Annotated in this window: 55 protein-coding genes (2 of these 55 running past the window's edge); 32 read left to right on the forward strand and 23 right to left on the reverse strand. The window is 63.7% G+C overall.

Features of this window, described 5'->3' with window-relative positions; all coding sequences use genetic code 11:
• The 5 genes from lhpI to B0G75_RS24675 form a co-directional block, all read right to left on the reverse strand.
• Positions 1–355: the start of a bifunctional Delta(1)-pyrroline-2-carboxylate/Delta(1)-piperideine-2-carboxylate reductase gene (gene lhpI / locus B0G75_RS24655; RefSeq protein WP_106311655.1), read on the reverse strand. Its footprint begins 581 nt before the window's first position; the window shows 355 of its 936 coding nt (coding positions 1–355); its start codon is at positions 353–355; its stop codon lies beyond the left edge, outside the window.
• A gap of 45 nt (positions 356–400) precedes the next feature.
• Complete coding sequence (locus tag B0G75_RS24660; RefSeq protein ID WP_181309336.1) at positions 401–1,507, reverse strand: TrkA family potassium uptake protein; 1,107 nt, start codon at positions 1,505–1,507, stop codon at positions 401–403.
• Between the two features lie 256 nt (positions 1,508–1,763).
• Positions 1,764–2,015, reverse strand: a complete 252-nt coding sequence (locus B0G75_RS24665) for a hypothetical protein (protein ID WP_106311658.1) — start codon at positions 2,013–2,015, stop codon at positions 1,764–1,766.
• Between the two features lie 98 nt (positions 2,016–2,113).
• Positions 2,114–2,746, reverse strand: a complete 633-nt coding sequence (locus B0G75_RS24670; protein WP_106311661.1) for a C39 family peptidase — start codon at positions 2,744–2,746, stop codon at positions 2,114–2,116.
• Between the two features lie 45 nt (positions 2,747–2,791).
• The gene (locus tag B0G75_RS24675) at positions 2,792–4,132 is read right to left on the reverse strand and encodes an FAD-binding oxidoreductase (protein WP_106311664.1); all 1,341 of its coding nucleotides are present in this window, start codon (positions 4,130–4,132) and stop codon (positions 2,792–2,794) included.
• 261 nt (positions 4,133–4,393) lie between these two features.
• Here B0G75_RS24675 and B0G75_RS24680 point away from each other — a divergent pair, with 261 nt between their 5' ends.
• The 3 genes from B0G75_RS24680 (at position 4,394) to B0G75_RS24690 (ending at position 7,139) form a co-directional block, all read left to right on the forward strand.
• Positions 4,394–4,648, forward strand: coding sequence for a helix-turn-helix domain-containing protein (locus tag B0G75_RS24680; protein WP_106311667.1), 255 nt, complete (start codon positions 4,394–4,396; stop codon positions 4,646–4,648).
• A 2-nt stretch (positions 4,649–4,650) separates the two neighbouring features.
• Positions 4,651–5,991, forward strand: a complete 1,341-nt coding sequence (locus B0G75_RS24685) for a type II toxin-antitoxin system HipA family toxin (protein ID WP_106311670.1) — start codon at positions 4,651–4,653, stop codon at positions 5,989–5,991.
• Positions 5,992–6,284: 293 nt separating this feature from the next.
• On the forward strand, positions 6,285–7,139 hold the full coding sequence (locus B0G75_RS24690) for a helix-turn-helix domain-containing protein (protein ID WP_106311673.1): 855 nt from the start codon (positions 6,285–6,287) through the stop codon (positions 7,137–7,139).
• 82 nt (positions 7,140–7,221) lie between these two features.
• Here the strand turns inward: B0G75_RS24690 and B0G75_RS24695 are convergent, their stop codons facing one another.
• Both B0G75_RS24695 and B0G75_RS24700 read right to left on the reverse strand, forming a co-directional pair.
• Positions 7,222–9,075: an ATP-binding protein gene (locus B0G75_RS24695; RefSeq protein ID WP_106311677.1), complete on the reverse strand. Its 1,854-nt coding sequence runs from the start codon at positions 9,073–9,075 to the stop codon at positions 7,222–7,224.
• Positions 9,045–9,587, reverse strand: coding sequence for a molybdopterin-dependent oxidoreductase (locus tag B0G75_RS24700; RefSeq protein ID WP_106311680.1), 543 nt, complete (start codon positions 9,585–9,587; stop codon positions 9,045–9,047). The genes B0G75_RS24695 and B0G75_RS24700 overlap by 31 nt, the downstream gene beginning before the upstream one ends.
• Before the next feature lie 291 nt (positions 9,588–9,878).
• Between B0G75_RS24700 and B0G75_RS24705 the strand changes: the two genes are divergently transcribed.
• The gene (locus tag B0G75_RS24705) at positions 9,879–10,826 is read left to right on the forward strand and encodes a phosphoribosyltransferase (protein ID WP_106311684.1); all 948 of its coding nucleotides are present in this window, start codon (positions 9,879–9,881) and stop codon (positions 10,824–10,826) included.
• Between the two features lie 16 nt (positions 10,827–10,842).
• Here the strand turns inward: B0G75_RS24705 and B0G75_RS24710 are convergent, their stop codons facing one another.
• On the reverse strand, positions 10,843–12,537 hold the full coding sequence (locus tag B0G75_RS24710) for an ATP-binding domain-containing protein (protein ID WP_106311688.1): 1,695 nt from the start codon (positions 12,535–12,537) through the stop codon (positions 10,843–10,845).
• A gap of 214 nt (positions 12,538–12,751) precedes the next feature.
• On the opposite strand from B0G75_RS24710, the gene B0G75_RS24715 reads away from it, so the two are divergent.
• Positions 12,752–13,378: a glutathione S-transferase family protein gene (locus B0G75_RS24715; RefSeq protein ID WP_106311938.1), complete on the forward strand. Its 627-nt coding sequence runs from the start codon at positions 12,752–12,754 to the stop codon at positions 13,376–13,378.
• A 133-nt stretch (positions 13,379–13,511) separates the two neighbouring features.
• Positions 13,512–14,084, forward strand: a complete 573-nt coding sequence (locus B0G75_RS24720) for a Fur family transcriptional regulator (RefSeq protein WP_106311691.1) — start codon at positions 13,512–13,514, stop codon at positions 14,082–14,084.
• Between the two features lie 135 nt (positions 14,085–14,219).
• Here B0G75_RS24720 and B0G75_RS24725 read toward each other — a convergent pair whose 3' ends face one another.
• Positions 14,220–14,732: a response regulator gene (locus B0G75_RS24725; protein WP_106311694.1), complete on the reverse strand. Its 513-nt coding sequence runs from the start codon at positions 14,730–14,732 to the stop codon at positions 14,220–14,222.
• A gap of 479 nt (positions 14,733–15,211) precedes the next feature.
• Between B0G75_RS24725 and B0G75_RS24735 the strand changes: the two genes are divergently transcribed.
• Complete coding sequence (locus B0G75_RS24735) at positions 15,212–15,925, forward strand: ribonuclease activity regulator RraA (protein ID WP_106311700.1); 714 nt, start codon at positions 15,212–15,214, stop codon at positions 15,923–15,925.
• A 94-nt stretch (positions 15,926–16,019) separates the two neighbouring features.
• Here B0G75_RS24735 and B0G75_RS24740 read toward each other — a convergent pair whose 3' ends face one another.
• A complete protein-coding gene (locus B0G75_RS24740) occupies positions 16,020–16,814 on the reverse strand; it encodes a TetR/AcrR family transcriptional regulator (RefSeq protein ID WP_106311703.1) in 795 nt (264 codons plus the stop codon).
• Between the two features lie 74 nt (positions 16,815–16,888).
• On the opposite strand from B0G75_RS24740, the gene B0G75_RS24745 reads away from it, so the two are divergent.
• The 8 genes from B0G75_RS24745 (at position 16,889) to B0G75_RS24775 (ending at position 24,830) form a co-directional block, all read left to right on the forward strand.
• A complete protein-coding gene (locus B0G75_RS24745) occupies positions 16,889–18,430 on the forward strand; it encodes an MDR family MFS transporter (protein ID WP_106311706.1) in 1,542 nt (513 codons plus the stop codon).
• 374 nt (positions 18,431–18,804) lie between these two features.
• Positions 18,805–20,067 carry a hypothetical protein gene (locus B0G75_RS24750; RefSeq protein WP_106311709.1) on the forward strand — a complete coding sequence of 421 codons (1,263 nt, stop codon included), beginning with the start codon at positions 18,805–18,807 and terminating at the stop codon, positions 20,065–20,067.
• 193 nt (positions 20,068–20,260) lie between these two features.
• A complete protein-coding gene (locus B0G75_RS24755) occupies positions 20,261–21,337 on the forward strand; it encodes a TAXI family TRAP transporter solute-binding subunit (protein WP_106311712.1) in 1,077 nt (358 codons plus the stop codon).
• A gap of 210 nt (positions 21,338–21,547) precedes the next feature.
• Positions 21,548–22,435, forward strand: coding sequence for a DMT family transporter (locus tag B0G75_RS24760; RefSeq protein ID WP_106311715.1), 888 nt, complete (start codon positions 21,548–21,550; stop codon positions 22,433–22,435).
• Positions 22,436–22,646: 211 nt separating this feature from the next.
• Positions 22,647–23,543: a sap1 transcriptional regulator SapR gene (sapR, locus tag B0G75_RS24765; RefSeq protein WP_106311718.1), complete on the forward strand. Its 897-nt coding sequence runs from the start codon at positions 22,647–22,649 to the stop codon at positions 23,541–23,543.
• A 23-nt stretch (positions 23,544–23,566) separates the two neighbouring features.
• The gene (locus B0G75_RS41455; RefSeq protein WP_258194668.1) at positions 23,567–23,698 is read left to right on the forward strand and encodes a hypothetical protein; all 132 of its coding nucleotides are present in this window, start codon (positions 23,567–23,569) and stop codon (positions 23,696–23,698) included.
• Between the two features lie 56 nt (positions 23,699–23,754).
• Complete coding sequence (locus tag B0G75_RS24770; protein WP_106311721.1) at positions 23,755–24,039, forward strand: hypothetical protein; 285 nt, start codon at positions 23,755–23,757, stop codon at positions 24,037–24,039.
• A 197-nt stretch (positions 24,040–24,236) separates the two neighbouring features.
• A complete protein-coding gene (locus B0G75_RS24775) occupies positions 24,237–24,830 on the forward strand; it encodes a GNAT family N-acetyltransferase (RefSeq protein ID WP_106311723.1) in 594 nt (197 codons plus the stop codon).
• 24 nt (positions 24,831–24,854) lie between these two features.
• Here B0G75_RS24775 and B0G75_RS42050 read toward each other — a convergent pair whose 3' ends face one another.
• Positions 24,855–25,055: a DUF1176 domain-containing protein gene (locus tag B0G75_RS42050; RefSeq protein ID WP_106311726.1), complete on the reverse strand. Its 201-nt coding sequence runs from the start codon at positions 25,053–25,055 to the stop codon at positions 24,855–24,857.
• Between B0G75_RS42050 and B0G75_RS24785 the strand changes: the two genes are divergently transcribed.
• The 6 genes from B0G75_RS24785 (at position 25,054) to B0G75_RS24810 (ending at position 31,866) form a co-directional block, all read left to right on the forward strand.
• Positions 25,054–25,920, forward strand: a complete 867-nt coding sequence (locus B0G75_RS24785; protein WP_106311729.1) for a MerR family transcriptional regulator — start codon at positions 25,054–25,056, stop codon at positions 25,918–25,920. The genes B0G75_RS42050 and B0G75_RS24785 overlap by 2 nt on opposite strands.
• A 321-nt stretch (positions 25,921–26,241) precedes the next feature.
• Complete coding sequence (locus tag B0G75_RS24790; RefSeq protein WP_106311731.1) at positions 26,242–27,234, forward strand: sulfonate ABC transporter substrate-binding protein; 993 nt, start codon at positions 26,242–26,244, stop codon at positions 27,232–27,234.
• Positions 27,235–27,355: 121 nt separating this feature from the next.
• Positions 27,356–28,957, forward strand: a complete 1,602-nt coding sequence (locus B0G75_RS24795) for an NAD(P)/FAD-dependent oxidoreductase (protein WP_106311733.1) — start codon at positions 27,356–27,358, stop codon at positions 28,955–28,957.
• Between the two features lie 67 nt (positions 28,958–29,024).
• A complete protein-coding gene (locus B0G75_RS24800; protein WP_106311735.1) occupies positions 29,025–29,933 on the forward strand; it encodes an SDR family oxidoreductase in 909 nt (302 codons plus the stop codon).
• Between the two features lie 89 nt (positions 29,934–30,022).
• Positions 30,023–30,904, forward strand: a complete 882-nt coding sequence (locus tag B0G75_RS24805; RefSeq protein WP_106311737.1) for a metal-dependent hydrolase — start codon at positions 30,023–30,025, stop codon at positions 30,902–30,904.
• A complete protein-coding gene (locus B0G75_RS24810) occupies positions 30,901–31,866 on the forward strand; it encodes an alpha/beta fold hydrolase (RefSeq protein ID WP_106311739.1) in 966 nt (321 codons plus the stop codon). Before B0G75_RS24805 ends, B0G75_RS24810 begins: the two co-directional genes overlap by 4 nt.
• Here the strand turns inward: B0G75_RS24810 and B0G75_RS24815 are convergent.
• A complete protein-coding gene (locus B0G75_RS24815) occupies positions 31,841–32,395 on the reverse strand; it encodes a putative glycolipid-binding domain-containing protein (RefSeq protein ID WP_106311741.1) in 555 nt (184 codons plus the stop codon). The two genes, B0G75_RS24810 and B0G75_RS24815, sit on opposite strands and share 26 nt — an antisense overlap.
• A gap of 254 nt (positions 32,396–32,649) precedes the next feature.
• Here B0G75_RS24815 and B0G75_RS24820 point away from each other — a divergent pair, with 254 nt between their 5' ends.
• The 4 genes from B0G75_RS24820 to B0G75_RS40255 all read left to right on the forward strand — a co-directional run bounded on the left by B0G75_RS24820 (position 32,650) and on the right by B0G75_RS40255 (position 34,995).
• Complete coding sequence (locus tag B0G75_RS24820) at positions 32,650–33,594, forward strand: urea transporter (protein ID WP_106311743.1); 945 nt, start codon at positions 32,650–32,652, stop codon at positions 33,592–33,594.
• A 91-nt stretch (positions 33,595–33,685) separates the two neighbouring features.
• Positions 33,686–34,462: a class II aldolase/adducin family protein gene (locus B0G75_RS24825; protein ID WP_106311745.1), complete on the forward strand. Its 777-nt coding sequence runs from the start codon at positions 33,686–33,688 to the stop codon at positions 34,460–34,462.
• Positions 34,463–34,514: 52 nt separating this feature from the next.
• Entirely contained in the window at positions 34,515–34,700 is a 186-nt protein-coding gene (locus tag B0G75_RS24830) for a 4-oxalocrotonate tautomerase (protein ID WP_106280598.1), read from the forward strand.
• A 112-nt stretch (positions 34,701–34,812) separates the two neighbouring features.
• Complete coding sequence (locus tag B0G75_RS40255; RefSeq protein WP_146142536.1) at positions 34,813–34,995, forward strand: hypothetical protein; 183 nt, start codon at positions 34,813–34,815, stop codon at positions 34,993–34,995.
• Between the two features lie 53 nt (positions 34,996–35,048).
• Here B0G75_RS40255 and B0G75_RS24835 read toward each other — a convergent pair whose 3' ends face one another.
• The 7 genes from B0G75_RS24835 to garD all read right to left on the reverse strand — a co-directional run bounded on the left by B0G75_RS24835 (position 35,049) and on the right by garD (position 43,329).
• Complete coding sequence (locus B0G75_RS24835; protein WP_106311747.1) at positions 35,049–36,248, reverse strand: porin; 1,200 nt, start codon at positions 36,246–36,248, stop codon at positions 35,049–35,051.
• A 95-nt stretch (positions 36,249–36,343) separates the two neighbouring features.
• Positions 36,344–37,696 carry a TRAP transporter large permease gene (locus B0G75_RS24840; protein WP_095420608.1) on the reverse strand — a complete coding sequence of 451 codons (1,353 nt, stop codon included), beginning with the start codon at positions 37,694–37,696 and terminating at the stop codon, positions 36,344–36,346.
• A 7-nt stretch (positions 37,697–37,703) separates the two neighbouring features.
• Complete coding sequence (locus B0G75_RS24845) at positions 37,704–38,183, reverse strand: TRAP transporter small permease (protein WP_106311749.1); 480 nt, start codon at positions 38,181–38,183, stop codon at positions 37,704–37,706.
• Between the two features lie 152 nt (positions 38,184–38,335).
• Positions 38,336–39,328 (reverse strand): TRAP transporter substrate-binding protein, encoded by a 993-nt coding sequence (locus B0G75_RS24850; RefSeq protein WP_106311751.1) that lies wholly within the window; start codon positions 39,326–39,328, stop codon positions 38,336–38,338.
• Positions 39,329–39,919: 591 nt separating this feature from the next.
• Positions 39,920–40,849, reverse strand: a complete 930-nt coding sequence (locus tag B0G75_RS24855; RefSeq protein WP_106311753.1) for an SMP-30/gluconolactonase/LRE family protein — start codon at positions 40,847–40,849, stop codon at positions 39,920–39,922.
• A complete protein-coding gene (locus B0G75_RS24860) occupies positions 40,846–41,688 on the reverse strand; it encodes an NAD(P)-dependent oxidoreductase (RefSeq protein WP_106311755.1) in 843 nt (280 codons plus the stop codon). Before B0G75_RS24860 ends, B0G75_RS24855 begins: the two co-directional genes overlap by 4 nt.
• A gap of 51 nt (positions 41,689–41,739) precedes the next feature.
• On the reverse strand, positions 41,740–43,329 hold the full coding sequence (gene garD, locus B0G75_RS24865) for a galactarate dehydratase (protein WP_106311757.1): 1,590 nt from the start codon (positions 43,327–43,329) through the stop codon (positions 41,740–41,742).
• A gap of 224 nt (positions 43,330–43,553) precedes the next feature.
• Here garD and kdgD point away from each other — a divergent pair, with 224 nt between their 5' ends.
• From kdgD to B0G75_RS24880, 3 genes are all read left to right on the forward strand, one after another.
• Positions 43,554–44,471 carry a 5-dehydro-4-deoxyglucarate dehydratase gene (gene kdgD / locus B0G75_RS24870; protein WP_012426741.1) on the forward strand — a complete coding sequence of 306 codons (918 nt, stop codon included), beginning with the start codon at positions 43,554–43,556 and terminating at the stop codon, positions 44,469–44,471.
• A gap of 207 nt (positions 44,472–44,678) precedes the next feature.
• Positions 44,679–46,031 carry an MFS transporter gene (locus B0G75_RS24875; RefSeq protein WP_106311760.1) on the forward strand — a complete coding sequence of 451 codons (1,353 nt, stop codon included), beginning with the start codon at positions 44,679–44,681 and terminating at the stop codon, positions 46,029–46,031.
• Positions 46,032–46,232: 201 nt separating this feature from the next.
• Positions 46,233–46,976, forward strand: coding sequence for a FadR/GntR family transcriptional regulator (locus B0G75_RS24880; RefSeq protein ID WP_054040224.1), 744 nt, complete (start codon positions 46,233–46,235; stop codon positions 46,974–46,976).
• Between the two features lie 80 nt (positions 46,977–47,056).
• On the opposite strand, the gene B0G75_RS24885 is transcribed toward B0G75_RS24880, so the two are convergent.
• Positions 47,057–48,640, reverse strand: coding sequence for an aldehyde dehydrogenase (NADP(+)) (locus tag B0G75_RS24885; RefSeq protein ID WP_106311762.1), 1,584 nt, complete (start codon positions 48,638–48,640; stop codon positions 47,057–47,059).
• 222 nt (positions 48,641–48,862) lie between these two features.
• Here B0G75_RS24885 and garL point away from each other — a divergent pair, with 222 nt between their 5' ends.
• The 3 genes from garL (at position 48,863) to B0G75_RS24900 (ending at position 52,845) form a co-directional block, all read left to right on the forward strand.
• Positions 48,863–49,663 (forward strand): 2-dehydro-3-deoxyglucarate aldolase, encoded by an 801-nt coding sequence (gene garL / locus B0G75_RS24890; RefSeq protein ID WP_106311765.1) that lies wholly within the window; start codon positions 48,863–48,865, stop codon positions 49,661–49,663.
• Positions 49,664–49,694: 31 nt separating this feature from the next.
• Entirely contained in the window at positions 49,695–50,588 is an 894-nt protein-coding gene (locus B0G75_RS24895) for a 2-hydroxy-3-oxopropionate reductase (RefSeq protein ID WP_258194669.1), read from the forward strand.
• 250 nt (positions 50,589–50,838) lie between these two features.
• Entirely contained in the window at positions 50,839–52,845 is a 2,007-nt protein-coding gene (locus tag B0G75_RS24900; RefSeq protein ID WP_374956918.1) for a glycoside hydrolase family 28 protein, read from the forward strand.
• Positions 52,846–53,010: 165 nt separating this feature from the next.
• On the opposite strand, the gene B0G75_RS24905 is transcribed toward B0G75_RS24900, so the two are convergent.
• Positions 53,011–54,303: an MFS transporter gene (locus tag B0G75_RS24905; protein WP_106311774.1), complete on the reverse strand. Its 1,293-nt coding sequence runs from the start codon at positions 54,301–54,303 to the stop codon at positions 53,011–53,013.
• Between the two features lie 29 nt (positions 54,304–54,332).
• Positions 54,333–55,169 carry an NAD(P)-dependent oxidoreductase gene (locus B0G75_RS24910; protein WP_106311777.1) on the reverse strand — a complete coding sequence of 279 codons (837 nt, stop codon included), beginning with the start codon at positions 55,167–55,169 and terminating at the stop codon, positions 54,333–54,335.
• Positions 55,170–55,562: 393 nt separating this feature from the next.
• Here B0G75_RS24910 and B0G75_RS24915 point away from each other — a divergent pair, with 393 nt between their 5' ends.
• On the forward strand, positions 55,563–56,105 hold the full coding sequence (locus B0G75_RS24915) for a DUF2867 domain-containing protein (RefSeq protein ID WP_106311780.1): 543 nt from the start codon (positions 55,563–55,565) through the stop codon (positions 56,103–56,105).
• A 117-nt stretch (positions 56,106–56,222) separates the two neighbouring features.
• Here B0G75_RS24915 and B0G75_RS24920 read toward each other — a convergent pair whose 3' ends face one another.
• Positions 56,223–56,724: the 3' portion of an alpha/beta fold hydrolase gene (locus B0G75_RS24920; protein ID WP_106311783.1), read on the reverse strand. The gene runs 320 nt beyond the window's last position; the window shows 502 of its 822 coding nt (coding positions 321–822); its start codon lies beyond the right edge, outside the window — the gene reads right to left on this strand; the stop codon is at positions 56,223–56,225.

Raw genomic sequence — 56,724 nt, forward strand, 5'->3', positions numbered from 1 at the left:
GCATCGAGATCGCTGCCGTGCGGCGTCCCGTCACGGTCGGGCCGTCGAGGATGAAGAGCGTCTCGCCCGTGTCGGCATCGAACGCCATCACTTTGCCGTGGATGGTCGGCAGGCCGCGTGCGCGATTGGCCGGGCATACGTTGACCAGCTTGTGGATTGCTAGATCGGGCGCGGTGGCCGGCATCGACAGCATGATGCCGTCTTCGTTGAGCGGCACGACGAGCCGCTCGGGACTCGCGATACGCCGCTGCGCGTAGTCGATTGTCGCGCGCTTGAGTGCGTCGACGAGCGCGGCGTAGGGAATCAGCCGTGTGGTCGCGGCTGCGTCGAAAGTCTGCGTGGTCGGGTGGGTCATGGGCAGGTTGTTCCAGTCTTTGGCAGAAGTTTGAGTTCGAATGGGCTAGCAGACGGCGGGCGTTTCATTCGGCTGGCGTGACGACTGGATCAGCATCAGCAGATCGCCCGCCTCGATCGGACATGGCTCGTCTTCGTAAAACGACAGCACGCGCCCCGCGCGCACGAGACCCACCACCACCGCGCCCGGCAGCGCATTGCTCCAGCGGCCGACTTCCTGCGCGCTCGCCCGGCGTTCGACCAGGTTGACGCGGCCGCGTGCCGACAACAGATCGTTCACGAAGGGCACGATGTATTCGCTGTCGACCGCGTCTGCAAGCAGCAAGCCGCCGATCTTGGTCGACGAAACGATCACGTTCGCCCCGGCCTGGCGCAGCTGCCGCTGATAAGTCTGCTCCTGAATCCGCACGACGATCTTGGTCTGCGGCGCGACGCTGCGCACGGTCAGCGTGAGCAGGATGGCGGTGGCGTCGTCGGTGACGGCGATGATGACCGCGCGGGCGATCTGCACCTGCGCCTGCTGCAACAGATCCTCGCGCGACGGATCGCCGAGCAGGCCTGCGACGCCGAGCGCCGTGGCCGCTTCGAGCGCCGCCTGCTGCGGATCGATCACGACGATCGATTCCGCGGCGAAACCGCTTTCCAGCAACTCACGCACCGCGACCGAACCGCTCAATCCATAGCCGCAAATCACGACGTGATCGCGCAACTGCTTTTGCAGGCGTTTCATGCGGAATTCCTCGATGACGCGTTGAATGACGAACTGATAAGCGGTGCCGAGAAACACGAACCAGATGACGATGCGGATCGGCACGATGAAAAAGGCGTCGATGAGGCGCGCGCGGGCGGTCACCGGCACGATGTCGCCGTAACCGACGGTGGCTACCGTCACCATGGTGAAGTACATCAGATCGACGATGCCGAGGACTTTGCGGTTGGCATCGCGCAGCCCGTCCCGATCGAGATAGAGCACGGCGAAGGCGAGCACGCACAGGCCGACCACCAGATAGACGCGATGCAGCAGCATGCGCTGCGGCGACGCCGCCGGCCGCGTGAATAGCGTGCGGGCGCGCGGCGCCTGCCAGGGCGTGCGGGCGCGGCGCGGCAAACGGAAGCGCGGCAGACGTGGCTCCGGCTTGGGCGAATCAGGCACGCGGCGGCTCCGGCAGTCGATGACAAGCGATTCTACGACGCCGGGCGCGCCGCGGGGCCGGATCGCGAACGGGTGACGATAAGCCGCGACGCAAATGGCGGTTCAGGGGCGGCTTGGCGCTCGGTTGAGGTTCGCGGCGGCACAGCCTGATCAGCCGCGTGCAAGCTCGCACATCGAAGCCGGGCTAACCGCAAAGCCAGTGACGCGCAAAACCGTACATGACGCCTGGCCAAATCCAACCTCAGTCGCGCCGCCGTCACTGCGACGTATTTTTCTCGGCGCCCTTCTTGCCGCCCTTGAACATCGCGCGGCACGCCGGGCTCAGCTCATCGACGTGCTGCTTCATGCAGGCGGTGATCTTGTCTTCGTTGGGAATTTCGGCGGCGCAAAAATGCATGGCGTCGCCGCGGCAAGCCTTGGTCTGTTCGTCACGGCTGGCAGCGTCCGCGGTGGCAGCGGAGCCCAGTGCAATCAGACTGGCGGCAAGCAGGGTGTAGGTTCGTTTCATGGCGGTTCCAGGATCGCAGAAGTCAGTACTGGCGATACAGCAGAAACCGGGCCCGATCAACGCGCTCACCGGGCGAACACAAAAACGCCACGCCGCGGCTAACGCGCGATCCGGCTGAGCGTCATGCCGCGTCCCGCGTAGAACCGCGTCATGGTGTCGAACGGCAGATACACGTCCGCCTGATGCGGCGCGATGCCCGAGGGATTGTGAAACCACACGCCATCGCGGCCGCGTCCGTGCAGCAGGATCAGATGACCGCCCTGGCGCTGATTGGGCCGGTCGGGATAACGGATCTCGGGGCTCACGGACACGATTGCCAGTGTTTCGGCGTTCAGACGCGCGGCCATGTCTTCGAGAGGCGCCCGCGGCAGCACGTCGACCCGAACGTCGAACGTGCCGGACACCCAATCGGCAAACGGCCGGTAGATCAAGCCGTCGACGCCGCCATCTTCGCGCACGCGGTACACGCCATGCCGCAACGCTTCGTCGAGCAGCGCGGCGCGCGGCGCGTGGCCGATGCGCCAATAGTCGAGCGCCGACTCGAGGCATGTCAGGCCGCACAGGCGCTTGGCCCAGAAGCGGTAACGCTCTGGGTCGGAGAAGCCGCTGCGCTGCCAGCCGGGATCGTCGCACGGGTCGCCATGCTGCTCGACGATCCGGCTGACCCACTCGGGACTGCCCCATTGCGTGTAGTACGGCACGCCCGCGTGGCGCAGAAACGGTTCGTTCATTGGCGGTGTTTGGGGTTGGTTGGGGTTGGTCGAGCGGCGCGGTTTTTACAGCATGCTGCGAGGCCGCTGCATCGTGCCATCGAAGAAACGCTGCAAACGAAACGCCGACAGATCGAGCGACGCCTGGCCGCCATCGTTCAATTCCGCGAGCAGTTTGCCGACGATCGGCCCCATCGCGAAACCGTGGCCGCAAAAACCGGTGGCGATGGTCAAGCCGCTGACCTGCGGCGGCGCGTCGATCACCGGAATGCCGTCGGGCAGTACGTCGATCAGGCCGGCCCACGATTCGACCACCTGTGCATCTTTCAACGCAGGGAACAAGGCGCGCAGTTTTTTCAACGCACGCGGCGCGTGGCCCACGTTCGGCTGCGGATGCGGGTCGCGCGGATGCAGCACACGCTCGTGTTTCGGCACGCCGCCCGGCAAACGCTCGCGCAGATCACGCAGGCTCGCGCCGTTCAGATGGAAGCTGAACTTCTCGCGCTGCGCCCACAACTCCGGCAAGAACCACTTGAGCGCGCGGAAATGGCCGAGCGTCATGTCGACGTCGACCTGCATGTCGTCGGCGAGATTGATCGCGCCGTTCGCGCGTTGCCGCACGCCGAGGCCGTGGCCCCAGAACGTCGATGCGGTGATGCGCGGCAGCGGATTGGTGCGCATGCAGGTGCCGCGCACCGCCTGCTGCGGCAGTTCGAGCCCGAGCGTTTTGAGCAGACGCCAGCTGCTCGCGCCGGCCGCGCAGATGAAGCGCGAAGTGCGCACCGTGCCGCGCTCGGTGACCACGCCGGCAATCGCGCCGCCCGCGCGTTCGACGCCGATCACGCCGCAGCCTTCGAAGAACAGTGCGCCGGCTTCCTTCGCTCGCGCCGCAAAGGCGGCCGCAGCGCGGCGCGGCTCCGCCTGGCCGTCGCTAGGCGTGTAGAGGCCGCCTAGCGCCGGCGCGTGCATGCCGGTCACGACCGTGTCGATCTGCTTGCGATCGAGCGTGCGCGTGTCGAGGCCGTGTTGACGCGCGACGTCCATCCATTGCTGGAACGAGGCCCAGTCCTCCTCGCCGGTCGCGACGTAGAGACAGCCGCCCTGACGCCATTCGAGATCGAAATTCAACTCGCTTTCGAGTTTTTTCCACAGCGGGATGCCGGCCATCATCAGCGGCACTTCGGCGGACTCGCGGCCCTGCTGGCGCACGAACCCCCATGCCCGCGACGACTGCTGCCCGGCGATCCGCGATTTGTCGAGCACCACCGCCGTGAGGCCGCGGCGCGCCAGATAGTAGGCGGCCGCGCAGCCCATGATGCCGGCCCCGGCGATCACCACATCGGCATGTTTCGGGAACGCGTGGTCGGCGGAAGTGAGGTTCGCATGCAGCGGGTAAGTCGTGGTCATCGGACGGGCCGGTTTAAGTGTGGCCGTAATCTTCGCAGGCGGCCCGGTTGTCCGCAATGCCCTGCGGTTGACGACGGCGATGCAGGCGCGGGCAAGCGCGTGCGCAACGTTGCTCACGCTCGTTCACGCCGTTTATTCGCCACTCAGATATCTGCATTTTATTCGCCAAACGGATATTCGTAAAATATGCGTCACACGAATATTTGACAGATATGCGCGTGACGAATAAAATGCGTTTATTCGTGTCGCGGATAATCTGCCATGCTTCACCTCATCGCCACGCCGGACCAGATAGCCCAGGTGCTTGCCGCCAGCCGGCGGCAAGCCGGCCTCACCCAGGCCGAAGCCGCCGCACGCATCGGCGTCAGCCAGAGCCGTATCTCGGCATTCGAAACCGACGCCGCCGCACTTACCCTTGCACAATTGCTGGCCTTGTGCGGCGTCTACGGTCTGCAATTGCAACTGCGCGACAAGAGCCAGACGCTGCCCGGCCCCACACCGTTGATCGAGTGGTGAGCATGGGTCGCCAAACTCACTCACGCGCGCTATCGGTATGGGCCAATGGCGAGCGCGTCGGCGTCTGGCGCCTGCCCGCTCGCGGGCCCATGGAGTTTGCCTACGATCCCGCATGGGTCGCCTCGCCGGCGGGACGGCCGCTGTCGCTGTCGCTGCCGTTCACGCCCGGCAATCTGGCGCAAAAAGGCCCGCGCGTTCTCAACTATTTCGACAACCTGCTGCCCGACAGCGAGGCGATCAGAAAGCGCATCGCCCAACGCTACCAGACCGAGACGCTCGACGCGTTCGATCTGCTGCAAGCCATCGGCCGCGACTGCGTGGGCGCCGTCCAGCTGCTCGCGGAAGACGACGTGCCGCAAGGCGTCGAGCAAATCGAGGGCACGCCGCTCACGGAAGGCGAAATCGAGACCATGCTGGCGCGCGCGGTCGGCAACCCCGCGCTCGGCGCACCAGACCAGACGGACGAATTCCGCATCTCGCTCGCCGGCGCGCAGGAAAAAACCGCACTGCTGTGGCACGACGGCAAGTGGCAACGGCCGCACGGCGCCACGCCCACCACGCATATTTTCAAGCTGCCGCTTGGCCTTGTCGGCAACAAGCTCGCCGACCTCAGCACCTCGGTCGAAAACGAGTGGCTCTGTCTGCGGATTCTGCACGCCTACGGCCTGCCGGTCGCCAGCACGGAGATCATGACGTTCGGCAAACAGCGGGTATTGAGCGTCGAGCGCTTCGACCGGCAAATGCATTCGAGCGGGCAATGGCTGCTGCGTCTGCCGCAGGAAGATTTCTGCCAGGTGTACGGCGTGCCGTCGCACCGCAAATACGAAAACGAAGGCGGCCCTGGCGTGCTCGACCTTGCGCGAATTCTGCAGCAATCGGTCGAGGCGCGGCAGGACATCGAGACGCTCATGGCGAGCCAGATTCTGTTCTGGATGCTGGCGGCGCCGGACGGCCACGCCAAGAACTTCAGCATCCGCCTGCTGGCGGGTGGCCACTACCGGCTCACGCCGCTTTACGACGTGATGTCGATCTGGCCGGTGGAAGGCAGCGGCCCGAACCAGTGGTCATGGTTCAAGGCGCGGCTCGCCATGGGCATGTGGTCGCGCAGCAAGCACGACGCGTTTCGCGACGTGCAGCGGCGCCACTTCAACACCATGGCGCTGAAGTGCTCGTACGGCGCGGACGCGGAACCGCTGATCCAGCGGTTAATCGAACAGACGCCCGGCGTGATCGAGCGGGTCTCCGCGGAATTGCCCGAAGGTTTTCCCGCCAAGGTCGCCAAACGCATTTTCAAAGGCCTGAAAAACTCGGCGGCGAAGCTCGGCACGATGTCTGCTGGCTAGATGTTTCGGGCGGCTGGACCGCGTGACATATTTCTCTTCAGATACGGCGAGGTTTCATCGGTAAAATACATTTATGCTTAATGCATAAAAAGATCGCCAAACCGGTCCGTTTCGACTCTTGCATTGACGGGCCCGGCGGCGGTCGTACAAAACGACAGACTGCGATACTTTTACGGTACATTTGCTGTCCCCTGCGACGCCGCGTCCCCTGCGCATTGCATGTGCATGGCCGCGCCGCGCCTGTCCGTATCGCACTCCCCAGTACCCTTTAAGACGGCGGATTCTCACGCAGTATGGCCAACGAAACACACTCACCCGACTCCATCGCAGTCGCCGAGCGCGTGCGCGAGTTGATGAGCCGGCACGGAATCGGCAAACGCCAGCAGACCACGGAGCTGTGCCGCATTCTCGATCTGAGTTTTTCACAGGGACACCGCAAGTTGCGCGGCAACAGCCCGTGGACGCTCTCGCAAATCAAGAAGGTCGCCGAGGTGTTCGGCGAACCGGCCGCCCAGCTATTCGGCGCGCAATCGCTCGATCCGGGCATGGTCGGCGCGATCGCCCAGGAAGCCGTGTTCAGCGTCGGCGCGATCGAACTGGCCTGCACGGCCTGGGTCGGCGCCGCGCTCGAAGCGGGCAGCCGCCCCGAATTCGTCGCGTACTCCCGGCTCGGCCAATGGCGCGTGGCGCGCCACGACGGCACGCTGTATCAGAGCGCGTACGAGGTCCACAAGATCGAGATCTATCCGCGCCGCGCCGAAACCGACAAGCCGACCATCGCGGTGGTCGACGACGACCAGGCGAGCGCCGACAACCTGCGCGACTATCTGGAGCGCAGCGGCTTCGCGGCGGTGGCGATCTACGGACTCGCGGCCTTTGCCGACCAACTGCAAACCCAGGTGTTCGACGGCATCGTGATCGACTGGCTGTTCGGCGCGCAGACCTCGGCGGCCGCGATTCGAGCGGTGCGCGCCTCGGAAAATCCAGACGCGCCGATCTTCGTGCTGACCGGCGAACTGCTGACCGGCAAGGCCAGCGAATCGGAGATCAGCCAGGTGATCCGCAATTACGACGTCGCGTGCTATGAAAAGCCCGCGCGCATGGCGATCCTGGTCGCCGACCTGTCTAAGCGGCTGAACCGGCCTTAAGCGGGTCCACCCGTGCCGGCAAACGGCTGAAGGCGTGTGCTCAGGTTGATGCCCACCTTCGCCCGGCCGCCCACGCTTCGCATCACACCGTATGCCGCGAAGCCAACGCCCGCTGCAACGCGCTGCGGAGCTCCTCGTAATGTACCGGCTTTAATAACGCGTCGAAGAACGGCTGCGAGCCGCCTTCCCCCTCTTCCGCCTTTCCGGCCGCTTCCGGCTCCGGCGCATACGCGCTGACCACGATCACCGGCACACCAGCGGACGGCCCGCCCCGCGCGGCGAAGTCCGCGAGAAACGTATAGCCGTCGCGCCCGGGCATATGCAGGTCGAGCAACACCACGTCGCAGCGGCGCGTGTCGAGCCAGGCGAGCGCATCGTCGGCATTGGCTACGGCGTGCGCGTCGAAATTCATATGCGCGATCATTTCGCTGAGCGACTCGCGGATCAGGCGGTTGTCGTCGACGATCAGCACGCACGGACGCGCGCCGCCTGGCTCGGCTCGCGCCGCCACGTCCTGCGGCCGAGCGGCGGCGACCGGTGTGACCGGAATCGTCACGGTGAAGCTGGTGCCCTCGCCGACCTTGCTCGCCACCTCGACGGTGCCGCCGAACAGCTTGACCAGCCCCTGCACGATGGTCAGCCCCATGCCCGCGCCTTCGAAGCGGCGCGTGCGCGACGCGTCTAGCTGGGTGAACTCCTGGAAGATCAGCGGAATCTGCGCCTGCGGTACGCCCGGCCCCGTATCGCTGACGACGAAAACCAGCAGCGCCGGCCGCTGCCGCAACTGCACGCGCACGGTGCCGGTTTCGGTGTAGCGGATCGCGTTAGTGACGAGGTTGTTGACGATCTGGCGAATGCGGTGCGGATCGGAATCGACGAGGCCGCTCATGCCGCCCGCCTCGCTCTCCAGTTGCAAACCGCGCGCGGCGGCCGCCATCGCGTGTTCATCGACGATCGACGCCAGCAGTTCGCGCGGCTCGAAATGCTCGTGACGCAATTCGAGCTTGCCGGCGCCGAGGCGCGCATAGTCGGTCAGATCCTTCATCTGCGCTTCCAGATGCCGGCCCGCGGTTTCGAGCCGCTGGATCACCTTGCGGTCCGCCTCGGAGTGGTAGTTGAAGCCCAGCAATTCGATCGACGACACGATCGCATGCAACGGCGTGCGCAGTTCGTGGCTGATCATGCCGAGAAACGCGTCCTTGGCGTGACTTGCCTCGCGCGCGGCGCGGCTCGCCTGGTGCTCGGCTTCGAGCGCCGCGTGCTGCTGATGCATCAGGCGCGTGCGGCGCCGGCCATTCAACACGAGCAACAGTGTCGCCGCCGCCGACAGCAACAACAGCAACAGGCCGCCGGCGAACAGCATGCGGCGCTTGTCGATGAAGTCGCGGTTCATCGCCTCGCGATCGGCGACGTCGGCAAAACGGCGGCTCAGCGCGAGGTCGTTGACCTCGTTCCAGTGCTGACGCAGTTGCGCGACGATCCGGTTGGCCTGGCTGGGGTCTTTCGGCAGCGCGTCGACTTCGGGCTCGATGCCGCCTAGTAATTGATCCAGCGAATGGATTTCGTCCAGTTGCCGTTGCAGTAGAGAGAGCTGCGTAGTCAACCGGCGTGTGGAACCGGCCATCACGTGCAGCTTGGATTGCAGCAACTGATAACGCAGCATCAGCCGCTGGTAGTCGTCGTCGACGCCCGATTGGTACAGCAATAGCTGATTCTCGAAGCGCGCGTAGGCGATTTGCAGTTGCGCGGCGTCCCAATAGAAGCCGTCGTACGAGCCGGTCAACTGCTCGGTAGCGCGCGGGTTGAGCAGATTCGCGTACAACAGATAGCCGATCGAGCCGACCGGCGCCGCGAGCGCGGTCAGCCAGATCAGCACGTAGAACGCACGGCGCCACGGATGGCGCATTATTTGACGATGAGTGCCTTGATCTGCCATACGAATTTCGAATCGCCCGAGGCGCCCGTGAGTTCATCCGGGAACGCATCGCGCGGATAGATAAGGAACAGCGGCCCGAAGTCGCTGATCTTCAGACGCCGGCCGTCCATGCTGTATGCAACCACCACGCCGTAGCGATCGCAGTCCGACACCGGAATGGTGTAGGTATAGTCGTCGAGCGTATGGATCTCGACCTGGCTGCCAGTGGCGCCGACTGTCTTCAGAATATCCGCCAGCAACGGTCCTGTGAAGGTGGAACGCGGCGTCCACGTGGTCGAGGTCGTGATCGAATGGACCGGCAGCGCGAGCAGTTGAGCTTCGGTGAAGTGGTAAATCTTGTGCGCGGCGTCGGTAGTCTTGCCGATCTTGCCTTGCACGTCGAGCGATAAAGGCGTCGGCGCCGGCTGAGCCTGCGCGTTCCACGCGGCCAGCGCGAGCACGAGGCCCGCGGCCCAGCGCGCGCCCGTAACGGCGAGTCGTCGGTCATTCACCCTGGCGGTCGACTTGGTCATGTGCTTTTTTATTTCCGTTATCTATTCTTCTTGCGGGCGGCCTGATAGTCGCGGCCTGGTCTGTGCCGGTCCGCCGCCCTTGGCCCTTGTTTCTTGTCCCTTGCATCGGCCGCGGTCTCGCGTCGCGCATCGGGTACCGCGCGTCACCCCGACGCGCGATCTTTGAACCGCATGCATAATATCGCCAAAATTCTTTGTCTCAAAAACGGGGGCTCGTGGCCACGCGCGCCGCTTGCCGCTCCCGCGTCAGAGACGCTCGCCCCACATGCGCCACGCGACGCCCTACGAGTCATGAACAAGCCGGTTTTGCCCCTGACGTACGAACAACTCGACCACTGGATCGAATCGCTGCAACCTGCCTTGCTGGCGGAGCGCTTCGTGATGGCGATCGGCATTCTGCGTGGCGGCGCGCCGCTCGCGCTGATGGTCTCGCATGCCGTCGGCACGCCGGTCGCGTTTCTGCGCTACGACCGCCTGACGCGCACAGTCGCCTGGGATTCGACGCTGCCCGTCCCGCCCGCGGGCTCGACCGTGCTGCTGTGCGAGGACATCGCCGGGCGCGGTTTTACGCTGACCGATTGCATCGCGTTTCTTCAGCAGCAGGGCATCGTGGTCAAGACCCTGACCGGCGCCGTCGACGAGTTGAGCCGCACTCAGCCCGACTATGCGATCGACGCGCGCGGCTACTTCGCGCTGTTTCCGTGGGAGCGCCAGGCGTACACCGAGCGTTATCGCGACGACTGGGCGCGCGTCGAATCAGGCGCCGCGCCCGCGATGGCCGACGATCACGAATACGCGACCTACGCGATCGACCTCGACGGCATTCTGCTGCCCGACGTGCCGCTCGCGCGTTACGACGAAGATCTGGCCGCCGCGCTTGCCGAACGCGATGCGCTGCTGCCGTTCGAGGAACTGCCGGACATCGACTTGCAGCAGGTTCGCACGATCATCACCGGCCGGCCGGAGCTGGATCGCGCGCGCACCGAAACGTGGCTCGCGCGGCACGGCTTCGGCCATCTGCAACTGGTGATGCGCACGCCCGACACGCACGATGAAAGTCCCGCCGGCAGCGCCGCGCACAAAGCCGCGGCCGCATTGCGCGGCGGCGTCACGCATTTCATCGAGAGCGATCCGGTGCAGGCGCTGCTGATCGCACAGCAAGCGCCGCTCTTGCGGGTGATCTGGTGGGACGCGCACACGCAAACCGGCATGCTGGTCGGCGCGCGTGCGTGGACGTGACCCGAGCGTCCGGGCGCTAGACCTCTTTCGCTTCCTTTACTTCGCGGCTCTCCTTGCCGCCGCGCAAATGCAGGTGCCGCGCGGCGCGCTGCGACGCGACGACGATCAGCTTCATCGTCGCGCGCGTGGCGCCGACAAACAGCTTGCGCGCGATGCGTTCGTCGAAAGTCGCGAAGTCGATCTCCGTAAAAATCACGCACGGCGCCGCCTGCCCTTTGAAGCGGTAAATCGACTCGAACAGCACGTCGCCTTCGCGGTACTCCGGGCTGCCGAACAGATCGTACTTGCCAGTGAAACTGCGCAGCCGATGCGGCCCGAGATGATCCAGTGCGCTCATCGCCGAGCCTTCGCGGCCGCGAAACGACAGCACCACGATGTCCTGCTTGCGAAAGCCGAGCGAGAGCGCCTGCGTGATCGCGCGCTTGGTGGCCTCGATGCTGCCTTCGGCGGCATTCGCTTCGTCGTAGACCGAGAGCGAAATGTCCGAGCCGTCGAATGGACTGCCCGACGCGAGCGCGGCGGCGACCGGAACCGATGCGCCGACCACGTCGCGCACATAATCGAGAATGTCGCGCGGACTGCGATAGTTGGTGGTTTCCTTCAGCGTGGTCCAGCCCGGTAGCGCGACGGGTTCACGCATATACAGATTCTGCAGCGGATCTTCGAGCCACCACCACGCGGCGTTGGGGCGCAACAGACGCTCGAGTGCCGCCACCCACGGCTGCTGGAAGTCCTGCCCTTCGTCGACGATCAGCACGTCAAATTGCCAGCGCGGATCGATCGGCGTGCCGGCGAACGTGGTTTCGAGCTGATCGAAGACATCGCCCGCCTGAAAATCCGGTGCGCGGCCCGCGTCGCGCGCGATCCAGTCGCAGAGCTGGTGATAGTTCGCCACCTTCGCTTCGGGCGGCGCGACTCGCGCGATGTGATCCGCCAGCGGCCGGTTGAAGCACACGTATAGCGGCGTCTGGCCGCGCGCCACCGCGTCCTTCATCACTTGCACCGCGAGTTGCGTCTTGCCCGAGCCGGCCGTGCCGATCACGCGCAGCCGGAACGGCGCGAATTCGAGCCGCCGCGCCCAGGTCGCGAGACCGCCCGCGAGACGCGTGACGAGCGTGCCCGCCTGGCCGACCAGCGCGCTGGCGTCGGGAGTGAGCGCCAGTTCGTCGGCGAGGAAGTGGTGAATTTTCGGCGCGCAGGCTAGACGTGGCTCATCTGCGGGCAAGGCTTCGCGGATGATCGCCGCGAGCCTGTCTTTACGCGTTGCATCGACGATCCGCGCGGGGTTCACGCCGGCGATCGCCGCGTCCTTGACGATGTGGTCCGGGCAATACAGCAATTCCTCGACGAAATACGTGCCCGCGCCGAACGCGGCGGTAAAGCGCCGATGCAGACTTTCGATGGTGTGCGCGAGCGCGATCGCCACGTTGCGCTCGGTTTGCAGATAGACCTTGACGAGCCCTTTCGGCGTTTCGCGCAGAAAGCCGGTTTTCTGTTCGACGATCATCACGCGTCCGGCCGGACTGACGATCACGAAGTCGGCTTCGCCGAACACCGAGAAGTTCTGGTTCAGGCGCGTCCAGTGCACGCCGTGATAAACGGTGTAGCCATCGGGCAGCGTCTCTTCCAGCAACGCCAGCGTTTCGCGTTCGCGGGCCGCCGCGCCGGTCGCGGCGAGGCTCTTCCAGTCGTCGGGAACAATGCGGGCCATGCGTGCCTCGTCGGATTCGGGTGGGCTCATTGTACGCAACGCGCGCGCATAGCCGAATGGATGCGGGGCGTCGTTTTCGGACGTGCCCGCCGCCACGTTTCAGGCGGCCGGTTGCGGCGCCGCGATGCGCAAGATTGCGCTCATCGTGTATCGTTACTGGCTGAACGCCGCGCGAAGGGCGCGGCTTGCCAACGTAAAAATAAGGATTTACCGGATGATTACGATCTGGGGACGCGCCAATTCGGTCAACGTCCAGAAAGTGTTGTGGTGCTGCGATGAGCTGGTGCTGCCGTATGACCGTGTCGACGCGGGCCTGCAATTCGGCCGTAACAACGAAGCCGGCTATCTCGCGATGAACCCGACCGGCAAGATCCCGACGCTGGTCGACGACGACTTCGTGCTGTGGGAATCGAACTCGATCCTGCGCTATCTGGTGATGCAGTACGGCGAAGCCAGCCTGCTGTACCCGGCGGAGCCGAAAGCGCGCGCCAGCATCGATCGCTGGCTGGACTGGTCGTTGTCCACGCTGCAACCCGCCGAGCGTCCGGTGTTCTGGGCGCTCGTGCGCACGCCCGCCGCCGGGCGCGACGCCGCCAAACTCGCCGCCGATTTCGACGCCGTCACTACGCTATGGCGCATGCTGGACACGCATCTGCAAGGGCGCTTCTTCCTCGAAGGGGAGAAGTTTACGCTCGCCGACATCGTGATCGGCGCGTACGCCAAACGCTGGTTCGGGCTCGACGGCGTGACGCGTCCGCCGCTGCCGAATCTGGAACGCTGGTATTCGCGTATTGCGACGCGCACGGGGTTCAAGAAGTACGTGGATTTCCCACTGACCTGAGCCATCGAGCGGTGCGTGGCCGATGCTCCGGTCACGCGCCGAACTGCCTGATCATGCGGCGCCATCGCCAAGGCGGCGGCGGGACGAATTGCGCGCCGGCACAGCCGGACGCGATGGCCTTTATAATCGATGCATGAAGACCGCCAAGCCCGCCGCGACCGCCGACAAAGCCACCTCCGCCGCCTCCGCTCACTCACATGAGCCGGGGCACACGCACGGTGTTTCGCAGGAAGCCGCACTCACACTCGCGGAAGAATATTGCCGCGAACGCGGCGAAAAACTCACGCCGATCCGCCGCAAAGTGCTCGAATTGCTGCTGAATTCCGGGCGCGCCACCAAAGCGTATTCGCTGCTCGACGAGATGCGCCAGATCCATCCTGGCTCGGCGCCGCCCACGGTGTACCGGGCGTTGGACTTTCTGCTCTCGGCGGGGCTCGTGCATCGGATCGAATCGATCAATGCCTTCACCGTCTGCCACGATCTGACGCAATGCCAGCACGGCATCCTGGTGGTGTGCCAGCAATGCGGCAACGTCACCGAATTGCATCAGCCGAAACTGCGCCAGGCGCTAGTCGCGCAAATCGAAGACTCGGGCTACCGTCTCGCGAGCGATGAAATCGAGTTGAAGGGATTGTGTGCGGCCTGTCAGGCGCTGGAAGCTGCGGCGTCGAGCAAGGAGTCGGGGACACCCGTCGCCGTCAAGTGACCTCAACGTTCGGCAACGATCGCGAAACGCACTCGACCCTGCTTTGCCATCAAGCCCGGCATCTGAAGATGCGGCGTCTCGCGGCGCGGCTGTCACGCGGCGCCGCGAATTCGTCGGCTGAATCGAAGCGCTAAATCAGCCTGCTGCGCGAGCGTCAATCGCGTCATGCAGCAGTGTCACGAGATCTTCGGGCAAAGCCGGCTTGGTCATGAAATGCTGGAAGCCTTCGCCGATGCTGCGTAAGCGATAAGCGTCGTCAGTGTGGCCGGTGAGCGCCACCGCAACCGAGGGCGGGTGGTCGCCGCGAATCTCGTGATCGCGCAAGCGCTGGATCAGGTAGAAACCGTCCATGGCGGGCAGTTCCAGGTCGCACACCACGGCGTCGGGCAACAATCGCAGCGCCGCCTCCACGCCCTCTTCCGCATCCGCCACCGCGACGACATGCGCACCTTCTGCTTCGAGTAATAAGGTCAACGATTCCCGGCTGTCCGGGTCGTCTTCTACGAGCACGATCGTGGCCTGATCGAGTCTCAATGCTCCGTTCATTTTGCGTTGTTGCTCTAAAAAACCGGTTAGGCCGTCCGACTTGGCCAACGTTTCGCCCTGCTGCTTGCCGCCGATTTGCGCGGCTGCGCTATTGCTGTTCATGGTTCCGACTCGATTTCATGCGCGGAGTTGCAACCAGGCCCAAGATTGTAAAGCATGGCCTGGACGCCAACGCGCGCGCACAGTAACGCGCCAAAATTGCACGCCTATGAAAAACCGGCCATCGGCGCCACAGTCACGGCTCTCCGATGCCGACCCGATTCGCCGTGGCGGCTCGCGCAAAACCCCGTTAGCACGACCTTCCCGCCAGACGTTTCTTTTCCCATTCCTGTTCGTGTGCGATACCGGCAACCTGATCGATGCTGCCTGCATTTCACATCCACACCTCCAGTAGCATGTTGCGTGCCTCGCCGGTCTCGCCATCGTACGAATGTGCCGCGCGCGCAGATTGGCTGTGCTCGCTGAGCGGGGCGCTATCATCGTATGGGCGAGACGCATCGAACTTTGCGTCGCTGCGGCGCCGCGCGCCATGCGGTCGCCACGACCCGTTTGCGCTACCAACCTTGAGGCCGTCCGACACCATGTCCGATCTCGACTCCGCCACGCTCGAAGCACTCCGCCGGGTTAGCACCGCTACGCTGACCACCCAACTATTCAAGCGCGGCCTGCGCAATACATTCATGCAAGGCGTCGCGCCGCTCGCCGCGCACAACGGCGCGAATCTGGTCGGGCCGGCGTTCACGCTGCGCAACATTCCATCGCGTGAAGACATCGACGTGCTCGAACTGTTTGCCGATCCCGAGTACGCGCAGCGCAAGTGCGTCGAAACGATTCCGGCCGGCCATGTGCTCGTGCAGGATTGCCGCGGCGAGCGCGGCAGCGCGTCGTTCGGTTCGATCCTGACGCAACGCTTGCAGGTTCGCGGCGTGGCGGGCATGGTGTCCGACGGCCCGGTGCGGGACAGCACGACGATCGCCGCGCTCGGCATTCCCGTGTTCTGCGCGGGGGCGAGCGCGCCGCCCAATCTGATTCGCCATCACGCGGTGGACATCAATGTGCCGATCGGCTGCGGCGGCGTCGCGGTGTTTCCAGGCGACGTAATCGTCGGCGACGCGGACGGTGTGGTGGTGATTCCGCTCAAGATGGCGGCAGAGGTCGCGCAAGCCGCTGCCGAACAGGAGCAACTCGAAGTGTTTCTGACCGAGCGGATTCGTGACGGCGCCGCATTGCCAGGCACTTACCCGCCGAACGAAGCGACCAAAGCCGCTTATGCGGCGTGGAAAGAAAAACGGTAAGCGTGAAAAAACCGTGTGGCGCGGCGATGGACGATGGTTGATGGTTGATCGCACCCGCGAGACGCCGGTACGGTTCAGAGAGCGCCGCCGGCCGTCAATCGGCTTTCTTCGGGCCGATACCTTGCACCAGCAAAGCCACGGCATGCCGCGCGATTTCCGCGCCGCCGATATTGCGGCGAAGCGGATCGTTGCACCACAGCTTCGACGTGGCCAGCGGCAAAATCGTCAGTCCAAGTAACGTGACGAAGACGAGCGCGGGTTCCAGCTCCGCGTTCAGCCGCCCTTCCTTCTGCCACCGGGCAATGGCCGACAGCGACGCCTTCTGATGCGCGTTGCCGAAGCGCTCGTGCATACGCTGGCGCAACAGGCCGCCGTCGCTGATCACTTCGCGCACCCACAGCGACGGAAACCACGGATGCTCGGCGGCCACCTGCACCAGCCGCTGCGCGAGCTGCGTGATAGCCGCGACCGGGTCGTCGGGATTTTCCTGGAAAGGTACGCCTAGCCCCGCGCGCAGCGGCGCGAAACGTTCGTCGATCAACACGTCGAGCAGTTGATCGCGCGTCTTGAAGTAGTAATGCATCATCGCCGGCGTAAAACCGGCCTCGCGGGCAATCTCCCCAAGCGTGGTATCGACGATGCCCTGCCGCGCGAACAGCACGAGCGCGGCGTCGAGCAGGCGGTTGCGCTGCGCCGGCCCGCGCGCGGCGCCGGAAGGTCTGCCGGGACGCCGCGCGGGCGCGGCCGCCGCCTCCGGTTTTATCGACGATACGCCTGCGTGGGCTTCGGCACTCCGCCCTGGCGCGGAACGCGCCTTGCGAACCTTCACTGCAGCCGTACCAGGCAGCGTGCTTTTCACCTTTCGATCGTCGGACGGAATCCTTGCCATTGCATTCAATTTGACTGGTGATGCGATGTCGCATATATTAATCTCCGAATTAATTAATTTCAATCCGTGATGCCATGGACCAATCGACCACGACACGCCCCGCCGAACTGGCGCAGCCGCACGCGCAGGCAACCGCGCCCGCCCACACAGCCGATCACCCGCCGATCCGCCTGCTGTTTCCGGCGCTGCTGCTGGTCATGCTGCTCGCCGCGCTCGATCAGACAATCGTTTCGACAGCGCTGCCGACTATCGTCGGCGAACTGGGCGGCCTCAATAATCTGTCATGGGTGGTGACGGCCTACCTGCTCAGCTCGACTATCGTCGTGCCGCTGTACGGCAAATTCGGCGATCTGTTCGGCCGCAAGATCGTCCTGCAGACGGCGATCATCGTGTTCCTGGTCGGCTCCGCGTTGTGCGGCGTCGCGCAGGACATGACGCAGCTCATCGTGCTGCGCGCGCTGCAAGGCCTGGGCGGCGGCGGCTTGCTGGTAGTGACGATGGCCGCCATCGCCGATGTGATTCCGCCCGCTGAGCGCGGCCGTTATCAGGGCGTGTTCGGCGGCGTGTTCGGTCTCGCAACCGTGATCGGCCCGCTGCTCGGCGGCTTTCTCGTCGAGCATCTCTCGTGGCGCTGGATCTTCTACATCAATCTGCCGCTCGGCATCGTCTCGCTCGTCGTGATCGGCGCAGTCTTCAAGCCGCACGTTCGCCAGGTGAAGCACACTATCGACTACATGGGCGCCGCATTCCTCGCCGGCGCCCTCACCTGCATCATCCTGTTCACGAGCCAGGGTGGCACGATCCTGCCGTGGTCGTCGCCGCAACTCTGGTTCACGCTGGGCATGGGGCTGGTAGCGATCTGGGGTTTCATCCACGAAGAACGCAGCGCGGTCGAACCGATCATGCCGCTCGAACTCTTCAGGCAGCGCACGTTTTTGCTGAGCAGCCTGATCGGCTTCATCATCGGCGTATCGCTGTTCGGCTCGGTGACGTTCCTGCCGTTGTATTTGCAGGTGGTCAAAGGCTCGACGCCATCGGAAGCCGGCATGCAGATGCTGCCGATGATGGGCGGTCTGTTCCTGATGTCGATGGTGACCGGCCGGGTGATCAGCAAGATCGGCAAGTACCGCATGTTCCCGATCGCGGGCACGTTTCTCGTGGCGGTGGCGATGCTGCTGCTCGCACGCCTGCAGATCAGCACGCCGATTCATGTGATGTATATCGACATGGGCATTCTCGGCTGCGGCCTCGGCATGGTGATGCAGGTACTGATTCTCGCGGTGCAGAACACCGTCGAGTTCAAGCATATGGGCGTGGCCACTTCGGGCGCGACACTGTTTCGCTCGATCGGCGGATCGATCGGCGTGGCCAGCTTCGGCGCCGTGTTTTCCAACGGCCTCGCCGCGCGCCTCGAAAAACTGATCCCGCCCGACACCGAGTTGCCGCACGCGCTCGGCCCTGCCGCGATCCACGCATTGCCGCAAGCGTTGCGCGACGATTATCTGCAAGCATTCGCGGGCGCGTTGCACACGGTATACCGTTCTGCTGCTTGCGTGGTGGTGCTGGCTTTCGCGCTCGCATGGCTGCTGAAGGATCATCCGCTGCGCAAACATTGACTCTTTTCCCGCTTTCCTCAGTCGCTTGATGCAAGCGCTTAATGTCGAGGTCGGACGCCATGCGCGCCGACCTCGTTCTGTTTTCGCCTTCGCTCGATTCGTGTGAAAAAACCCCTGCACCCGTTCGTCCTGCCGATATAGCGGCTATTTCGTCCCACCTACAAATGTTCGCTGGCGCACATAAGATAGGTAGGAACGGCGATTGACGTTCTGATTGAAACCCCACATATTGCAACCAGCGGCAGCGCAAGCGTGGGCGGCCGCCCAAGACTCTCCGGCGCATGTGGATCGTGATTTCCGCGGACATCGCTCCCGCTTCAACATGATCTGGAACATGCCGTAATGGCATCGTTTTCCAAAGGTGGGTCCACAGCATGTCCACCCAGACACTACTCGGCCACAGTTTTCCGACGCCTTGCAAGCGGTGTGGCGGCGCACTGTACCGGCAAGTCGACTATTGCCCCTACTGCGGCGCGGCGCATCCACTCGACGCGGGTCCGCACAAACGCACCGTAATTCCAGGCAGCCGCGCGAGCGCCACGCATAAAGTAGCGCAGAAGAATAGCCTCGACCCGGCGACAGCCGATGAAACCGACCCCACGACGCGTGCGGTGTTCATGGGCGAACCGGCTCATGCCGAGGCAGCGATGCCTGTGTCCGCACTCGTTTCACAGGACAGGCCAATTCAGCCGCTGCCCGCACTGCCCAATGCGGCAGGCCGCGGCGCAATCTCGCTTCGTAAAATGCTCTATGCCATTGGGGCGGTCGTCGTAATCGGCCTGGCGTATGTCGGATATGCGCTATTCAGCGGTCACGATTTGTCGGGCGGCAATAGCGAGCAGTCCGCCGAAAGTGAAACTACTCAGGATGCCAGAACGACGACCGGCACGATCGCACTGTATGCGCCGACTCAGTCGGCCAACCAGGCTGGCGCGGTGGGCAAACCCGCCACGTCCGTCAATCCCGCAAAGCCGGCACAGGTGATCCCGGCGACGCCCGTCGCGCCGCCGGTGGCCGCTGTGCCCGCCAAGCCCGCGCCGCAGTTCCGCGATGCCGCGCAAGCCGTGCAGGCGGCCCGTCTCGCCTCCCGGGCCAACGATCTCTCTGCGGCGCAAGCCGCTCTCGGCGTCGCGCAAACGATGCAACCGGGCAATTCCGACGCGGAAGACCTCGCGACGGAATTGAAGCCGCTGACCGCCCGCCGCGACGCCGCGTTGCAGGCCGCGCAAACTTGCGCCGCGCAGCAGTCGTGGTCCTGCGCACGCCAGTACGCCAACGAAGCGCTCGCGATCGACACCGGCAGCGACGCGGCGAAGTCCATACTTGAACGCGTGATTCGCGAGACTGGCTGGGCGCCGCTCAACCGGCGTGGCGCGGCAAGCGCGCCGCCACAAGGCAAACCGTCGGCGCAAGCGCAAACCGCTGCGTCGCCACAGCAGGCGATTCAACTGCAGACTCCACTGCCCAAAGGCACCCCGCGGAACGGCGAAGTCGTGGTGGCCGCCCCACGGTCCACCACCGCGGCGCCGGACGGCAATAGCGTCGAGGCGCGCGAACGCGCCATCAAGGACTCCGGCTGGAAACATCCGGCGACGAATGCCGCGAAGCCCGCCACGGGTAATTCACCGAGCCAGTGACAGATAGTTTGGATACCGAATCGCATCACGAATCTGCCAGAGAATCACACGTATCAGCGCGTTTGGTTTGAGAGGTAACAGACGGACGTGGCAGGCGCCGCACATAGAACATGACATGGCAATCCGGCTCACTGGTGCTTCACGCGCACCGACGCGCGAAGTCATACGAACCTGACCGATAGGTAGAGAGACCATGCTGAAGAGACTTCTCGCGGGATGGCTGGGGCTGGCGCTGATGGTCGTGTCTTCACTGGCCTGCGCGGAGCCGGCGCATTACAAGATCGTCACCGGTCCGGAACGGGGAACGTATATCCAGATCGGCCAGGATCTGTCGAAATGGGTTGCGCAACCAGCGGGCATCGACCTGGAAGTCATGGCGTCGAAGGGCTCGGCTGAAAACGTGCAACGCATGCGCTTCGAGCCAGGCGTGAAACTGGCGCTCGTGCAATCCGACGTGTATCAGGCTTACATCGACATGGCCAACGCCGGCAACGCCGACGCCGGCACGGCGATCCGGCCGCTGCGGCTCATCATGCCGCTTTACGACGAGGAAATTAACGTCGTGGTGCGCGCGGACTCGCCGCTGAAAACGCTCGCCGATATCAAGGACAAAAGCATTAGCGTCGGCCTGATCGGCAGCGGTACCGCGCAGACGGCCACGACGCTCTATCACCTGATGTTCGGCCAGGCGATTCCCGAGCAGAACATCCAGCATCTGAGCAACGAAGATGCGTTGGCCGCGTTGATCGTGAAGAAAGTGGATGTCGCGATCATCGTGGTCGGACAGCCGGCCAAACTGTTCAACGACATGAATCCCGACCTGTTGCAGCAGATCCGTCTTCTGAAGGCCGATCCGGCCGCCTCCGAAACCACCCGCGCGAAACAAACCTATTTCCCCACGACGATCCGCGCGACCAGCTATCCGGCCTGGCTCAAGGAAGATGTACCCGCGCTGACCGTCAAAGCATTTCTCGTCACCTACGACTATGGCCTGCGCGACACCGTCGGCAATCTGAATCACTTTGCCGACTCGCTCTGTGCCAACTTCGACAATCTCCAGGAGCACGGGCATCCGAAATGGAAGCAGGTGAAGCTGGAGTTGCCGCCGCTCGTGCGCGGTTGGAAATACTACTCGCCGGTCGAGAAGCATCTGCGCGCATGTCTCACGAACAAGAGCGCCGCGATGAGCGCTACGGCGGCACAACAGGGCACGCCGAAACCGCGCCCGACGTGTACGGATCAGGAGCGCTTGCTTCTGCTGTGCAAGTAAGTTCGTCGCACTGCCGACCTCATCACGCCCAGCAAGGCTGCATGCGTTGATCGCGAGATGTCCGACGCCCGCGTTCCGCGTTGCGTCGGCCCGACCGCTGTACCGCCCTATTCCTCGGTACAGTTTGGAAGATTTGCACCGATCCGTACCTTAACGTCCATGGCCGGATAGCGGATGCTATCAAGCTCTTCCTGCGCATGGACTCTCCCGATGGACAAAACGACAAACGGCTGGCTGAGCGGCTTCATAGGGGTATTGATCTTCAGCGGCTCGTTGCCGGCCACGCGCGTCGCCGTGCAAGGCCTCGACCCGCTATTCCTGACTGTCGCCCGCGCGACGATTGCCGGCACGCTCGGTCTGCTGCTCCTGCTCGTATTCCGCGAGGCGCGACCGTCCCGTCGTGATCTGATTCCGCTCGTGATCGTCGCTCTCGGCGTGGTAATCGGCTTTCCGCTACTGACGGCGCTGGCGCTGCGCCACATCAGCGCGGCGCATGCCGTGGTGTTCGTCGGCCTCCTGCCGCTCGCCACAGCGATCTTCGGCGTGCTTCGCGGCGGCGAGCGTCCACAACCGGCTTTCTGGCTGTTCTCGGCGCTCGGCAGCGGCGCGGTGGTGGCGTTTGCCCTGCGTCACGGCCTCGAAGCATCGCCGATCGGCGACGCGTTGATGCTGGCCGCCATCGTCGCATGCGGGCTCGGCTATGCGGAAGGCGCGCGCCTGTCGCGCCACCTCGGCGGCTGGCAAGTAATTTCCTGGGCGCTCGTGCTGTCGCTGCCGCTCATGCTGCCACTCGCGGTATGGACACGGCCCGCGTCGTTCGACGGCGTCAGTCAAGCGTCGCTCTGGGGCCTCGCCTATGTGTCGCTCTTCAGCATGCTGATCGGTTTCGTGTTCTGGTATCGCGGCCTCGCGCTCGGCGGCATTGCGGGCGTCGGGCAGTTGCAGTTGCTGCAGCCGTTCTTCGGCCTGCTGCTAGCAGGACTGCTGCTGCACGAGCAGGTGCCGCCCGCGATGATTCTGGTTACCGTCGTCGTGGTGGGCTGCGTGGCGGGCGCGCGGCACTTCTCGCGCGCGGCTCCGGCGCGGCCGGCAGTCTGATGCGTGTTCAGCGGGCGTTATACAGGCTTATTGCCCGCGTATCGTCAGCATAGCGTCGCCGTCATTGCCCGCAGTTCGTACCCGCAGTCAAGCGCCTGGCGTATCGCCGGCATGCGCCGCAGCGATTTTCGAGGCCGCGCGGCGCGGGCGGCCGGTTGAATATGTCATCATTCTCATGATCGACTAACCACCACCCAGCGCCGCGACCACGATGCCGACCGCTTTTGCTCAAACCGTCGAAGCCCGCTTTGCCGAACTCACGCCCACTTCCAAGCGCGTCGCCAGCTACATGCTGGCCAATCTCGACCGGCTCGGCCTCGAAACCGCCGACCAGATCGCCCAGCAAGCCGGTACGAGCGGCATTTCGGTCGGCCGCTTCCTACGCAGCATCGGCTATCAGAATCTCGACGACCTGAAGCGCGAACTGCGCGGCGCTCAGGAACGTCCGTGGCTGATCACGGACCGGCTCGATGCATTCCGCCGCGCCGCCGGCCAACACGATGAAGCCTCGCCGGACGCCGATTCGCCTGTCGAGCCCAACCCGGCGCTCGCCCATTCGCTCGAACTCGAGATCGGCGCGATCCAGCATGTCTACCAGCTTGCGCAATCGCCGGTGTTCGCGCGCGTGGCCGAGCGCATCTCGAACGCGGATGCTGTCTACATTCTCGGCATTCAGTCCACGCGCGGCATCAGCAACGCGTTCTACAGCTACCTCGAATACATCCGTCCGCGCGTGTTCTATTCCGACGGCATGTCGGGCTCGTACGTCGATTCGCTGAACTCCGACTTCGAATCGCCCTATCTGATCGTCACCGACACGCGCGCTTACTCGAAGGTCGCGCGCCGCTATTGCGAAGCCGCCACGCGCCGCGGCCTGCCGTTCGCGCTCATCACCGACATTTACTGTCCGTGGGCGCGCGAATTCGACGGCGATCTGCTGCAGGTGAAAACCGACGTCGGCCAGTTCTGGGATTCGCTCGCGCCGCTCACCTGCCTCTTCAATCTGCTCATCTCGGCAATCGTCGAAAAACTCGGACCGCGTATCGACGAACGCGTCGCGCGCAACCGGGAACTGCAAAGCGAATTCGATCAATTCGACGACCTGTGATGCACGCCAGGTCCTTCGCCTCAATGACCGAGCATCGACTCATCGAAATCACGCCTGCCACGCATGGCGTGGAACCTCACCGGCAAACCGATCTGCAAGGCCGCGCGTTGCCGCCGATCGACAACAGCGCGGGCAGGCCGCTGCGTCTGATGTGACCGGCCGACTGTCAGGAAAACGGGTATCCTCACCGGCTCGTTCAGAAGGAGGATCCATGAAGTTTTCAATTTGCCTGGCGGTTGCCGCCCTGACGGTTTCTGCCGGCGCGTACGCCCAGACCGCGCAAACCTTCCGCTTCGGCGAAGGCCAAGGCTCGCTGCCGTCGGGTCATGCGCAGCCCACGCCCGCGCCTCGCGCGCAGGCCCAACCGGGGCCGGCCTCGCAGCAATCCGCCGAACTGCATGCGCCGACGTCCGAGGCCAAGCCGAAACATAAGGCCAGGTATCACCGGCATCATCGTGGGCATGTGACGCAGCCGGATACGTACTCGCATAGCTGAGCGGTGCCAGACGGGTGAGCGTGGTGCGCGTCGTCTTCGCTAGCGCTGGTGATTGCTGAAGCACGCTTGCTCGCGCGTATGGGCCAACGCTGAATACCCGCCATACGTCGTGGCGATTTTTGACTCGCTTCAAATTCGCGCGCGCGGCGGGCATAGTAAAACGTCTCCGCCTATTTATCGCCACGACAGGAACACGTATGAGCATGACGCACGCCGCGCCCGCCGCTTCCGGATCGACGAACACGGCCGCCCCGCTGATCCGCGACGCCACCGAAGCCGATCTTCCGGCAATTCAGGCGATCTACGCCCACCACGTGCTGACCGGCGTCGCCTCGTTCGAAGAAATCCCGCCCTCCGTCGACGACTTGCGCACGCGGCTTGCGTCGGTGCGCAGCCACGGGTTGCCGTACATGGTGGCGGAGATCGACGGCGAAGTCGCCGGCTATTGCTATGCGACGCCTTACCGGCCGCGCGCCGCGTATCGCAACACCATCGAAGATTCGATCTATGTGAACGACGCCTATCGCGGCCGAGGTCTGGGACGCGTGCTGCTCCAGGCGCTGATCGAGCGCTGCGAAACCGGACCGTGGCGTCAGATGGTCGCCGTGATCGCGGACGGTGGCAGCGGCGGCTCGCTGTCGCTGCATACGCAGTTGGGTTTCGAATTGACGGGCACGTTGAAGGCGGTGGGCTTCAAACACGGCCGCTGGCTCGACACGACGCTGATGCAGCGCACGCTCGGCAAGGGTGACTCGAGCGTGCCGGACGATTTGTCGGCAGGGCGCGCCTGAAGCGCCGCGGCGCTTATATCCGACTCAGCGCTGGCTGCGCGACATCGCCGCGTAGGTGACCGGCCAGTCGTTTGAGGGCACGCTCCGACACCGCGGCATGGCACTTTGCTTCAACGCCCTGAACGACTTACCGTCCCATGCCCAGTCCGTGCTCGCGCCGCAATCGCCCGCATCGGGCGGCGGCGTTGGCGGCCGCGCGCGCCGCCGCGTTAAAATCCCTCCCATGCCCAACACGCCGCCTCCTGTCCCGCCCTTGTCCGCCGACTCGCACGACGCCGCCGGCGCCACGCCGCGCAACGAATACACCGTCGACGAACTCGCGCGCGTCACCGACACTACCGTGCGCAATGTACGCGCGTATCAGGACCGCGGCCTGCTCGCGCCGCCGGAAAAACGCGGCCGCGTCGGCGTGTACGACGATACGCATGCTTCGCGTCTCAAGCTGATCAACCATCTGCTCGCACGCGGCTATACGCTCGCGAACATCCAGGATCTGATCATGGCCGTCGACGAAGGCCACGACCTGCGCTCCATCCTCGGCCTGGAAACGGCGATCGGCGGCCGCTGGTCGCGCGAGCGGCCGAAAAAATACTCGCTGATCGAACTGCTGCACATGTTCGGCGACAAGGCTTCGCCGAGCGCGCTCGGCAAGGCCGTCGACCTCGGTCTGCTGGAGCGCGACGGCCTCTCGTTCGTGTCGGGTAGCCCAACGGCGCTGGCCGCCGGCGCGACCATGGCAAAGGAAGGCATTCCGCTTGCCGACCTGCTCGACGCCGTAGGCATCGCGCGGCCGCATTTCAACGCGGTCGCCAAAGCGCTGGTCGATCTGGTGGTCCGCCAACTGGACCGCTACGACCCCGACGCGCTGCCGCCGCCCGCCGATGTGCCGGCTCTCGTCGACGCCATCTGGCGCGTGCGGCCGCTCGCGATGGTGCTGGTGGAAAGCGAAATGAACCGGGCGCTCGAAGAAGCTTCGGGCGATTACCTGGGCGATCGTGTCGCGGCGATCATGGAAAAAAAATTAAAGCATCCTGCCGAAGGCGCCGCGGGCGCGGCGGCCGCGACAAAGAAAGACAAAACGAAGAAGTAGTCTGCGCGCGCAGTCTCGCTCTCGCCTTCACGTCCACCTTCGCCCGCTTCCTGCCTTCGCCCTCACTCGTGCTTATACGCACGCCAGCTAGCGGGCGCTAGCTGGACACGCCGGGACCGCGCGATGTTCCGCCGCGCGTCATATTCAAATCTGCATTGCTTCGTTTGAACGGCGTGACGTCCATGCGACGATCCCCGAACGTCGCCGCAACGCGTTTTCTGTCGCATCCGCAAGTCCGCGCCATGCTCTTGGCGGACCCGAACGAAGCCCGCAGACAACCCACGGCGGCCACACCAATCGAACGCAATGGAGATTCGCAGGATGGTCCGTCACGCCCGTTATTCGCTTCAGCTCGCCGCCTTGCTCGCGGCATTCACCACCTTTGGCGCCACCGCGCAGACCGGCGGCAACGGCAGCGAGCCGGCCAAGGTACTGCGCATCGGTTATCAGAAATCCGGCCTGCTTGCGATACTCAAGGCGCAAGGCTCGCTTGACGAAAAACTCAAACCGCTCGGCTACAGCATCAAATGGTTCGAATTCCCTGCTGGACCGCAACTGCTCGAAGCATTGAACGCGAACAGCATCGACTTCGGCTACACGGGTGCGCCGCCGCCGGTGTTCGCTCAAGCGAGTGGCGTGCGCTTCGTGTACGTCGGCGCCGAGCCTTCGGGAAGCCACGCCGAAGCGATCCTCGTCAAAGGCGACTCGCCGCTGCATAGCGTGGCCGATCTGAAAGGCAAACGCGTCGCGCTGCAGAAAGGCTCGAGTTCGAACTATCTGATACTCGAAGCGCTCAAGAAAGCGGGCTTGCGCTACGAGGATATTCGTCCGGTGTATCTGCCGCCCGCCGACGCGCGCGCCGCCTTCGAAAGCGGCAGCGTCGATGCATGGGTGATCTGGGATCCGTACTACGCGTCCGCGCAGCAGGCGCTGAAGGCGCGCACGCTGGCCGACTACACCGAACTCAACGCCCCGTACAACTTCTATGAAGCGACGCGCGACTTCGCGCAGCAGCATCCCGACGTGATCGGCGCGATTCTCGGACAGTTGCGCACCGCCGGGCTGTGGGTCAACGCGCATCCGGTGGAAACCGCCGCGCTGATCGCGCCGAAGGTCGGTCTCGATCAGAAGCTGGTCGAAACCTGGGTACGCCGCTATCCGTATGGCACCACCGCCGTCACGGACGAGATCGTGCGCTCGCAGCAGATCGTCGCCGATGCGTTCTACGGCGCCAATCTCATCCCGGCGAAGATCACCGTCAAAGACAGCGTCTGGCAAAACCGCGAAGTCACGTCGGCTCTCGCCGCGAAGTAGCTGGCGGCGGCCCTCCGAGCCTAGAGGCGGGCGTCTAACCGCCCGCTTGCGTCATCCATTACCAGCCTCTATTGTTACATCAACCAATGTAACAGTTAAGACGGTAAAGGAGACGGATCGGATGAACGCACGCATGATGCCCCACGACGCCGCGGCGCCCGACGCGTTAGCGCCTGTCGAGACCGATATCGCCATCATCGGGTCCGGATTCGCGGGCCTCGGCATGGCGATCCGCCTGCGCCAGTCCGGCATCACGGACTTCATCGTCGCCGAGAAGGCCGACTCGGTCGGTGGCACGTGGCGCGACAACCATTACCCCGGTTGCGCGTGCGACGTCCAATCCCACGTCTACTCGTTCTCCTTCGCCCCGAATCCGCGCTGGACCCGCATGTTCGCGCGCCAGCCGGAAATCCGCGCTTACCTCGAGGACTGCACGCAGCGCTTCGGCGTCGAGCGGCACCTGCGTTTCGGCCATGAACTGGCCAGCGCGATCTACGACGAAGCGCGCCACCGCTGGCAACTGACCTTCGCAAACGGCCGGCAGTGGTCGGCACGTGTGCTGATCTCCGGTATGGGCGGCCTGTCGCGCGCGGCCGTGCCGAACATTCCCGGCCTCGAAAAATTCAAGGGCAAGATGTTCCACTCGCAGCAGTGGGATCACAGCTATTCGCTCGAAGGCAAACGTGTCGCCGTGATCGGGACGGGGGCGAGCGCGATCCAGTTCGTTCCGCAGATCGCGCCGCGGGTCGCGCATCTCGACCTGTTCCAGCGCACGCCGCCGTGGATCATGCCGAAAGCCGACCGTGCCGTCAGACCGCTGGAACAGTGGCTGTTCAAACACCTGCCGGTCACGCAGAAGATCATGCGTTCGGCGCTCTACTGCATGCTCGAATCGCGCGCCTTGGGTTTTGCGATCCATCCTTCGCTGATGAAGACCGCGCAGAAAGCCGCGGAGCGGCATCTGCGCCGCCAGGTGCGCGATCCGCAGTTGCGCGCCGCGCTCACGCCCAGTTACACAATGGGCTGCAAGCGCGTGCTGATCTCGAACGACTACTTCCCCGCTTTGTCGCGCCAGAACGTTTCGGTGACGACCACCGGCATCGCGCGCATCGAGGAAGACGTGGTGGTTACCACCGACGGCGCGCGTCACCGCGCCGACTGCCTGATCTTCGGCACCGGCTTCCAGGTAGCCGATCCGTTTCCGCGCGGCGTAGTGCGCGGACGCGGCGGCGTCGATATCGTCGATACGTGGCGCGACGGCGCTCATGCTTACCTCGGTACGGCATTGCCTGGTTATCCGAACTTCTTCATGGTGGTCGGACCGAACACGGGTCTCGGCCACAACTCGATGGTGTTCATGATCGAGTCGCAGGTCGAGTACATCCTGCGCGCGCTGAAGACGATGCATGCCGAACGCGCCGACGCCATCGAAGTGCGCCCGCAGGTGGAGCGCGCGTACAACGAGCAGATCCAGCAGAAGCTCGGCCGCGCGATCTGGTCAACGGGTGGCTGCAAGAGCTGGTATCTCGATCCGGCGACCGGCAAGAACACGACGCTGTGGCCGGGATTTGCCTACAAATTCCGCCAGGCCACCAGCACCTTCAGCATGGACGATTACCTCGCGTATTCGCCCGCGCCGCGTGCGGCGAGCGTGCCGACGGGTTTAGCGCAAGGCACGCATGCTCACGGAGGCGCTGCTTCAGCGCCTGTGGAAGCAGCCTGACGAAACGACAACGACAACGACAACGACAACGACAACGCACCGTTCAGGGAGAACCGGAGATAAACCAATGAAAAACTTTACCGACAAAGTCGCCGCGATCACCGGCGCAGGCTCGGGCATGGGCCGCTCGCTCGCGATTCAGCTGGCCCGCGAAGGCTGTCACCTCGCGCTCGCCGACCGCAACGCCGCGAGCCTCGCCGAAACCGCACAGCTTGCGCAAGCCGCGGCGCCGCAGATCGTCGGCTCGCCATTGCGCATCACCACACGCGTGCTCGATGTTGCCGACCGCGCCGCGATGTTCGACTGGGCCGCCGAAACGGCCGCGCAGCATCAGGGCGTCAATCTCGTGTTCAACAACGCCGGCGTCGCGCTGTCGAGCACCATTGAAGGGATGGATTACGCGGATCTGGAGTGGATCGTCGGCATCAACTTCTGGGGCGTGGTACACGGCACGAAAGCGTTTCTGCCGTACATCAAGGCCTCCGGTGACGGCCATATCGTCAACACGTCGAGTGTGTTCGGGTTGTTTTCGCAGCCGGGCATGAGCGGGTACAACGCGACCAAATTCGCCGTGCGCGGCTTTACCGAAGCGCTGCGCCAGGAACTCGACCTGATGAAGTGCGGCGTCTCGGCGACCTGCGTGCATCCGGGCGGCATCCGCACGAGCATCGCGCAATCGAGCCGTATCGCGCCGAACATGGTGGGTTTCATGCTGGAAACCGAACAGCAAGGCAAGGACGATTTCGAGAAGTTTTTCATCACCACCGCCGACGAAGCCGCGCGCGTCATTCTCGACGGCGTGCGCAGGAACAAGCGGCGCGTACTGATCGGACGCGACGCGCGGGCCGCCGACTGGCTGGCGCGCACACTGCCGGCCGCCTATCAGGCACTCGTGGTGATGCAAACGCGCCGCATGAAACGGGTCGCCGAAAAACGCGCGCGGCGCGCCGCGCAGATGGACGGCAAGCGCGCCTGACGCGCCGGACTTATTTGCCGAGCGCGACGCACGTCAATCGATCACGATCAGCAACTCATCGAGAACCAAGAATCACAAGGAGAAAGGCCATGATGCCGATTCGCCGCGACCTACGTTTCAATTTGCCGCAGGAACGTGCCTGCGATTGGCACGTGCAGGGCTCGCATGTGACACACTTCTTCAACGCGCTTTCGCTGCTGTTTCCGGCCGGCGAGCGTTTTTTCATGGACAGCGTGCGCAACTACCGCGACCAGATCGACGACCCTGTGCTGAAGAAGCAGGTGCTCGGCTTCATCGGCCAGGAAGCCATGCATACGCGCGAGCATGTCGAATACAACGATCTGCTGCAGCAAGCCGGCCTGCCCGCGCACAAGCTCGACAAACGGCTGTGGGCGATTCTCAACTTCGGCCGCAAGATCCTGCCGCATTCGTACCAGCTCGCCGTCACCGTCTGCCTCGAACACTACACGGCGATGCTCGCGGGCCTGCTGCTGGAAGACGCGTCGCGGATCGGCGGCTCGGTGGAAGGCTATACGCAGATGTGGACCTGGCATGCACTGGAGGAAACCGAGCACAAGTCCGTTTCCTACGACGTATGGAACACCGTGCTCAAACCCGGGCTTGGCCGCTATCTGCTGCGTACCGGCACCATGCTCGCCACCACGTTGACGTTCTGGCTAATCGTGTTCGACTACCACGTGCGGTTGCTCATCGCCGACCGCAAACGCGGCGGTCATCTACGCGGCATGTGGCGTGTCGCGAAGTATCTGTATAGCCCGCGTCATGGCGTGTTTCCGCGCATCGCCGGTGAATGGCTGAGCTTTTTCCGGCCCGGCTTCCATCCGTGGGATCACGACAACCGTGTGCAACTGGCGCGCATCGAGGGTCTCGTCGCCGCGGTCGATGCCTCCAACGCGCTCACGCCGAGCGCCCGCAAGGCCGCACGGCGCGGCGTGCAGGCGGCCGCGTGATACGCGACACGCTGTCGGTCGAGGCCGGCGACGTGCGGCTCGCGGTCTACGTGAGCGGACCGCGCGACGCGCCGCCAATCGTGCTGGTGCACGGTTATCCCGACTCGGCGGCCGTGTGGGAACCGGTGCGCGCGCTCTTGGACGCGCGCTACCGTGTGATCGCCTACGACGTACGCGGCGCCGGCGCTTCCGAAGCGCCGGCCACCCGTCGCGCGTACCGGCTCGAACGCCTCGCCGCCGACCTTGCGGCAGTCGCCGACGCCACCTGCGGGGCGCGGCCGTTTCACCTGGTCGGCCACGACTGGGGCTCGATTCAAAGCTGGGAAGCGGTGACCGACCCGGCGTTCAAAGGACGCATTGCTTCGTACACGTCGATCTCAGGGCCGTGTCTCGATCACACGTCTTTCGGCCTGCGCGGCGAGAGCCAGGGCGAGCGCGACGGCGCGGCGCGAACCGGACAGCCGGCAACGAAACGCCCTTTCGGCAGCGGCCTCCGGCAGACGCTCAAGTCCTGGTACATCTTGTTCTTTCATCTGCCCTGGCTGCCGGAACTCGTCTGGCGGGTGGGCGCCGCCCGCCTTTGGCCGTTGTGGCTGCGTGTGACGGAACGCGTGCGCCCCGCACCCGATCCGGCGCAGCTGCGCAACACACTCAACGGTCTGAATCTCTACCGCGCCAATTTCATCGACAAGATGCTGCGCCCGCGCGCGCGGCATGCGCACGCGCCGGTGCAATTCATCGTGCCGCTACGTGACCGCTACGTCGGCCCAGCGCTCTCGCTTGGGCTGGAGGGTTGGCTCGGCGCGTATGAGCGCAACGAGATCGATGCCGGCCATTGGGTCGTGCTGCGCGAATCCGAACGGATCGCGGCGAGCATCGAACGTTTCGTGGAACGGCACTGCGCGGACCAGGGCGGTTGGGCCCCGCGGTCTACGCTCAACGCTCGCGCGGCAGGCGTGTGAAGAGCGTCGGATAGTCGATCACGAGACCGTCGTCGTCCACCTTCATGTCGGCCGTGAAGTTGCGGAAGATGCCCTCGTAGCGATACTCGCGATGCAACTCGATGCATGAGTACGCCTGTTCGACACGCGTGACCTGCAAATCGGGCGTCGATATATACGCGACCGAAATGGGTCGACGCTCGCCTTCGGCCAGTTGCAAGCGACGGATAGGCAGCGTGTTGGTGAACGGCGTAGCGGCGATATCGATGTCGATGCAGCCTTCGATCGCGCTCAGCGCGAGGCCGTGTCCGTCGTGCCAATGGCCGGCGCCATCGCCATGCAACTCCAGCTCGCCGCCGCCGACGATCTTCAGCCATGCATAGCGCGTACGCCAGTGCGCGTCGCAGCGCACCTTGTAATGCAGGCCATACGATTTTCCGTAACGCTGGCCGACCACGACGCTTTCCACCGCGAAGCCGTCCTCGTGCGCGTCGAACGCCAGATGTTCGATGCCGTCGCCCTCTTCCGATGCCCACCGCAATTCACGCATCTGCCTGCCTCCTCTCTGGACGGCGCAACCCGGTTCTGCCTGGCTGCGCCGGGTTCATATCGTAGCGCGAAAGCTTTCGTTCCGGCGACGCATGGCATCGCGGAGCGGCGTCGCAAATAGCCACTATTAACGCACGCGACGCCCAGCGCGACTTGGCTGGCCTATGCTCGCGGTTCGCAGTCCTCCGACCCGGCGCGCGCCCGACGCTCGCGCAGCGCAATTGCGCACCATTGAAATCACACCGCCCTCCCATCATGCACGCCGTCGCGAATGAAGTTCAATCCGCCGCCTTGCGCACGCTGTTGCGCAGCCTCGGCCAGATCGTGCTGCAAGCGAATGCCTTCACCGGCGCGTGCCTGCTCGCCGCTTGGCTGCTCTACGACCCGCGCCTCGCGTGCGCGGCGCTGATGGGCGCGGTCGCAGCCAACGTGAGCGCCGTATTGGCCGGCTATCGTGAAGACGACACGCGCGCCGGGCTGCACGGTTTCAACGGCGCGCTGGCGGGGCTGGCCGCTTTCAGCTTCATCGCCGACAATGCGACAGCGGGCGCGGTGGCGATTCTCGCCGCCACCTGCACGGCGTGGTTGTTAGAGCCGTGGTCGCGCAGGCTGCGTGCGCGCGGACTCGGTTTTTTCTCGAGCCCGTGCCTGATCGTCACGTGGCTTTGGCTGCCCATGGTGACGGTCAACGCGCCGTCAGCAAACGTGACCCCGGCGCATGCGCTGAGCGCGACGCAAGCGGGCAGCGGCTTGCTGGCCGGTTTCGCGCAAACCGGTTTTGCCTCGGCGGCGTTGCCCGGATTGGTGGTGTTGATCGGGATTGCGGCGGCCTCGCGCAGGCATGCGCTGCGGGCATTGATCGGCGCGGGCTTCGCCAGCGCCGCGCATCTGCTGCTCGGTGCGACGATAGCGTCGTTCGACGCCGGCCTGTTAGGATTCAACGGCGTGCTGACCGCGCTCGCGCTAGCCGACTGCGGCCTCGTCACGATGCTCGGCGGCGTGGCCCTGTCGAGCGTGCTGCAAGCGGCGGCGGCATACTTCGGCTGGCCGGTCATGACGGCGCCCTTCGTCATCGCGACGTGGGGCGTGCAGTGGCTTACGCAGCGCCTGGCGCATGGCGTGGCCGCCGTTGAACCGGCGCAACCTATGCACACCACGTGCCGCGCGACGACGCCGGTTCCAGCCAGACGCGAGAGCTAGTCGGGGCCGCCAGGTTCGCAACGCGCTCGCGCCACACGCAGACACGCAAGCATTTCGGCGATCGAGCAATTTCAGGATTCAGGAGACAGCCATGTCGTTCACTCACACCCCTGCCGGCCGCGTCGCCGAGACAGGGCCATTGTCCGACGCTGAGCGCCAGACCCGCGTCGACCTGGCCGCTGCCTACCGGCTTGCCGCGCTCAACGGCTGGGACGATCTGATCTACACGCATATCTCGGCGAGCGTGCCGGGCGAACCCGGCCACTTCCTGATCAGCCCATTCGGCCTTGCCTTCGACGAAGTGTGCGCCTCGAATCTCGTGAAGATCGATATCGCGGGCAACGTCGTTGGCGCGAGCGAACATGCGGTGAATGCCACCGGCTTCGCGCTGCACGCGGCAGTCCACGAGGCACGCGCCGATGCGTTCTGTGTGATGCATCTGCACAATACGGCGGGCGTGGCGGTCTCCGCGCAACCGGCCGGCTTGCTGCCCGCCTCGCAACATGCGCTGCGCTTTTACGGCCACCTCGCGTACCACGATTACGAAGGCCTCGCGTTTTCTCCGGCGGAAGGCGAGCGCCTCGTCGCGCATCTCGCCGACAAGCCCGCCATGCTGTTGCGCAATCACGGCACCCTGACCACCGGCCGCACGGTCGCCGAAGCCTATGTGCTGATGGCAACGCTGCTCAAGGCATGCGAGATCCAGGTGCAGGCGCAAGCATGTGGCGCGCAACTCGTCGTGCCGAGCGATGCGCTCGCCGCACGCACGGCGGAACAACTGTACGATGGCGGCGCCATTGAAGGCGCGCTCGAATGGCCTGCCTTGCTGCGCAAACTCGACCGCCTCGATCGCGGCTACCGCGATTGAATTCGCGCCGCGCTCATTTCAGTCCCACGCTCATCTTTAACGGAGTCATGCCATGCCCACTTTTCATATCGAACTTTTCGAAGGCCGCTCGGTGGAGCAGAAACGCCAGTTCGTCGAAGCCATCACCAAGGCAACGTGCGAATCGCTCGGCGTGGAACCGAATTCGGTGGATATTATTCTGACCGACGTGAAACGCGAAAACTGGGCAACGGCCGGGCGCTTGTGGTCCGACGCCTGAGCGCGTGAAATGAGCGGCTTGCCTGCCTGCGGCGGCTGCTCAAACTGACTTTTTGTACGCGATCGCGGCCGAACTGAATACGAGGGAATGGGTGCGTGAGGCGTCGGGGAGCATGCGCCCTGCCCCCATTGCGATGCCGGAAACGGCTGCGGACGCGAAGATCGCCGACCTGCCGGCGGTGACGTTTATCTGGCTGAAGGCGCGGATCGGGCCGACACGCGCCATGCCCCAGGAACGGGCGCCAAAGACGCTGCGCGCGTTGCGCGCGCAGCTTGTGATGCTCAGCGAAGCGTAATTAAAACGCGTCGCCGTGGCGGCGTAGCAACACACCGCCACGAAGTTACGTCGTCAGAACTTGTGGATGATGCCCACGCCGGCAGCAAACTGGCTGCGTGACGAGGACGGCGCGCCGTTCTGGCCGTCGCCGATATCGGCCGTCGCGTTGATGATGCTCACGCCGTTCGTACCCAGGGTCTGACCGCTTGCACGTTGATACGCCTCGAGCGCGTACAGGCCGGTGCGCTTGGAGAGGCTGTAGTACTGCGAGAGGTTGAACTGCTGATAGCGAGCCGAGCTCGAAATGCCGTTCGCTTCCGTTGCGCGCGTGTAGCTATAGCCCGCGGCCAGGTCCAGCGCCGTCAAAGGCTTGAAGTGCAGCACGGCGCCGCCCGTGTTGAAGATCGCGGTGGTGCGGAACGGCGAGTTGATACCCGGAATGTATTGCACGTTCGAGTACGAGAACGACACGTCCCATGACGGGCTGAACGCATAGCCGCCCGTCACCGCAAAGCGTTGTTGAGCCTGCGCGCGCTGATAGCCGTTGTTGATGCCCGACACGCCAGGCTGAGCGCCGTTGTTCGACGCCGTGGAGTCCGGGCCCCATGCGCCGCCGCCAGACGTCGAGTTGTTGATGCGCTGGAAGCCCGCCGCAATGCCGAACGGACCGTTCACGTATTGCAAGCCCGCGCTCCATGTCGAGCCGGCGTTGAAGCTGCCCGCCACGCCGCCCAGCGCGTACGAGCCGCTAGCCGTCAGGCCGTAGAAGCTCGGCGTCGTGTACACCAGCGAGTTGTTGACGCGGTAGAGCGTATCCAGAGAATCGATATCGCCCGGGTGCGCGCCGTATGCGCCGGTCAGCCACGTGGTCGGGCTGTACGGCGAGAGCATCGTGTAGTACGACGTATACTGGCGGCCTGCCGTGAACGTACCGTAGCTGGAGTTCGTCACGCCGACATAAGCCTGGCGGTTGAAGCCGAGACCGGTGACAGCCTGCGCGCCGGTTGCGCTGTTAAAGCCCTCTTCCAACTGGAAGATCGCCTTGGTGCCGCCGCCCAGGTCCTCGGCGCCCTTCAGGCCGAAACGGCTGCCGGCCCAGACGCCGTTGACCATCTTCACGACTGAACGGCCGCCGCTGGTCGAACCGAGCGACGTCTGGCTGCTCTGATAGCCGATACCCGCATCGACGATCCCGTACAGCGTCACGCTGCTCTGGGCGTGTGCGCCTAGGGCGACCAGGCCAAGCGCTGAAGTTGCCAATGCCTTTTTCATTTCTGCTCCTCTTTAAAAGATTTTTCTTTGATCGCGGCACCCTTCGAGGGCCGCTGAGTGTGGATATTGTTCGAACGTCCCGGCGTTGAAGGACTTCAAAATACCGGGTGACCATTGATCAGGCTAGGCAACCATGTCGAGAACATCGGTACGTAAGTGACGATGTTGATCGCGCTGAAGATAGCCAGGTAATAAGGCCACGCCACCTTGGTAGTTTCACCAATCGACACATTGCCAATCGCGCACCCAATAAACTGCACCGAGCCGATTGGCGGATGCACGAGACCCAACGCGCAGTTCAGCAGGATCATGATGCCGAACTGCACGGGACCGACGCCGGCGTGCATCGCCATCGGCAGGAACAGCGGCGTGGTGATCAGGATGTGCGCCGCCATGTCGACGAACGTACCGAGGAAAATCTGGATCAGGTTGATGTACAGCAGCATCAGCCACGGCAAGCTGGTCGCGCCGTCGAGCATGTGTTCGATCGCATCCGGAATCTCCAGATAGGCCATCTGGTAACGCAGCATGTTCGACACGCCGATCAGCAGCAGCACCACGCCGGTGGTTTTGGCGGCCTTGGAGAGCGCGTGGAACAGCTTCTTCATCGTCATCGAGCGATACACGACGATCGTCAGCACCAGCGAATAGAACACGGCGATAGCGGCGGCTTCCGTCGCTGTAGCAATGCCCTTTGCCACGCAAACCAGAATGATCGCGATCACCATCAAGCCGGGCAACGCGCCGAGGAACGTACGGGCCACGGCGTACCAGCCGGGGAATTTCTGCAGTTCCGTCGAACCATCGGCACGACGCGGATAGCCGTATTTGACCGCTTGCCAGTATGCGGCGATCAGCACGAAACCCATCACCCACAACACCGGGAGTAGACCGGAAAACAACAGATCGCCGATCGACACGCCGCTCATCGGATGTCCATTCAACGTGCCGGTGATGCCTTGGGCCGCGAATGCATAGATGATCATGTTGGTCGACGTCGGCATCAGCGCGCCCGCCAGCGACGAGTGCGTCGTCACGTTGACCGCGTAGGCCGCGCTGTAGCCTTCACGCTTCATCAGCGGAATCACTACGCCGCCCATGGCCGACGTATCCGCCGAGGGCGAACCGGAGACGCCGCCGAACAGCGTGCACGCCACCACGTTGGCCATGCCGAGGCCGCCGCGGAAATGCCCGACCGTGGCTTGTGCGAAACGCAGGATGCGGTCCGCGATGCCACCGTGCAGCATCAGCTCACCGGACAGAATGAAGAACGGCACCGCAAGAAACGAGAAGCCGTTGATGCCCGAAATCATCGACTGCATGGCGGTCGCCGCCGGCAAGCCTTCGTAAAGGTAAGTCAGGACGCACGAGAGCCCGAGCCCGAAGGAAACAGGAACGCCGAGAAGGAGAAAAACAAGAAAACTAACGGAGAGGATGGCAAGTTCCATGATTGCTCTATTTTTGTTTCTGTGCGAAAAGCGCGAGCAGGTTCTCGATCGAGAACATTGCAATGCAGACGCTGGCAATAACCGGGATGCAGTAACGCAACGACTCGGGCAAACCGATAATTGGAATCCGGTCCTCAGCGGTGGCCTCGAACATCTGCAGACAGCCGAAGAAAACCATCACCGCAAATACGATCAGGCAAATATGCTGAAACGACGTGGCGATGAGTTGCCCTTTCGGCGGCAATTTCTTTACGAGCGAATCGAGACCGATATGGCCGCCTTCGCGCACCTTGAGCGCGGCGCCGAACATGGCGATCACGATCACCAGCAGGAGCGCGATGGGCTCGACGAAATCCGGTGCATCGCTGAAGACGTAGCGCATCACGACGCTGTAGATCACCAGCACGCTCAGCACGGCGAGACTCAACGACGCCACGACAACCAGCGCGCGGAAAAGAAAATCATTTGGGCGCTTCATGAATCGCATTGGACCCATCCTCGCATTCGACCGACCGGTCTTTAATATTCAGCAATCTGTTCGACTTCTCAGTTCGGAAGGCGCACAGCGGCAAGGCCTGCGAATCTTCTCGCAGGCCTTCACACCTTCACACCGCTGCATGGCTTCCGTTCAGGCGAGCCTTATTTGACTGACTGGATCTCGTCGACGAGTTGCTTCATTTGCGGGGTCTTTTCGTACTTCGCCCAGACCGGCTGCATCACCTTGACGAACGCGGCACGATCGATCTGCGTCGACGCGACGATGGTCGCGCCGCCCTTCGTGACCGTCTTGCTCGCGTCGGCTTCGCGCGCGGTCCACAGCTTCTGGTAGTACGGCACCGAGTCGGCCGCAGCCTTCTTGATGATGTCCTGCTCTTGCGGCGTCAGCGTGTCCCACACTTTCTTCGAGAACACGAGCACTTCTGGCGTCATCGAATGCTGGGTTTCGGAGTAGACCGGCGCGACTTCGAAATGCTTGGTTTCTTCGTACGACGGCAGGTTGTTTTCAGCGGCATCCACCAGACCCGTCTTCAGGCCCGTATAGACTTCGGCGAACGGCATCGGCGTGGGCGTGCCGCCCATTGCGCGGATTTCGTCGACCATCAGATCGGACGGCTGCACGCGAACCTTGAGGCCCTTCATATCAGCCGGCGTGTGAATCGGCTTCTTGGTGTAGATCGAACGCGCGCCGCTCTCATAGAACGTCAGCGCGATCATGCCCTTCGCCTTGAAGGCGTCGAGAATCTTCTGGCCTTCCGGGCCGTACATCACTTTGCGGAAATGGTCGATGTCGCGGAACAGGAACGGCAGCGACGGGATCATCGATTCCGGCACGATCTCGTTGAACGCGGCACCGTTGGCGCGCGCCATGTCCAGCGCGCCGATGCGCACCTGATCGATCGTGTCGTTTTCGGAACCCAGCGCGCTATTGCCGAAGACCTTCACGGAGTCTTTGCCGCCGGTTGCCTTGTTGATCTGTTCCCCCATGTATTTCACGGCCATGTTGGTCGGGTACGTGTCGCCATGCACGTCGGACACGCGGAACACACGCGCTTGTGCCGACACGGTGCTCAAGGCCAGCACCGAAGCCGCGACGATCAGCGAAACACGGGAAGAGGCAAACTTCTTATTCATCGTGAAATTCCTTGAAAAATTGACCATCCAATCGATTGCGGAAGGCCCGCTTGCGGGGTTACCCGCGGATGCGACATGGTTTTGCTGCGTCTCCCGGCTCGACGCTCGCCACCGTGCTGGGTCACGGGCGCTTTGCCATGCTGGTCTGTGCAACGTCCCCCGGCGCAGATGCTCAGCACTCCTGTCAGCCAACTCGACTCTTTTACTTTTGCTTCAACTGCATCGGCCTGCGTCTCGTTCAGACCGAAAATTCGAATTACAAAGAAAGGAATTCGTTTGGGCTTATACGTTGTACGACGACATATGAAGTCTATAAAACGCAGTTTGAGTTGTACAGACGGTATTTACCCGCACCACGAAGGCATCCGGCACGGTTGACCGATCGAACATGTGGCAAGCCCTTGAACCAGCTGGAGCGGCGCTGCCGCGGTGAAACCCATATGCGCCGCACAGCCGGTTTTCACAAAAGGAATGCGACACTATCGTAACCTTTACGCCACAAAGTTGTACGACGACCTATGAATATTCGAACACAAAAAAGGGCGCCGGACATGCGCGACATGTCCGGCGCCCTTCTCGTACAGGCTCCGCTTACAGTTCGGCCGCAAACTCCGGCTCGGGCAACCCGGTTACGCCAGGACGCACGGCGAACAGATGGCCGTCGTGCTCGCTCGCGTTCGCAGCGGGACGAATCGACGTGACGAACAGCGTATCCAGCTCGCGCCCACCGAAGGCACACATGGCCGGCTTGATGGCCGGCACGGCGATCTGCCGGTCCAGCTTGCCCTCGGGCGTGAAGCGCAGCAACAGGCCTGCGTCGTTCGCGCAAATCCAGTAACAACCGTCGACGTCCACCGCGGCGCCGTCGGGACGGCCCGCATGGTGATTCAGATCGGCAAACACGCGACGATTGCGCGGCTCGCCGGTTTCGACGTCGTAATCGAATGCCCAGATCTGCCTGCGCAACGGATGCGAGTCCGACAGATACATGGTCTTGCCATCCGGCGACCACGCGAGGCCGTTTTGCGTGATGAGTCCATCCACGACCGGCGTGGACAGCACGCCGCGCTCGTCGAAACGATAGAGCGCGCCGGCCGGTTTGGCCGCCGCCATGTCCTGCACCATCGTGCCGGCCCAGAAGCGTCCTTGCCGGTCGCAACGGCCGTCGTTGAAACGCATGTCGTCGCAAGCGAAGTCCGGTGCGGCGAGTTTGCGCCCTGTCACTTGCACGGCTTCGCCGTTGGCCGGGGACTCAGTCAGCGGGACCGCGAAGAGCCCGGTCTCGCAGCCGGCCAGCACCGTACCGCGATGATCGAACGCGATGCATGCCACCTTCTCAGGCAGCAGCCATTCAGAACGCTCGCCCGAATCGATCCGCAGGCGCACGATCTTCTGCGCGGGAATATCCACCCAGTAAAGGGCTTGCTCCGCGACGCGCCAAACCGGACTCTCGCCGACCGAAGCCGGCGCCTGCCCCGCTGCCTCGACCCGCTCCACGCGCGGGTTCGCCGCGGCGCTCACCGCTTCGGTTCCATCGGACCGGCGAGCACGAACGGGCCACCCTGGAAACGCTGCGTCGGATCGTCGAGATCGGCAGTGGGTGCCGTGACCGGAAAGAGATGCTCGAATTCGACCGAGCTGTCCCGCGGACGAAAACCGAGGAACGCGGCCTTGGTGTTATCCACCCATTTGGTCCGGTTATCCGACACGCCGTAGACGATCGCGTGACCCACGCGGTTGGTGAACAGCGAGCAGCGCACCAGTTCGATGAGGTCGCGAAAGCTCAGATACGTCACGAGCATGCGCGGATTCTTCGGCTGCTCGAACGACGAACCGATCCGCAGACACACCGTCTCCAGACCGAAGCGATCGAAGTAGTAACGCGACAACGATTCGCCGAAGCACTTCGTCACGCCGTACAGGCTATCCGGACGCAGCGGCGCGTCGATATCGACCACCTCCGTGACCGGATGAAAACCCACCGCGTGATTCGAGCTCGCATAGACGATGCGCTTCACGCCCTGCTTCTGCGCCGCCGAATAGAGGTTGTACAGGCCACGGATATTCGCCTGGAGCAAGTCTTCGAACGGCGCCTCGACGGAAATGCCGCCGAGGTGAACCACCGCGTCCACGCCTTCGAGCAGCGCGTGAACCGCGGCTTCGTCCGCGATGTCGACGATCGAGGCTTCTTCATGCGCCGCCACCTCGCCGAGCGGCGCGATATCCGTGATGCGCACGATATCGGCCCACGCGGCGAGCGCGCCGCGCAACTGCTTGCCGAGGTTGCCCGCCGCGCCGGTGAGCAGCAGGCGGCGGAAGGGTTTCTGTGCCGCGCTGCGGTCAGGGTTCGAGTCAGTCATGTTTCTATGTTGGTGTGAGTGTGCTCAGATCGAGCAAGCCAGCCGGATCAATCAGGTCACCGGCGCCGGATTGAACAGCGTCAACGCATTGTGGAGCTTGAGCTTCTCAGCGCAAGTTTCCTTGCGGCCGCTGGCGACGTCGAGCATCAGACGGAAGAGTTCCCAGCCCACCTCTTCGATCGTCGAGGCACCGGTCGCGATGGTGCCGGCGTTGATGTCCATCAGATCATGCCAGCGGCGCGCCAGATCCGAGCGCGTCGCAACCTTGATGACGGGCACTTCGGCGAGGCTGTACGGCGTGCCGCGGCCAGTGGTGAATACGTGCAGATTGATACCCGCCGCGACCTGCAGCGTACCGCAGATGAAGTCGCTAGCCGGCGTGGCCGCGTAAATCAGGCCCTTCTGTTTGACCTTCTCGCCCGGCGACAACACGCCGGAAATCGCCGAATTACCCGACTTGATGATCGACCCCATCGCCTTTTCGACGATGTTAGACAAGCCGCCCTTCTTGTTGCCCGGCGTGGTGTTGGCGCTGCGATCCGCGCCGCCGCGCTTCAGATAATCGTCGTACCACTGCATCTCGCGGATGATCGCCGCGGCGACCTCCGGGTTGGCCGCGCGCGCCGTCAGTTGATCGACGCCGTCGCGCACTTCGGTGACTTCGGAGAACATGACCGTGGCGCCGGCACGCACCAGCAAATCGGTCGCGTAGCCCACGGCGGGGTTCGCGGTGAGACCGGAGAATGCATCGCTGCCGCCGCATTGCACGCCGATCACGAGATCGGAAGCGGGACACGTCTCGCGGCGGCGATTGTTCAAACGCTTCAGATGACCGTCGGCCATCTTCATGATCGACTCGATCATCGACTGGAAGCCGACGTGCGATTCGTCCTGCAACACGACCACGTCGCCGTTCAGATCAGCCTCGATATCGCCGATGTCCGCGACTTCGGCGACATTCGCGGCCGCAGCGATCGGAATCGTGCCGGGCGGCATCAGGCGCTCGGGCTGCAGTTTTTCGCAACCGAGGCTGACCATCATCACCTCGCCGCCGAAATTCGGATTCAGGCTGATGTTGCGCACGGTACGGATCGGCACCATCGCGTCGGGCGCGTCGATCGCGACGCCGCAGCCATAGGTGTGGCCGAGGCTCACCACGTCGTCGACATTCGGATAGCGAGGCAGCAGTTCAGCCTTGATGCGCGTTACCGCGTGTTGGACCACGTCGGCCACGCATTGCACCGTAGTCGTGATGGCGAGAATGTTGCGCGAACCGACCGAGCCGTCCGCGTTGCGGTAGCCCTCGAACGTATAGCCCTCGAGCGGCGGCATTTCCGGCGCCTTGATCGTCGCGATCGGCAGATCCTCGAGTCCAGGCGGGCTCGGCATGCGAATCACGTGTTCGTTGATCCAGCTGCCCTTCGGCAACGCCTTCAGCGCATAGCCGATCACCACGTTATAGCGGATGACCTCGTCGCCCTCGGCCAGGTCGGCCAGCGCGACCTTGTGCCCTTGCGGCACGCGCTCGCGCAGCGCCAGACCATCGGGAAATACCGCGCCCTCGCCCAGACCGCCGTCGTTGACGACGATCGCGACATTGTCGTTGGGGTGAACACGAATGTAGAGCGGAGATTGTTCCATTGCATCGATCCTTATGGCGCGGTACGCCTGCTGCGCCGGCTATTCATACGTCATCCTACAACATGAAATATTGCGCAGACGTTCCGTATTTACCCTAGGGCAAGCATTATGCCGTGAAAACACCGTTGAGTTAGGCGTTTTGTTGTTGTACGATGACGTATAAGAAATCTCAATTCTCACTTAATTGAGCTTCCACAAACCATTCGACGCTCTGGATACAAATCATGACGACACCGCAGGAACTGAAGCAGATCGTTTCCGAAGGCCTCCTGTCCTTCCCGGTTACCGACTTCGACGAACAAGGCGATTTCCGCGCCGATACGTATGCTGAGCGCCTCGAATGGCTTGCTCCGTACGGCGCGTCGGCGCTGTTCGTCGCCGGCGGCACGGGCGAATTCTTCTCGCTCACGCACAACGACTATTCGAACGTCGTGAAAACGGCTACCGAAGTCTGCAAAGGCAAGGTGCCGATTCTCGCCGGCGCGGGCGGCCCGACGCGCGTCGCGATCGCCTACGCACAGGAAGCCGAGCGTCATGGCGCGAACGGCATTCTGTTGATGCCGCATTACCTGACGGAAGCCTGCCAGGAAGGCATCGCCGCACACGCCGAAGAAGTCTGCAAGTCCGTGCCGAACATGGGCGTGATCATCTACAACCGCGCGAACTCCAAGCTTAACGCCGATATGCTCGAAGGGCTGGCCGAGCGCTGCCCGAACCTGATCGGCTTCAAGGACGGCGTGGGCGAGATCGAGAACATGGTGTCGATCCGCCGCCGCCTCGGCGACCGTTTCTCGTATCTCGGCGGCCTGCCGACCGCTGAAGTTTATGCAGCGGCGTACAAGGCGCTGGGCGTGCCGGTGTATTCGTCGGCGGTGTTCAACTTCATTCCGAAGACCGCGATGGACTTTTACCGCGCGATTGCCGCGGATGACCACGCCACGGTCGGCAAGCTGATCGACGAATTCTTCCTGCCGTATCTGGCGATCCGCAACCGCCGCGCAGGCTACGCGGTCAGCATCGTCAAGGCGGGCGCGAAGCTGGTCGGCCACAGCGCCGGCCCGGTCCGCGCACCGCTGACGGATCTGACGGAAGAAGAAATGGGCAAGCTGGACGCGCTCATCAAGACGCTCGGCCCGCAGTAATCAGGCTGGCGTAACGGCAGCAATCGACACCCGGCGGCTGTGCGAACGACGGCCGCGTAGACGGCACCGTAAAGAGCGCCCGGGACGGCAACGTCGCCGGGCGTTTTTGTAGCGCCGCACCAGCATGGATCGAAAGGCCTGTGGCCGCTCATTGCGCCACGACGCCAGGGAGTCCGCTCCCACGCATAAAAAATTCAGGAGATGACCATGGAAATGAGCCGCACGGCCAGTGCCGCCCACGTCGCAAAGCGCACCCGAGTCCGCTACGGAATCCTGCTGCTGATCTTTCTGATCACCACGTTCAACTACGCGGACCGCGCAACATTGTCGGTGACCGGCTCGGCCATGCGCGCCGAGTTCGGCTTCGACGCGATCCGCATGGGCTACATCTTCTCCGCGTTCAGTTGGGCCTACGTGCTGTCGCAACTGCCGGCCGGCTGGCTGCTGGACCGCTTCGGCGCGCGGCGCGTTTACGCGGCGAGTATTTTCTTCTGGTCGCTTTTTACACTGCTGCAAAGTTCGATCGGCCTGCTGGGCAGCGCAGCGGCGGCCGTCACCGCGCTGTTCGTGCTGCGCTTCGCGATGGGCGCGGCCGAATCGCCGGCGTTTCCGGCCAACGCCAAGGTCGTGGCAAGCTGGTTCCCGACCAACGAACGCGGCACGGCGTCGGCCATTTTCAATTCGGCGCAATACTTCGCGGCGGTCGTGTTCACGCCGTTGATGGCGTGGCTCACCCACGCGTTCGGCTGGCACATGGTCTATGTCGTCATGGGCTCGATGGGACTTCTGCTCGCGCTCACCTGGCTGAAGGTGATGAAGAACCCCGCCGATCATCCGCGCGTGTCGCGTTCGGAACTCGAGTACATCGAGCAAGGCGGCGGCGTGGTCAACGGGCAGAAGAAAGCTCGCTCCGCCGGCAAGATCGAGAACACAGGCGGCTGGTCTCTGGTTCGCCAATTGCTGAGCAACCGCATGCTGCTCGGCGTCTATCTCGCGCAGTATTGCATCAACGTGCTGACCTACTTCTTCCTGACGTGGTTTCCGATCTACCTTGTCCAGGCGCGCGGCATGACGATTCTGCAAGCGGGTCTGGTGGCGTCGCTGCCGGCGATCTGCGGATTCTCGGGCGGCGTGCTGGGCGGCATTCTGTCCGATGGGCTGATCCGTCGCGGCCATTCGCTCACGGTCGCGCGCAAGGTGCCGATCGTCGGCGGCATGCTGCTGTCGGTGTGCATCATCGGCTGCAATTATGTGTCGACCGACTGGGTCGTCGTCGCGCTCATGTCGCTTGCGTTCTTCGGCAAAGGCATCGGCGCGCTCGGCTGGGCCGTGGTCGCCGATACGTCGCCGCGGGAAGCGCTCGGCCTGTCCGGCGCGATCTTCAATATGTTCGGCAACGTGGCCGGCATCGTGACGCCGATCGTGATCGGCTATCTCGTGGCGAAGACCGGCTCGTTCAACGGCGCGCTGGTGTTCGTGGGCATCAACGCTCTGCTCACGGTGTTCAGTTATCTCGTGATCGTGAAAGATATCAAGCGCGTTGAACTGCGCCCCAGCTGATCGCGCAGCGGTTATCGTACTTCTCTGCGGACGGCGAAATGAGCGCCGCAGCAGCGCGAAATGCAGGCTAGAAAGTGACTTCGGGGTCGCATCGGACGCCGGTCCGCAAATTGATAGGGCGTGGTTATAATCAGTCGTCAGACGACGGTATAATGAAACGCATGAAGTGTCTGCAACTATCTGATTCAAGGGGCGTTTTCGATGGCTACACCACTGGCATCCGCGGCACCGCCACGACGCGCGCGTAATCTTGCCGAGTTCGTCGTCAGCTACGTGACCGAGCAAATTGCGTCCAACGCCTTGAAACCCGGCGACAAACTGCCGACCGAATCGCAACTCATGGTCACGCTGAGCGTGAGCCGCACCGTGATTCGCGAGGCGATTTCGCGTTTGCAAGCGGGCAAGATCATCGAAACACGGCACGGTATCGGCAGCTTCGTGCTGGAGCCGCAGCGCGAAAAGCTCGGCATCGACATGGTGCCCGCCACCACCTTGCGCGACGTGTTGTCGATCCTGGAACTGCGCATCAGCCTCGAAACGGAATGCGCAGGTCTTGCCGCCCAGCGCGCCAAGCCGGACGACCTCGCGCGCATGCGCGCCGCGCTCGACGCGATCGAAGCCACGCGTCATAACGGGCTGGACAGCGTCGATGCCGATCTGCAGTTTCATATCTCGGTGGCGCGCGCCACCGGCAACCGCTATTTCGTCGACATCCTCACGCAAATGGGCAGCGCGCTGATTCCGCGCAACCGGCTCGACTCGGCCGGCATTGCGCGCGCGGAACCGGACGCGTATCTGTCGCTCGTCAATCTCGAGCACGAAAGCATTCTCGAAGCGATCACGCGCCATGATGCGGAAGGCGCGCGCGCGGCGATGCGTATGCATCTGTCCAATAGCCGCGAACGTCTGCGGCGGGCGAACGAAGCGGCTGAGGCGAATAGCTGATTCGCTTTACCTAGTTAGACGCAAAAGAAAATGGCCGGGATCGCTCCCGGCCATTTTTCATTTCACTGAACACCCGCCATTTAGCTGCGCGTGATCTCGCCATCGCGACGGCGCCACAGATCCAGCGGATTGCTGTCGGCCAGTGCTTCCGGCAACAGATCGGCCGGGAAATCCTGATAGCACACAGGACGCAGGAAGCGCTCGATCGACGTCGTGCCAACCGAAGTCGCGCGGCTATCGGAGGTAGCCGGGAACGGCCCGCCGTGCACCATCGCGTGCGACACCTCGACGCCCGTCGGGAAGCCGTTCACCAGAATCCGCCCGGCCTTGCGTTCGAGAATCGGCACCAGCTTCTTCGCCGACGCCAGATCGGCGCTGTCCATCTGCACCGTGGCGGTCAACTGGCCGTCAAAGTACTCGGCGACCGCCAGCAGTTCCTGCTCGTCCTTGCAACGCACGATGGTCGAGGCCGGGCCGAACACTTCGTCTTCCAGCGCCGGCGTGGCGAGGAACGTCTGCGCATCGGTCACGAACAACGCCGCGCGCGCCTGAGTCGGGCCGGTTGTATCGACACCGCGAGCCACGGCTTCCACGCCCTTGATCGCGGCCAGCTTACCCTCGCCTTCTTCATAGGCCGCGCAGATGCCGGACGTCAGCATGGTCTGCGCGGGCTTGCCGCTCAGTGCGTCGGACGCGGTAGCGACAAAGGTCTTGAGCGCGTCGCTGTCGACGGCAATCGCGAGGCCCGGGTTGGTACAGAACTGACCGGCGCCGAGCACCAGCGAATCGACGAAGCCACGGGCGATGCTTTCGCCGCGCGCAGCGAGCGCATTCGACAGCAGGAACACGGGGTTGATGCTGCTCATTTCCGCATACACCGGAATCGGCTCGGCACGCGCCGCCGCGACGCGCATCAGCGACGTGCCGCCCGCGCGCGATCCCGTGAAGCCGACGGCCTTGATCGCCGGATGCGCGACCAGCGCCTCGCCGACGGAATTGCCCGCGCCGACGATCATCGAGAACACGCCTTCGGGCAAGTCCATTTCCTGCGCGACACGCTGGATCACACGGCCGACCATCTCCGAAGTGCCGAGGTGAGCACGGTGTGCTTTCACCACCACCGGGCAGCCGGCCGCGAGCGCTGCCGCCGTATCGCCGCCCGCCACCGAAAACGCGAGCGGGAAATTGCTGGCGCCGAACACCGCGACCGGGCCGAGCGGAATCTTCTGCATGCGCAGGTCGGAGCGCGGCAGCGGCTTGCGCTCCGGCAACGGCGAGTCGAGCGTGGCGGCGAGCCACTGGCCGGCGCGCACGACCTGCGCGAACAGCTTGAGCTGGCCGGTGGTACGGCCGCGCTCGCCTTCGAGACGCGCCTTCGGCAGACCCGATTCCTGGTGCGCGCGTTCGATCAGCGCATCGCCCAACGCCGTGATGCCGTCCGCGATACGCTCGAGGAACTCGGCGCGCACCGAGAGCGGCAGTTGACGGTACGGATCGAACGCCTGCTGCGCCAACTCACACGCCTGCCCAACGAGCGCCACCGAGCCGCTGCCGAAAACCGGCTCCGCGATATCGGATCCCGTGGCAGGATTGAACGCATGCAATGGTTTTTCCTCGCCGCGCACCGCTTTGCGGCCGATCAGCATTTCGCCGGTAATTGTCATTTGCTTTCCTTGAGTGAAGGCTTAAGATATAGGTCATCCTACAACATTCCGAGACATGCGCGCAAGCTGAAACGCTTGCCTGGCGAGGAATTCGGGTTAACGTGACCATTACAATCAGCGAGGCCAGTGCTACTCTGCAATCAAGACATACGACGACCTATAACTTGTATGGAGCCGTCGTCGAAGCTTGCCCGATCCATTGCCGTGCGAGGAAACCAGCCCATGCCAGCCATCACACCTTACCAGCCCTTACCCAATAGTTTCCGCCGGGCAGTCCGCGGCGGTGAAACCCTGATCGGCTGCTGGGCGTCGCTCGCCAGCCCGATCGTCACCGAGCTGCTCGGCATTGTCGGTTTCGACTGGATGCTGCTGGACGCCGAGCACGCGCCGAACGACGTGCTCACGCTGATTCCTCAACTGATGGCGCTCAAGGACAGCGCCAGCGCACCGGTCGTGCGGCCGCCCGCCAACGACAGCGTGTTCATCAAGCGCCTCCTCGACAGCGGCTTCTCGAATTTTCTGGTGCCGTTCGTGGAAAGCGCCGACGACGCGGCCCGCGCCGTTGCCGCCACGCGCTACCCGCCGCAGGGCATTCGCGGCGTGTCGGTAAGTCATCGCGGCAACCACTACGCGACCGTGCCCGACTACTTTAGCCTCGCCAACGACAATGTCTGCGTAATCGTGCAGATAGAAAGCCGCAAGGCCGTCGACGCGATCGACGAGATTCTCGCCGTGGACGGCGTGGACGCCGTGTTCGTCGGCCCGTCCGACCTCGCGGCCGCTTACGGCCAGCTCGGCAACGCGAATCATCCGGACGTGCAGGCGGCGATCGCGCACGTGTTCGAACGCGCGCAGGCCGCGGGCAAGCCGAGCGGCATCCTCGCGCCGGTGCAGGCGGACGCCGAGCGCTATATTTCCATGGGCTGCCGCGTCGTCGCGGTGTGCGCGGATATGGGGCTGCTGAAAGGCGCCGCGCAGACGGTTCAGAAACACTTCATGCAGAAACAGGCGGGCCAGCAGTAAAGCGGCCGCCATGACATCTTCGGAGCATTCCATGCAAAAAGCAGGCTTTATCGGACTCGGCATCATGGGCAAGCCCATGGCCGCGAACCTTCTCAAGAACGGCGTCGCGCTGGCGGCGTTCACGCGCAGCGGCGTGCCTGACGATCTCGTCCAGGCAGGCGCCGTCGCGTGCGACAGCCCCGCCGCGGTGGGCGCGCAGGCCGACGTGATTTTCATCATGGTGCCGGATACGCCCGACGTCGAGCGCGTTCTGTTCGGCGAGCAAGGTCTCGCGAGCGTGTTGCGCGCGGGACAAACCGTGGTCGACATGAGCTCGATTTCGCCGATGGCCACCCGAGAGTTCGCGGCCCGCGTGCGCGAGAGCGGCGCGGACTATCTGGATGCGCCGGTTTCCGGCGGCGAAGTCGGCGCCAAGGCCGGCTCGCTCACCATCATGGTGGGCGGCGAAACCGCGACCTTCGATGCCGTCAAGCCGCTCTTCGACATGATGGGCAAGAACGTCACGCTGATCGGCGGCGTCGGCGCCGGCCAGGTGTGCAAGGTGGCCAACCAGGTGATCGTCGCCGCGACGATCGAGGCTGTGGGCGAGGCGCTGCTGCTCGCATCCAAGGCCGGCGTCGATCCGGCGCGCGTGCGTGAAGCGCTGATGGGCGGCTTCGCATCGTCGCGCATTCTCGAAGTGCACGGCGAACGCATGACCAAACGCACTTTCGATCCGGGCTTCCGTATCGAGCTGCACCAGAAGGATCTGAACCTCGCGCTCTCGACCGCGCAATCGCTCGGCGTGTCGCTGCCGAACACCGCCACCTGCCAGGCGCTGTTCAACGCGTGCGTGGCGCACGGTGGCAAGGCGTGGGACCACTCGGCGATGGTGCGCGCGCTCGAATTCCTCGCCGATCACGAGATTGGCCAGAAACCCGCCTAAGCCGCACGCCGCTTTTTGATGCGCCGCTCCGCTTGCCCTGGAAGTTAGCAAGACGCAGCGGCGCATTCGTGCGTTCGCCCGCTTCGCCGTGAGTTGAGAAAAGTTGCATCGTCTTCATAGGCGGAGCTTTTTACAAATATTAAGGATACCTTACGTAAACAAACGGCTTCGATGACCTGCATCTGCATTCCAAAAGTAGCAGCGATTACTGACAACGCCCGCAAAGGGCAAGGAGACATCCGTGGCAAACATAGATAAAACCAGCGGCAAGCGGGCAACATCGAAAACACCCGGCCAGGCTGAACCGAATTCGCCCGGCCGCCGCGCGTTTATCGTGCTGGCAGGAACGTCGGCGGGCGCGACACTGCTCGGCGGTCTGTCCGCTTGCGGCGGTTCCGTCAATGGCGGGACAACCACGCCGCCGGTCGTGCAGGATCCGATCTGGGGCACCTCGGGCGCCGCGGCACAGATCATCGCGTCCCTGCAAGGCATTACCCAGTCGATGTTTCCCACCCGCGATTTCGTGGTCACGCAGTACGGCGCCGTACCGTGCGCTGTCGTCGCCGCGACCAATCCGTACACAGGCTCGGCATCGGTCGCGAGTCCCGGTTCGAACCAGACCAACGCGGCAGCGTCGTTCGACTCGCGCCCCGCGTTTCTCGCTGCAATCCAGGCCTGCAACGCCGCGGGCGGCGGACGCGTGGTCGTGCCGGCGGGCACGTGGTACTGCGCCGGACCAATCGTGCTGCTAAGCAACGTGAACTTCCACCTCAGCGCGAATTGCACGATCTACTTCAGCCCGAACCCCGCCGATTACGCGAAGGACGGCCCGGTTGCGTGCGGCGCCAACGGCAATCTGTTCTACAGCCGCTGGCAGGCGAACGATTGCCTGAACTACGGCTCGCCGGTGTACGCGCGCAATCAGACCAACATCGCGCTGACCGGCGAAGACGCGACCTCGGTGCTCAACGGGCAAGCCATGACGCCGTTCGCCGGCAGCGGCAACACCGCCACGTGCTGGTGGACCTTCAAGGGATCGAATGGTGCGTACGGTTGCGTGAATTCGTCGACGCCATCGCAGGTGTATCTGAATCCGAAGAACGTCGATCTGAATACCGCCGCACCGGGCATTTCCGATGCGCTGTATGCGCAACTAACCAGTCCCACGACACCCTGGCAGGAGGACCAGAACTATCTGCCCGCTCTTTCCGAAGCCGGCGTGCCTATCGCGCAGCGCGTCTTCGGCATTGGGCACTACCTGCGTCCGTGCATGGTCGAGTTCATCGGCTGCACGAATGTGTTGATGGAGAACTACACCACCAACAACACGCCGTTCTGGCAGCATCATCCGACCGATTGCAAGAACGTCGTGATTCGCGGGGTGACGACCAACAGCATCGGCCCGAATAACGACGGCTTCGATCCGGACGCATGTAACAACGTGCTGTGCGACAGCGTCACGTTCAACACTGGCGACGACTGCATCGCGATCAAGTCGGGCAAGGATCTGGATACGCAATACGGCCCCGCGCAGAATCACGTGATCCAGAACTGCATCATGAACAGCGGCCACGGCGGCATCACGCTCGGCAGCGAAATGGGCGGCGGCGTGCAGAACATCTACGCCCGCAATTTGCAGATGCTGAATCAGAATTGGGCGACCAATCCGCTGAACATCGCGATTCGCATCAAGACGAATATGAATCGCGGCGGCTTCGTGAAGAACTTCTATGTCGATACGGTCACGCTGCCGAACGGTGTCAGCCTGAAGGGCGCGGGCTACGGCAGCGCGTTGCTGAGCGGCAGTCCGATCAACGCCACGGTGCCGCTCGGCGTCGTGACGGCGAGCGCGGCCAATCCGTCGGCGGCACAGGGCGGGCTGATCACGTTCGACTGCGACTATCAGCCGGCGAACGACGCCATTCGAATCCGTGCGGCAGTCGTGCAGAACGTGAACATCTCGAACGTGACGGCAAGCAACGTGACGCTCAACGGCGTGACCGGCTCGTGCTTTCAGGCGATCGTCGCGCAAGGACCCGTCGCGTTCGATTACAACGGCGCGGCCCCGACGCCGACCATTCCGCCGATCAGCGGTGTGACGATCTCGAACTGCAATCTGGGCACGGCGGTTTCGGCCGGACCCGCGAGTGCGACGACGCCTGGACCGATCTACGCGTACAACGTGAACGGCATTACGTTGAGCAACGTGGTGATCGGCGCGACGACTTACAACACGACGGTCGTCGATAAGCGTTAAGCAGCAAGCCGTTGAACGGCCGGGCGAAGCGCGAGCTTCGTCCAGCCGTGAAGATTCAGAACACGCAGCGAACAAGGCAAAAAAATGGCGACGCCCGAAAGCGCCGCCATTTCATTTTCCGGCCCGACAGATCAGCATCCGGAATTCACTGCAACCAAGTAGGACTCATTTGGCCACGGCACTCGCCGGCGTCCAGCGCGGCTCGGGCGTCTTGTCGGCGCTCTTCGCCAGCAGACAGACCACACCGGCCGCGATAATATCGAACACCGCCAGCACCACGAACAGCGGGCTATACCCGATCTGCGTAACCAGCACGCCGAACAGCGCAGTGAACGCAGCCGCGCCCAGATAACCCGCCATGCCGCCCATGCCGGTCGCCGTCGCGACCTCGTTCTTGCCGAACATATCGGACGTGATCGCGTACAGCGCACCCGACAAGGTCTGATGCGCAAAACCGCCGACGCACAGCAGCGCCACCGCCACATAAGGACTCGCCACGAGGCCCACGCAGGCCGGTCCTATCATGAACAGCGCGCCGACCACGAACACCATCTTGCGCGACGTGAACAGCGACACCTTGGCGTACTTGTGAAACAGCGGGCTGAGATAACCGCCCAGCACGCAGCCAATGTCGGCTGCGAGAAACGGCATCCAGGCATACAGCGCGACTTCCTTCAGGTTCATGTGACGCTCGGTCATCATGTACAGCGGAATCCACGCGTTGAAGGTCTGCCATGCCGGCTCGGACAGAATGCGCGGAATGCCGATCGCCCAGAAATCGCGGCTGCCGAGCATGGCGATCCAGTTGCGCCTGGCGGCGCCCGCGTCGCTGTGCTTCGCTTCCTGACCGCTGAGAATGTAATCGCGCTCAGCATCGCCCAGCAGCTTCTGATTGCGCGGATGCTTGTAGAGCACCATCCACACCACGCTCCACACGATCCCGGCCACGCCGACTATCACGAAAGCCAACTGCCATTCGCCGTGCAGCAACGCCCACACCACTAGCGGCGGCGCCAGCAACGCGCCGATCGACGAGCCGATGTTGAACCAACCGATCGCGACCGAGCGCTCCTTGGCGGGGAACCACTCGCTCGTCGCCTTGACGCCGGCCGGAATGCCAGCCGCCTCGGCGATGCCGAGCAGGCCGCGGAAGAACGCGAGGCTGCGCCAGCCCGTCGACCACGCCGCCGCGGCGCACGCCAGCGACCAGGCGAGCGCGAACGCCGCGAAGCCGATCTTCGTGCCGACGGTATCGAGCAGGAAGCCCGCCACCGGCTGCATGAATGCATAGCAAAGCTGCCATGCCACGACCACGTGCGCATACTGCTCGGTGGTGATGTGGAGGTCTTTCATCAACGTCGGCGCCGCGACCGACAGCGTGTTGCGCGCGAGGTAATTGATAATGAGCCCGGCCGCGACCAGACTGACCATCCACCAGCGGATGCCCTTGATCTTCATTGCTGCGTCTCCTCGTAATCCTGAACGGCTCAAACAGGCCGCGTGGCGGAAGCGGCCGAGCCCTCCGCTGCGGCGTCATCGCGCGAATAATCGATACCCACGAAGCTGCCGCCCTGGAAGCGCTGGCCCAGCGCGTCGAGCGGATTCGGCCGCGCGAGGATTTCTTCGGCGTAGAGCTCGGCATCCTGCGTCGGCTGATAGCCCAGACGTTCGGCGCCGCTGTTGTCCCACCAGCTGCGCGTGTTGGCCGAGACGCCCCAGATGGTCAGGAAACCTACGTTCTCTGCTTCGACGCAACGGTCGAGGAAATGCAGCAGATCGCGGTGACCAAACCAGGTGCTGAGATGCCGCGGCTCGGTCGGCCGTTCGAGACAACTGCCGATGCGCACGCAAACACTCTCGATGCCGTGCTTGTCCCAATACATTCTGGCGAGCGCTTCGCCCCACACCTTGCTCAGTCCGTAAAAGCCGTCCGGGCGCAGTTCGCAATCGAGGCTCAGATGCTCGGTGACCGGATACATGCCGATCGCGTGATTGGAGCTGGCGAACACGATGCGCTTCACGCCTTGCCGGCGCGCGCCTTCGTACACTTCGACGAGTCCGCGCAGATTGTTTTCGATGATCTCGGGCAGCGGACGCTCCACGCTCGTGCCCGCGAAATGAATCAGGACGTCGACGCCTTCCAGCAGACGATCCACGACCGCCGGATCGCGCAGGTCGCCGTGCATCACGTCCTCGCCGTCGACGAGCGGCACAAGGGCCTTCGAGCCCGCCGCCGAACGCAACGGCGTGCCGCGCGCGATCAACGCGGCGCGCACCACGGAGCCTAGCTGGCCACCGGCTCCACTCAGAGCAATCTTCTTCATAAGGTTCCTTTCCTGCGCCGCGCGCGATCGAACTGGGGTACAGCACTCGCTTCTGTTGTGACGCCAGTGTCTGCCGAGCTAGCGATAGTTGTACGATAACGTACTATCGGCGATGCGAGACCGGATTTCAATTAGGCACTTACCCTTATGCCGGCATCGTGATATCGAGATTTTTCTGACAAAACAATCAACTACGTTTGCATGATTTATGCGACATCGTATGACTGCAAGTACGTATTTTGCTTGAAATCCGCGATGTGATGACCGTGTCCGCCGGCCTCGCGCAAGACGCCCACAAGCGCGTAGACTTGATGCGCTCACTCTTAAGCCGCCCTGCCGCCGCGATCCGGCGCAGCGCCCTTTTCGATTCATCACTTAGCGCCGCACGCCACCATGCTCACTGCCCACTGTTCCGTGCGTTCCGTCGCCCTGCCGGCTGAATCAGGCGTCGCGCGTTTGTACGACGCGCCGGACCTCGCCGACGCGTACGCCGTCCGCCTGCCCGAGAATGCCATCGACGATCCGGAATTGCTCGCGCGCTTCGTGTTCGCGCATCAGGCGGGCTGGATCGCGAAGCTGATGAGCGTGCGCGATGCGATCGTCGCGCGTGTCGGCTTGAAGACTGCCAGGCAGTTACGCAGCATCAAGGATCCTGCCGCAGCAAGGGAGCGCCTCGACATCTTCAGGATCTACACGCGCAGCGCGCACGAGATCATCCTTGGCGAGAACGACCGTCATCTCGACTTCCGGGTTTCACTGCTGCAGCAGACCCGTGGCACGCGTGAAGACCGCTCGCGCTATCTGATCCTGTCGACCGTCGTGCATTGCCACAATCGGCTCGGCCGTTTCTATATTCTCGCGATCGCGCCGTTCCACCGGCTGGTGGTGCGCTCGTCATTGCGGCGAGCGGCGCGGATCGGCTGGCCGACCGCCTGAAGCGGCTCGAACCGCGGGCGTGCACGGCCCGCGGTTCAGTTTCGAGTGCGCCCGGGCGCGCGTGCTTGTTCGCGACCCGCCGCACTCGCGGCATCAACACATCACCGAAGCATCGCGTTACAACCCGATGAACTCCAGCAGGTCGCCGTTCACCTTGGCGGCCTCGACGGTGCACATGCCGTGCTGGCCACCCGGATACACCTTGAGCGTGGCGTTCTTCACGATCTTCGCGGTCAGACGGCCGGCTGCATCGATCGGCACGATCTGGTCGTCGTCGCCGTGCAGCACCAGGGTTGGCACGTCGATCTTCTTCAGGTCTTCGGTGTAGTCGACTTCGGAGAACTGCTTGACACAGTCGTAAAGCCCCTTGATCGAGCCGGCCATGCCCTGGACCCAGAACGAATCGATCACGCCTTGCGACACCTTTGCGCCCGGCCGGTTGTAGCCATAAAACGGCAGCGCGAGATCCTTGAAAAACTGCGAGCGATCGTCTTCCACACCCTTGCGGATACCGTCGAACACATCGATCGGCGTGCCGTTCGGATTGCTCTCGGTCCTTAGCATCAATGGCGGCACCGCGCCGATCAGCACGGTCTTCGCGACGCGTTGCGTGCCATGG

The organism is Paraburkholderia sp. BL18I3N2 (assembly GCF_003001875.1).
In the GTDB taxonomy this organism is placed as follows: Bacteria; Pseudomonadota; Gammaproteobacteria; order Burkholderiales; family Burkholderiaceae; genus Paraburkholderia; species Paraburkholderia phytofirmans.

Bases quoted from the DNA above. Each gene is read 5' to 3' on its own strand.
- B0G75_RS24665 (WP_106311658.1), bottom strand. From the start codon at position 2,015: ATGAAACGAACCTACACCCTGCTTGCCGCCAGTCTGATTGCACTGGGC.
- B0G75_RS24670 (WP_106311661.1), bottom strand. From the start codon at position 2,746: ATGAACGAACCGTTTCTGCGCCACGCGGGCGTGCCGTACTACACGCAA.
- B0G75_RS24675 (WP_106311664.1), bottom strand. From the start codon at position 4,132: ATGACCACGACTTACCCGCTGCATGCGAACCTCACTTCCGCCGACCAC.
- B0G75_RS24680 (WP_106311667.1), top strand. From the start codon at position 4,394: ATGCTTCACCTCATCGCCACGCCGGACCAGATAGCCCAGGTGCTTGCC.
- B0G75_RS24685 (WP_106311670.1), top strand. From the start codon at position 4,651: ATGGGTCGCCAAACTCACTCACGCGCGCTATCGGTATGGGCCAATGGC.
- B0G75_RS24690 (WP_106311673.1), top strand. From the start codon at position 6,285: ATGGCCAACGAAACACACTCACCCGACTCCATCGCAGTCGCCGAGCGC.
- B0G75_RS24695 (WP_106311677.1), bottom strand. From the start codon at position 9,075: ATGGCAGATCAAGGCACTCATCGTCAAATAATGCGCCATCCGTGGCGC.
- B0G75_RS24700 (WP_106311680.1), bottom strand. From the start codon at position 9,587: ATGACCAAGTCGACCGCCAGGGTGAATGACCGACGACTCGCCGTTACG.
- B0G75_RS24705 (WP_106311684.1), top strand. From the start codon at position 9,879: ATGAACAAGCCGGTTTTGCCCCTGACGTACGAACAACTCGACCACTGG.
- B0G75_RS24710 (WP_106311688.1), bottom strand. From the start codon at position 12,537: ATGGCCCGCATTGTTCCCGACGACTGGAAGAGCCTCGCCGCGACCGGC.
- B0G75_RS24715 (WP_106311938.1), top strand. From the start codon at position 12,752: ATGATTACGATCTGGGGACGCGCCAATTCGGTCAACGTCCAGAAAGTG.
- B0G75_RS24720 (WP_106311691.1), top strand. From the start codon at position 13,512: ATGAAGACCGCCAAGCCCGCCGCGACCGCCGACAAAGCCACCTCCGCC.
- B0G75_RS24725 (WP_106311694.1), bottom strand. From the start codon at position 14,732: ATGAACAGCAATAGCGCAGCCGCGCAAATCGGCGGCAAGCAGCAGGGC.
- B0G75_RS24735 (WP_106311700.1), top strand. From the start codon at position 15,212: ATGTCCGATCTCGACTCCGCCACGCTCGAAGCACTCCGCCGGGTTAGC.
- B0G75_RS24740 (WP_106311703.1), bottom strand. From the start codon at position 16,814: ATGGCAAGGATTCCGTCCGACGATCGAAAGGTGAAAAGCACGCTGCCT.
- B0G75_RS24745 (WP_106311706.1), top strand. From the start codon at position 16,889: ATGGACCAATCGACCACGACACGCCCCGCCGAACTGGCGCAGCCGCAC.
- B0G75_RS24750 (WP_106311709.1), top strand. From the start codon at position 18,805: ATGTCCACCCAGACACTACTCGGCCACAGTTTTCCGACGCCTTGCAAG.
- B0G75_RS24755 (WP_106311712.1), top strand. From the start codon at position 20,261: ATGCTGAAGAGACTTCTCGCGGGATGGCTGGGGCTGGCGCTGATGGTC.
- B0G75_RS24760 (WP_106311715.1), top strand. From the start codon at position 21,548: ATGGACAAAACGACAAACGGCTGGCTGAGCGGCTTCATAGGGGTATTG.
- sapR (WP_106311718.1), top strand. From the start codon at position 22,647: ATGCCGACCGCTTTTGCTCAAACCGTCGAAGCCCGCTTTGCCGAACTC.
- B0G75_RS41455 (WP_258194668.1), top strand. From the start codon at position 23,567: ATGACCGAGCATCGACTCATCGAAATCACGCCTGCCACGCATGGCGTG.
- B0G75_RS24770 (WP_106311721.1), top strand. From the start codon at position 23,755: ATGAAGTTTTCAATTTGCCTGGCGGTTGCCGCCCTGACGGTTTCTGCC.
- B0G75_RS24775 (WP_106311723.1), top strand. From the start codon at position 24,237: ATGAGCATGACGCACGCCGCGCCCGCCGCTTCCGGATCGACGAACACG.
- B0G75_RS24785 (WP_106311729.1), top strand. From the start codon at position 25,054: ATGCCCAACACGCCGCCTCCTGTCCCGCCCTTGTCCGCCGACTCGCAC.
- B0G75_RS42050 (WP_106311726.1), bottom strand. From the start codon at position 25,055: ATGGGAGGGATTTTAACGCGGCGGCGCGCGCGGCCGCCAACGCCGCCG.
- B0G75_RS24790 (WP_106311731.1), top strand. From the start codon at position 26,242: ATGGTCCGTCACGCCCGTTATTCGCTTCAGCTCGCCGCCTTGCTCGCG.
- B0G75_RS24795 (WP_106311733.1), top strand. From the start codon at position 27,356: ATGAACGCACGCATGATGCCCCACGACGCCGCGGCGCCCGACGCGTTA.
- B0G75_RS24800 (WP_106311735.1), top strand. From the start codon at position 29,025: ATGAAAAACTTTACCGACAAAGTCGCCGCGATCACCGGCGCAGGCTCG.
- B0G75_RS24805 (WP_106311737.1), top strand. From the start codon at position 30,023: ATGATGCCGATTCGCCGCGACCTACGTTTCAATTTGCCGCAGGAACGT.
- B0G75_RS24815 (WP_106311741.1), bottom strand. From the start codon at position 32,395: ATGCGTGAATTGCGGTGGGCATCGGAAGAGGGCGACGGCATCGAACAT.
- B0G75_RS24820 (WP_106311743.1), top strand. From the start codon at position 32,650: ATGCACGCCGTCGCGAATGAAGTTCAATCCGCCGCCTTGCGCACGCTG.
- B0G75_RS24825 (WP_106311745.1), top strand. From the start codon at position 33,686: ATGTCGTTCACTCACACCCCTGCCGGCCGCGTCGCCGAGACAGGGCCA.
- B0G75_RS24830 (WP_106280598.1), top strand. From the start codon at position 34,515: ATGCCCACTTTTCATATCGAACTTTTCGAAGGCCGCTCGGTGGAGCAG.
- B0G75_RS40255 (WP_146142536.1), top strand. From the start codon at position 34,813: ATGCGCCCTGCCCCCATTGCGATGCCGGAAACGGCTGCGGACGCGAAG.
- B0G75_RS24835 (WP_106311747.1), bottom strand. From the start codon at position 36,248: ATGAAAAAGGCATTGGCAACTTCAGCGCTTGGCCTGGTCGCCCTAGGC.
- B0G75_RS24840 (WP_095420608.1), bottom strand. From the start codon at position 37,696: ATGGAACTTGCCATCCTCTCCGTTAGTTTTCTTGTTTTTCTCCTTCTC.
- B0G75_RS24845 (WP_106311749.1), bottom strand. From the start codon at position 38,183: ATGCGATTCATGAAGCGCCCAAATGATTTTCTTTTCCGCGCGCTGGTT.
- B0G75_RS24850 (WP_106311751.1), bottom strand. From the start codon at position 39,328: ATGAATAAGAAGTTTGCCTCTTCCCGTGTTTCGCTGATCGTCGCGGCT.
- B0G75_RS24860 (WP_106311755.1), bottom strand. From the start codon at position 41,688: ATGACTGACTCGAACCCTGACCGCAGCGCGGCACAGAAACCCTTCCGC.
- garD (WP_106311757.1), bottom strand. From the start codon at position 43,329: ATGGAACAATCTCCGCTCTACATTCGTGTTCACCCCAACGACAATGTC.
- kdgD (WP_012426741.1), top strand. From the start codon at position 43,554: ATGACGACACCGCAGGAACTGAAGCAGATCGTTTCCGAAGGCCTCCTG.
- B0G75_RS24875 (WP_106311760.1), top strand. From the start codon at position 44,679: ATGGAAATGAGCCGCACGGCCAGTGCCGCCCACGTCGCAAAGCGCACC.
- B0G75_RS24880 (WP_054040224.1), top strand. From the start codon at position 46,233: ATGGCTACACCACTGGCATCCGCGGCACCGCCACGACGCGCGCGTAAT.
- B0G75_RS24885 (WP_106311762.1), bottom strand. From the start codon at position 48,640: ATGACAATTACCGGCGAAATGCTGATCGGCCGCAAAGCGGTGCGCGGC.
- garL (WP_106311765.1), top strand. From the start codon at position 48,863: ATGCCAGCCATCACACCTTACCAGCCCTTACCCAATAGTTTCCGCCGG.
- B0G75_RS24895 (WP_258194669.1), top strand. From the start codon at position 49,695: ATGCAAAAAGCAGGCTTTATCGGACTCGGCATCATGGGCAAGCCCATG.
- B0G75_RS24905 (WP_106311774.1), bottom strand. From the start codon at position 54,303: ATGAAGATCAAGGGCATCCGCTGGTGGATGGTCAGTCTGGTCGCGGCC.
- B0G75_RS24910 (WP_106311777.1), bottom strand. From the start codon at position 55,169: ATGAAGAAGATTGCTCTGAGTGGAGCCGGTGGCCAGCTAGGCTCCGTG.
- B0G75_RS24915 (WP_106311780.1), top strand. From the start codon at position 55,563: ATGCTCACTGCCCACTGTTCCGTGCGTTCCGTCGCCCTGCCGGCTGAA.